50 protein-coding genes (2 of these 50 cut by a window edge) are annotated in these 57,671 nt (G+C 61.4%); 40 read left to right on the top strand and 10 right to left on the bottom strand.

Translation table 11 applies throughout. The features are described from left to right. From truA to BN2664_RS03910, 5 genes are all read left to right on the top strand, one after another. On the top strand, nt 1–656 hold the 3' portion of the coding sequence (gene truA, locus BN2664_RS03930; RefSeq protein WP_007001508.1) for a tRNA pseudouridine(38-40) synthase TruA. It extends 406 nt beyond the left edge of the window; only the last 656 of its 1,062 coding nucleotides appear in the window; its start codon lies beyond the left edge, outside the window; it ends in the stop codon at nt 654–656. After that, nucleotides 646–2,073, top strand: a complete 1,428-nt coding sequence (locus BN2664_RS03925) for an LssY C-terminal domain-containing protein (protein ID WP_007001509.1) — start codon at nt 646–648, stop codon at nt 2,071–2,073. Before truA ends, BN2664_RS03925 begins: the two co-directional genes overlap by 11 nt. A gap of 263 nt (nt 2,074–2,336) precedes the next feature. Next, nucleotides 2,337–2,780 carry a 50S ribosomal protein L13 gene (gene rplM / locus BN2664_RS03920; protein ID WP_007001510.1) on the top strand — a complete coding sequence of 148 codons (444 nt, stop codon included), beginning with the start codon at nt 2,337–2,339 and terminating at the stop codon, nt 2,778–2,780. Nucleotides 2,781–2,807: 27 nt separating this feature from the next. Continuing rightward, nucleotides 2,808–3,299 carry a 30S ribosomal protein S9 gene (rpsI, locus tag BN2664_RS03915; protein WP_007001511.1) on the top strand — a complete coding sequence of 164 codons (492 nt, stop codon included), beginning with the start codon at nt 2,808–2,810 and terminating at the stop codon, nt 3,297–3,299. A 225-nt stretch (nt 3,300–3,524) separates the two neighbouring features. Further along, nucleotides 3,525–3,839: a hypothetical protein gene (locus BN2664_RS03910; protein WP_155856508.1), complete on the top strand. Its 315-nt coding sequence runs from the start codon at nt 3,525–3,527 to the stop codon at nt 3,837–3,839. Nucleotides 3,840–3,986: 147 nt separating this feature from the next. Here BN2664_RS03910 and BN2664_RS09145 read toward each other — a convergent pair whose 3' ends face one another. Next, nucleotides 3,987–4,175 carry a hypothetical protein gene (locus BN2664_RS09145; RefSeq protein WP_040317016.1) on the bottom strand — a complete coding sequence of 63 codons (189 nt, stop codon included), beginning with the start codon at nt 4,173–4,175 and terminating at the stop codon, nt 3,987–3,989. A 50-nt stretch (nt 4,176–4,225) separates the two neighbouring features. Here BN2664_RS09145 and glmM point away from each other — a divergent pair, with 50 nt between their 5' ends. Beyond that, nucleotides 4,226–5,575: a phosphoglucosamine mutase gene (gene glmM / locus BN2664_RS03905; RefSeq protein ID WP_007001513.1), complete on the top strand. Its 1,350-nt coding sequence runs from the start codon at nt 4,226–4,228 to the stop codon at nt 5,573–5,575. Here the strand turns inward: glmM and coaA are convergent. Then, nucleotides 5,572–6,516, bottom strand: coding sequence for a type I pantothenate kinase (coaA, locus tag BN2664_RS03900; protein ID WP_007001514.1), 945 nt, complete (start codon nt 6,514–6,516; stop codon nt 5,572–5,574). The genes glmM and coaA overlap by 4 nt on opposite strands. A 63-nt stretch (nt 6,517–6,579) precedes the next feature. Between coaA and glmS the strand changes: the two genes are divergently transcribed. From glmS to guaB, 10 genes are all read left to right on the top strand, one after another. Continuing rightward, nucleotides 6,580–8,430: a glutamine--fructose-6-phosphate transaminase (isomerizing) gene (gene glmS / locus BN2664_RS03895; RefSeq protein WP_040317017.1), complete on the top strand. Its 1,851-nt coding sequence runs from the start codon at nt 6,580–6,582 to the stop codon at nt 8,428–8,430. A 70-nt stretch (nt 8,431–8,500) separates the two neighbouring features. Continuing rightward, the gene (locus BN2664_RS03890; protein ID WP_007001516.1) at nt 8,501–10,153 is read left to right on the top strand and encodes an NAD(P)H-hydrate epimerase; all 1,653 of its coding nucleotides are present in this window, start codon (nt 8,501–8,503) and stop codon (nt 10,151–10,153) included. 106 nt (nt 10,154–10,259) lie between these two features. Continuing rightward, a complete protein-coding gene (gene alr / locus BN2664_RS03885) occupies nt 10,260–11,432 on the top strand; it encodes an alanine racemase (RefSeq protein WP_007001517.1) in 1,173 nt (390 codons plus the stop codon). Between the two features lie 90 nt (nt 11,433–11,522). After that, nucleotides 11,523–12,065: a tRNA (adenosine(37)-N6)-threonylcarbamoyltransferase complex ATPase subunit type 1 TsaE gene (gene tsaE / locus BN2664_RS03880; protein WP_007001518.1), complete on the top strand. Its 543-nt coding sequence runs from the start codon at nt 11,523–11,525 to the stop codon at nt 12,063–12,065. Then, nucleotides 12,065–12,769, top strand: coding sequence for a tRNA (adenosine(37)-N6)-threonylcarbamoyltransferase complex dimerization subunit type 1 TsaB (tsaB, locus tag BN2664_RS03875; RefSeq protein WP_007001519.1), 705 nt, complete (start codon nt 12,065–12,067; stop codon nt 12,767–12,769). Before tsaE ends, tsaB begins: the two co-directional genes overlap by 1 nt. Nucleotide 12,770: 1 nt before the next feature. Further along, entirely contained in the window at nt 12,771–13,352 is a 582-nt protein-coding gene (locus BN2664_RS03870) for a GNAT family N-acetyltransferase (RefSeq protein WP_051014130.1), read from the top strand. A 27-nt stretch (nt 13,353–13,379) separates the two neighbouring features. Next, the gene (tsaD, locus tag BN2664_RS03865; protein ID WP_007001521.1) at nt 13,380–14,420 is read left to right on the top strand and encodes a tRNA (adenosine(37)-N6)-threonylcarbamoyltransferase complex transferase subunit TsaD; all 1,041 of its coding nucleotides are present in this window, start codon (nt 13,380–13,382) and stop codon (nt 14,418–14,420) included. 65 nt (nt 14,421–14,485) lie between these two features. Then, complete coding sequence (locus tag BN2664_RS03860; protein ID WP_197408641.1) at nt 14,486–15,319, top strand: aldo/keto reductase; 834 nt, start codon at nt 14,486–14,488, stop codon at nt 15,317–15,319. 213 nt (nt 15,320–15,532) lie between these two features. Next, nucleotides 15,533–15,829 (top strand): co-chaperone GroES, encoded by a 297-nt coding sequence (gene groES / locus BN2664_RS03855; protein WP_007001523.1) that lies wholly within the window; start codon nt 15,533–15,535, stop codon nt 15,827–15,829. Nucleotides 15,830–15,999: 170 nt separating this feature from the next. Further along, the gene (gene guaB / locus BN2664_RS03850) at nt 16,000–17,508 is read left to right on the top strand and encodes an IMP dehydrogenase (RefSeq protein ID WP_058120623.1); all 1,509 of its coding nucleotides are present in this window, start codon (nt 16,000–16,002) and stop codon (nt 17,506–17,508) included. Nucleotides 17,509–17,623: 115 nt separating this feature from the next. On the opposite strand, the gene BN2664_RS03845 is transcribed toward guaB, so the two are convergent. Next, nucleotides 17,624–18,313 carry an exonuclease domain-containing protein gene (locus BN2664_RS03845; RefSeq protein ID WP_007001525.1) on the bottom strand — a complete coding sequence of 230 codons (690 nt, stop codon included), beginning with the start codon at nt 18,311–18,313 and terminating at the stop codon, nt 17,624–17,626. 124 nt (nt 18,314–18,437) lie between these two features. Here BN2664_RS03845 and BN2664_RS03840 point away from each other — a divergent pair, with 124 nt between their 5' ends. Further along, the gene (locus tag BN2664_RS03840; RefSeq protein WP_007001526.1) at nt 18,438–19,553 is read left to right on the top strand and encodes a GuaB3 family IMP dehydrogenase-related protein; all 1,116 of its coding nucleotides are present in this window, start codon (nt 18,438–18,440) and stop codon (nt 19,551–19,553) included. Nucleotides 19,554–19,556: 3 nt separating this feature from the next. Here BN2664_RS03840 and BN2664_RS03835 read toward each other — a convergent pair whose 3' ends face one another. From BN2664_RS03835 to BN2664_RS03820, 4 genes are all read right to left on the bottom strand, one after another. Then, on the bottom strand, nt 19,557–19,985 hold the full coding sequence (locus tag BN2664_RS03835) for a GNAT family N-acetyltransferase (protein WP_007001527.1): 429 nt from the start codon (nt 19,983–19,985) through the stop codon (nt 19,557–19,559). 52 nt (nt 19,986–20,037) lie between these two features. Next, entirely contained in the window at nt 20,038–22,275 is a 2,238-nt protein-coding gene (locus tag BN2664_RS03830) for an NAD(+) synthase (protein ID WP_058120622.1), read from the bottom strand. A gap of 95 nt (nt 22,276–22,370) precedes the next feature. After that, the gene (gene ald, locus BN2664_RS03825; protein WP_007001529.1) at nt 22,371–23,495 is read right to left on the bottom strand and encodes an alanine dehydrogenase; all 1,125 of its coding nucleotides are present in this window, start codon (nt 23,493–23,495) and stop codon (nt 22,371–22,373) included. 23 nt (nt 23,496–23,518) lie between these two features. After that, nucleotides 23,519–23,896 carry a GntR family transcriptional regulator gene (locus BN2664_RS03820; RefSeq protein ID WP_007001530.1) on the bottom strand — a complete coding sequence of 126 codons (378 nt, stop codon included), beginning with the start codon at nt 23,894–23,896 and terminating at the stop codon, nt 23,519–23,521. Between the two features lie 331 nt (nt 23,897–24,227). Between BN2664_RS03820 and BN2664_RS03815 the strand changes: the two genes are divergently transcribed. From BN2664_RS03815 to BN2664_RS03765, 11 genes are all read left to right on the top strand, one after another. Beyond that, nucleotides 24,228–25,280, top strand: coding sequence for a Gfo/Idh/MocA family protein (locus BN2664_RS03815; protein ID WP_007001531.1), 1,053 nt, complete (start codon nt 24,228–24,230; stop codon nt 25,278–25,280). A 15-nt stretch (nt 25,281–25,295) separates the two neighbouring features. Further along, nucleotides 25,296–26,999 (top strand): sodium:solute symporter family protein, encoded by a 1,704-nt coding sequence (locus BN2664_RS03810; protein ID WP_007001532.1) that lies wholly within the window; start codon nt 25,296–25,298, stop codon nt 26,997–26,999. A gap of 10 nt (nt 27,000–27,009) precedes the next feature. Further along, a complete protein-coding gene (locus BN2664_RS03805; RefSeq protein ID WP_007001533.1) occupies nt 27,010–27,318 on the top strand; it encodes a hypothetical protein in 309 nt (102 codons plus the stop codon). Between the two features lie 65 nt (nt 27,319–27,383). Next, a complete protein-coding gene (locus BN2664_RS03800) occupies nt 27,384–28,157 on the top strand; it encodes an electron transfer flavoprotein subunit beta/FixA family protein (RefSeq protein ID WP_007001534.1) in 774 nt (257 codons plus the stop codon). Continuing rightward, nucleotides 28,154–29,056, top strand: coding sequence for an electron transfer flavoprotein subunit alpha/FixB family protein (locus tag BN2664_RS03795; RefSeq protein ID WP_007001535.1), 903 nt, complete (start codon nt 28,154–28,156; stop codon nt 29,054–29,056). Before BN2664_RS03800 ends, BN2664_RS03795 begins: the two co-directional genes overlap by 4 nt. A gap of 287 nt (nt 29,057–29,343) precedes the next feature. After that, entirely contained in the window at nt 29,344–30,636 is a 1,293-nt protein-coding gene (locus tag BN2664_RS03790) for an NRAMP family divalent metal transporter (RefSeq protein WP_007001536.1), read from the top strand. 16 nt (nt 30,637–30,652) lie between these two features. Beyond that, nucleotides 30,653–31,414 carry a LamB/YcsF family protein gene (locus BN2664_RS03785; protein ID WP_007001537.1) on the top strand — a complete coding sequence of 254 codons (762 nt, stop codon included), beginning with the start codon at nt 30,653–30,655 and terminating at the stop codon, nt 31,412–31,414. 11 nt (nt 31,415–31,425) lie between these two features. Next, the gene (locus BN2664_RS03780) at nt 31,426–32,076 is read left to right on the top strand and encodes a putative hydro-lyase (RefSeq protein WP_007001538.1); all 651 of its coding nucleotides are present in this window, start codon (nt 31,426–31,428) and stop codon (nt 32,074–32,076) included. Next, complete coding sequence (locus BN2664_RS03775) at nt 32,073–33,653, top strand: 5-oxoprolinase subunit B/C family protein (RefSeq protein WP_007001539.1); 1,581 nt, start codon at nt 32,073–32,075, stop codon at nt 33,651–33,653. The genes BN2664_RS03780 and BN2664_RS03775 overlap by 4 nt, the downstream gene beginning before the upstream one ends. A 19-nt stretch (nt 33,654–33,672) precedes the next feature. Beyond that, nucleotides 33,673–35,379, top strand: a complete 1,707-nt coding sequence (locus BN2664_RS03770) for an acetyl/propionyl/methylcrotonyl-CoA carboxylase subunit alpha (protein ID WP_007001540.1) — start codon at nt 33,673–33,675, stop codon at nt 35,377–35,379. 93 nt (nt 35,380–35,472) lie between these two features. Next, nucleotides 35,473–36,606 (top strand): glycerol dehydrogenase, encoded by a 1,134-nt coding sequence (locus tag BN2664_RS03765; protein WP_007001541.1) that lies wholly within the window; start codon nt 35,473–35,475, stop codon nt 36,604–36,606. Between the two features lie 845 nt (nt 36,607–37,451). On the opposite strand, the gene BN2664_RS03760 is transcribed toward BN2664_RS03765, so the two are convergent. Together BN2664_RS03760 and pta are read right to left on the bottom strand one after the other, a co-directional pair. Further along, nucleotides 37,452–38,639 (bottom strand): acetate/propionate family kinase, encoded by a 1,188-nt coding sequence (locus BN2664_RS03760; RefSeq protein ID WP_007001543.1) that lies wholly within the window; start codon nt 38,637–38,639, stop codon nt 37,452–37,454. Nucleotides 38,640–38,710: 71 nt separating this feature from the next. Beyond that, entirely contained in the window at nt 38,711–40,336 is a 1,626-nt protein-coding gene (gene pta, locus BN2664_RS03755; RefSeq protein ID WP_007001544.1) for a phosphate acetyltransferase, read from the bottom strand. A gap of 355 nt (nt 40,337–40,691) precedes the next feature. Here pta and guaA point away from each other — a divergent pair, with 355 nt between their 5' ends. The 4 genes from guaA to pflA all read left to right on the top strand — a co-directional run bounded on the left by guaA (nt 40,692) and on the right by pflA (nt 46,069). Further along, nucleotides 40,692–42,254, top strand: coding sequence for a glutamine-hydrolyzing GMP synthase (gene guaA / locus BN2664_RS03750; RefSeq protein ID WP_007001545.1), 1,563 nt, complete (start codon nt 40,692–40,694; stop codon nt 42,252–42,254). A 459-nt stretch (nt 42,255–42,713) separates the two neighbouring features. Continuing rightward, entirely contained in the window at nt 42,714–44,819 is a 2,106-nt protein-coding gene (gene pflB / locus BN2664_RS03745; RefSeq protein WP_007001546.1) for a formate C-acetyltransferase, read from the top strand. Nucleotides 44,820–44,920: 101 nt separating this feature from the next. After that, the gene (gene grcA2, locus BN2664_RS03740; protein WP_007001547.1) at nt 44,921–45,169 is read left to right on the top strand and encodes an autonomous glycyl radical cofactor GrcA2; all 249 of its coding nucleotides are present in this window, start codon (nt 44,921–44,923) and stop codon (nt 45,167–45,169) included. Nucleotides 45,170–45,172: 3 nt separating this feature from the next. Beyond that, nucleotides 45,173–46,069, top strand: coding sequence for a pyruvate formate-lyase-activating protein (gene pflA, locus BN2664_RS03735; RefSeq protein WP_007001548.1), 897 nt, complete (start codon nt 45,173–45,175; stop codon nt 46,067–46,069). A gap of 115 nt (nt 46,070–46,184) precedes the next feature. On the opposite strand, the gene BN2664_RS03730 is transcribed toward pflA, so the two are convergent. Further along, the gene (locus BN2664_RS03730) at nt 46,185–47,624 is read right to left on the bottom strand and encodes a leucyl aminopeptidase (RefSeq protein WP_007001549.1); all 1,440 of its coding nucleotides are present in this window, start codon (nt 47,622–47,624) and stop codon (nt 46,185–46,187) included. 99 nt (nt 47,625–47,723) lie between these two features. Here BN2664_RS03730 and BN2664_RS03725 point away from each other — a divergent pair, with 99 nt between their 5' ends. The 8 genes from BN2664_RS03725 to BN2664_RS03690 all read left to right on the top strand — a co-directional run. After that, nucleotides 47,724–49,100, top strand: a complete 1,377-nt coding sequence (locus BN2664_RS03725; RefSeq protein ID WP_058120621.1) for an aldehyde dehydrogenase family protein — start codon at nt 47,724–47,726, stop codon at nt 49,098–49,100. Between the two features lie 50 nt (nt 49,101–49,150). Beyond that, nucleotides 49,151–52,036, top strand: coding sequence for a UvrD-helicase domain-containing protein (locus BN2664_RS03720; protein ID WP_007001551.1), 2,886 nt, complete (start codon nt 49,151–49,153; stop codon nt 52,034–52,036). Then, complete coding sequence (locus BN2664_RS03715; RefSeq protein ID WP_007001552.1) at nt 52,036–53,031, top strand: pseudouridine synthase; 996 nt, start codon at nt 52,036–52,038, stop codon at nt 53,029–53,031. Before BN2664_RS03720 ends, BN2664_RS03715 begins: the two co-directional genes overlap by 1 nt. Nucleotides 53,032–53,595: 564 nt before the next feature. After that, entirely contained in the window at nt 53,596–54,609 is a 1,014-nt protein-coding gene (gene trpD / locus BN2664_RS03710) for an anthranilate phosphoribosyltransferase (protein WP_007001553.1), read from the top strand. After that, the gene (gene trpC / locus BN2664_RS03705; protein WP_007001554.1) at nt 54,606–55,421 is read left to right on the top strand and encodes an indole-3-glycerol phosphate synthase TrpC; all 816 of its coding nucleotides are present in this window, start codon (nt 54,606–54,608) and stop codon (nt 55,419–55,421) included. Before trpD ends, trpC begins: the two co-directional genes overlap by 4 nt. A 33-nt stretch (nt 55,422–55,454) precedes the next feature. Further along, nucleotides 55,455–56,639 carry a tryptophan synthase subunit beta gene (gene trpB / locus BN2664_RS03700; protein WP_007001555.1) on the top strand — a complete coding sequence of 395 codons (1,185 nt, stop codon included), beginning with the start codon at nt 55,455–55,457 and terminating at the stop codon, nt 56,637–56,639. Then, nucleotides 56,632–57,492: a tryptophan synthase subunit alpha gene (trpA, locus tag BN2664_RS03695; RefSeq protein ID WP_007001556.1), complete on the top strand. Its 861-nt coding sequence runs from the start codon at nt 56,632–56,634 to the stop codon at nt 57,490–57,492. The genes trpB and trpA overlap by 8 nt, the downstream gene beginning before the upstream one ends. 96 nt (nt 57,493–57,588) lie before the next feature. Next, on the top strand, nt 57,589–57,671 hold the 5' end (the start) of the coding sequence (locus BN2664_RS03690) for a cell division protein PerM (protein WP_058120620.1). The gene runs 1,318 nt beyond the window's last position; 83 of the gene's 1,401 nt are visible here — the first part of the coding sequence; it begins with the start codon at nt 57,589–57,591; the stop codon falls past the right edge of the window.

Here is a 57,671-nt window from a genome sequence, read left to right as displayed (position 1 = left end):
TGGCGCGCGAATACACCTACCGCATCGCCACCCATGATTTTGACCCGCTGCGGCGCCACGACGTGCTGTGGCTCCCGGGTCAGCGGCTCGACGTCGAGGCGATGAACGCCGCCGCTCAGCAACTGCTTGGGGAGCATAATTTCCTTTCCTATTGCCGCCCGCGCGAGGGGGCTACCACCATTCGCGAGCTGCAGCGTCTGGAGGTCGTGCCCGAGGGCGGTGCGGGGGAGGAGTCAGGGATTCTGGCGGTCCACGCGCGGGCTGATGCTTTTGGGCATTCGATGGTGCGCACGCTGGTGGGCACGCTCCTTAGGGTGGGAAATGGTACGCGCGGCGTTGATTGGCCGCGCCAGCGCCTCGAGGAATGTAATCGCACCGGGGAAGTGGTGATTGCCCCGCCGCATCCCCTCACCTTGGAGAGAATTATTTATCCGCGGCCGGAAAGCTTTGGCGAGCGGGCGCGCCTCACGCGGCGAGTGCGCACGCTCAACGGCGTCGGCGAGGCGAGCGAGCGACCGGATTGGGGCGAGGGGAACCAAGCGCGCGAAACCCAGGGTGTGGGGGAGGCGAGCCAAGCGCGCGAAACGCGTGGTGCAGGAGAGGCGAGCCCCGCCCGCGGTGAACGGCCGGCCGGAGAGGGCAACAATGCGGATTAAGGCGGAGAAAACTGAGCATCGCTGGCCGGTGCCGACCAGCGAACCCGAATACGAGCGGTCCTCCAGCGGGCCGGCGCCGCGGCGTCGCTACGCGCTTTATGACATCGTCGCGGCAATCTTCTCTTTTATTGGGCTTATCTTCGCCATCTGGTTCGGGCTTCTTCTTTTGCCGCTCGGGATCCCGGGCGAGCCTCTGTGGGCGCTCAACCTCATTTTCTTCTGGGCGCTGTTTGCGTATTTGGCAATTCCGCGGTTACACCAGGTGGTTTCCACTATTTACGTGCCCGATTATTTTATTGGGAGAACCCGTACCGCCGATGGAATCCTGGGCGATCCGGTGAACCTTTCCTTCGACGGGGAGGAAAATGATATTCACGCCGTTATGCGCGCTGCCGGCTGGGTAAAAGCCGACCCACTTTCGCTTCGCTCCAGCTGGAAAATTATCCTCTCGTATATCTTCCGGCGCTCATACCCGGCCGCGCCGGTCTCGCATTTATTCCTTTTCGATCGCGAGGAGGATTTCGCCTACCAGAAAGAAGTGGACGGAAACATTTCCCAGCGCCACCACGTGCGGTTTTGGAGAACTCCGCCGGGCTGGACCCTGCCCGGCGGAATCGCGGTGGATTGGGTGGCTGCGGCAACCTATGACCGCTCGGTTGGCCTCTCCGTTTTCACCGGGCAAGTTACGCACAAAATCGATCCCGACGTCGACGCCGAGCGTGACTATCTGATTGCAACCTTGCGCTACGCCGATGCGGAGGTTGGGGTCGGCGTGGTCGAGCAGTATTTCAATGCCTATCACTCGCGCAACGGTGGTGGGGACGAGATCCACACCGACGGCGACCTTCCCGTCCTCGATATTAATGGCGCCGCCGAACGGGCTGGCCGCGCGGCGGGAATTAATGAAGCGGCGGCTGGTGACGATGGCGGCGCAGGTAGCGATGACCCCTGGGACGGCGCCGGGGCGACAACTCAATCACGCGAGGGCGGCACAAAACGTCGTAGATCTCGCGGCGGAGTCCCGGTTCCCGCGGCGGTCAGTGAAGCGACGCGGCGCGAGCTACCACCGCCGCCCGTTGGCCTGGCTGCGGTACTTATATTCCTAGATGTTGTTTTGGACCTGGCCTGGAGTTTGCCCCAGGTGCCGCAGGCATCCTTGGCGGCCTTCGCTGTTTCCGCCATACTCCTCATCCTGGTGGCGGCGAGAAGACGCTGGGCGTGGGTGGCTTTTATGCTCTTGCATTGCGCGATCTCCTTCCTCTACCTATCTCAGGCGGGCCAATTGGAAATCGGGGAGATCGTGCGGGCATCCTTCCCGGTTTTGGCCGTTTTTGCGGTTTCGGCCAGCTCCGTCCGGCACTGGGTGGGCAAGCGCGGTGGCGAGCCCTACGTCACGGTTCCTCCGCCGGTGGTGTAGGGGATCCGCAGGGATTTAATGGCTGGTGGAACCGCTCACAGAAGCACTTTATCTTTGACTGACCTAAAGGCTCACTGTATTCTGGATTGTTGTTGTGCAAGCTGTCTGTGCGGTGCTTTTCCCACTCGCCGCGCCAGCTCCCAGCAAAAGATTTTGAAATGACCATTGTGGTTTTGCCTTGCGATGTGTTTTTGGCTGGCGCGCGGTTATGACCCGCCTTGCCATGCGAGGTAAAACCCTAACGAGAAACGAAGGCTACGCAAGTGCGCACGTACACTCCTAAGCCCGGCGACATCGATCGTAAGTGGTACATCGTTGATGCCACTGATGTTGTTCTCGGGCGCTTGGCAGCCCAGGTTGCCAACCTGCTCCGTGGGAAGCATAAGCCCATTTTTGCTCCGAACGCCGATACCGGCGATTTCGTGATTGTGGTCAACGCGTCGAAAGTTGCGCTGACCGGAAGCAAGCTACGCGACAAGATGTCCTACCACCACTCGGGTTACCCGGGCGGTTTGAAGGCCACCTCTTATGCGGAACTTCTTGCCTCTCAGCCGGAGAAGGCTATTGAGCAAGCAGTCAAGGGCATGATTCCCCGCAACAAGCTCGGACGTCAGCAGATTAAGCGGCTGAAGGTATACGCCGGCGGAGAGCATCCGCACGTCGCTCAGCAGCCCGAGCCTTACGAGCTCAAGAAGATCGCCCAGTAGGCGCAAGCTTTTCGGAACAGGATTAAAATGTCAGAAATCAACGTTGACGCCCAGGTGGAAGAAGAGGAGTTCACCGGTTCCTACACCACGGAAACCGAAACCCCTCGCGCCGGTCAGGGCGTATCCGCTACAGCTCCGGGGCAGGGCCTCGGGCGCCGCAAGGAGGCGGTGGCGCGCGTGCGCCTCGTCCCCGGAACCGGCGAATGGAAGATTAACGGTCGCGAGCTGAAGGATTACTTCCCGAACCCGCTTCATCAGCAGCTGGTGAACGCTCCGTTCGTGCTCCTCGACCTCGAAGGACGTTTCGATGTGATCGCTCGCATTGATGGCGGCGGGACCTCCGGCCAGGCCGGCGCGCTCCGTTTGGGTGTTTCCCGCGCTCTCAATGAGATCGATCGCGAGGCGAACCGCCCGAGCCTGAAGAAGGCCGGCTTCCTCACGCGCGATGCGCGCGCGGTGGAGCGTAAGAAGGCTGGACTCAAGAAGGCTCGCAAGGCTTCGCAGTTCTCCAAGCGTTAAGGCGATCGACGCCGCCGGCGCGGCATCTCGTCTCAAAGAACCCCGCTCAGTGGAGCGGGGTTCTTTCTGTCTATAGGTGGGCTTCTGCTGGTTTTGACAAAGATCACAGCCGCGCACTCGCGGATATTTGCCAAATTTTATGAACGGTACGAAATATCCGTCTGCTCCTTATTACAAAGTCTCCCTATCGGGAAATCCCCGACAATTCAATGAAAAAACAATTTGGTGAAGCCTATGGATCCGACCACTCCGGCCGTTGATCCCACCAAGCCGGCTGATCCGACCGAGGAGCCCAGCGAGGATCCGACGGTTGATCCGACCGACGAGCCTGGTGACGATGACACCACCAAGGCGGCCGACGACAAGTCGAAGGCCCCGGCCAAGGAAACTAAGCCCGCCAAGAAGGCTGGCGATAAGGTTGCCAAGGCCGAGAAGAAGGCAAAGGTTGCCCACGCCGGTGCGGACATTGCCGGAATGTCTGGTGTGGCTCTGGTGCTCATAGCTGGCGGTGCCGCGATCGCACGTCGCAAGAACGGCTAATAGCCAACTGAGTCTCTTCCGCTCCGTGTAGCCACGTAGCGGAAGAGAGACTCAAATCACGGCGTGGGGCCTCAGTAACCGAGGTCCCACGTTTTGTTTTATGCGCTAGCGCTGTGTCTGTGCGGCGCCATGCCGGCGTTGCGCTGTTTAAGCGCAACCAAGTGCTAGCACAACCATTACCAGCGCGACCAGTGCCAGCGCAACCATTACCAGCGCGACCGGTGCCAGCGCAGCCAGCGGCCTCCGCTTGGGATGGTGTGCCTTGCCGGCGAGGGCCGGCGGCGGTGCAATAATTGACCCCAGTTGGAGCGAAGCATGAAAACTTCGCGTATGCATAGATAGCCCGATTGTAAATTTCGGCGCTTGACCAATGAGGGAGAAAAGATATGCCCAGGCTTTTTGGAACAGACGGTGTACGTGGTTTGGCGAATCGTGAGTTGACTGCGGAACTGGCGCTTCGACTCGGTGAGGCCGCCGCGAGGGTATTGACTCGCGGCTTCAACGGTGAAGGACGGCCGCGCGCAGTCATTGGCCAGGATTCGCGCGTCTCCGGAGGGATGCTCGGGCAAGCAGTGGCGGCCGGCCTGTCCGGAGCGGGTGTGGACGTGGAACACGTTGACGTTATCCCCACTCCCGGCATTGCGTACCTCACTGCCGAAGGCGACTATGACCTCGGCGTTATGATCTCGGCTTCGCACAACCCCATGCAGGATAACGGCATTAAATTCTTCGCCCGTGGCGGCTTCAAACTCGAGGATTCCAAAGAGGACGAAATTGAAAAGCTCCTTGGTGAAGACTGGGGCCGCCCGATCGGTGCCGGCATCGGCCGCATCACCGACACCAGCGAGTTTGCGGATAAGAAGTACATCGACCACCTGGTCTCCACAATCCAAACACCGCTGACGGGTCTGAAAATCGTGGTCGATTGCGCAAATGGAGCTACCAGCCGCGTAGCACCCGAAGCTTTGCGGCGGGCGGGCGCGGAAGTGATCGTGATCAACGCGTCGCCCGACGGCTACAACATCAACCTGGAATGTGGCTCCACCCATCCCGAGGCAATGCAGGCCGCCGTCGTCGCCAATGGGGCAGATTTTGGTGTTGCGTTCGACGGCGACGCCGATCGGTGCCTGGCCGCGGATGAAAACGGGAATCTCGTGGATGGCGATCAAATTATGGCGATCCTGGCGGTGGCAGGCAACGCGCTCGGATGGCTCAACAAGAGCACGCTCGTCGTTACAGTGATGTCGAACCTGGGCCTGCTTCTGGCAATGAAGGAACACGGAATTACCACCGTCCAGACCGGGGTAGGAGATCGCTACGTGCTCGAAGAAATGCGGAAGAACGGATACTCGCTGGGCGGCGAACAGTCCGGGCACGTGATTTCCCTTCAGCACGCGACCACCGGCGACGGAACCCTCACCGCCCTTATGCTCAGCCAGCAGGTGGCGGCCTCCGGCAAGCCGCTCTCCGAATTGGCGTCGATTGTCACTCGTTTGCCGCAGGTCCTCATCAATGTTCCAGACGTGGATAAAGCCGCCGTCAACAGCAATGAGCAGGTGCAGAAGGCAGTGCGCGACGCCGAAGTAGCGCTCGGCGAAACCGGCCGCGTTCTGCTCCGCCCCTCGGGAACCGAACCGCTGGTGCGCGTGATGGTGGAAGCCGAGACGGAGGAACACGCACAAGCCGTTGCCGATGAATTGGCCGGGGTTGTGCGTGATAACCTCGCTCTCCGCTAGAGCTTACGTACGAGCACTTCTTCCACCCGGTGCGTTGGGCCTTTCCGAAGCGTGATATCGGCCCGCGCCCGGGTGGGCTCTATATTCTCTAGCAGATTCGGTAAATTGATTGTGCGCCAGATTTCGCGCGAACGGTCGCGGAGTTCGTCGTCGGGCATGTCAGCGAACTGGTGGAAGTAAGCACCCGGTTCGGAGAAGGCAATATCGCGGAGCTTGAACTGCCGATCGAGGTACCAGCGTTCGAGGTCCTCGGGCTCCGCGTCCACGTAAATCGACATATCGAAGAAATCTGAGACCACGGTGCGGATTTTGTTCGGCGGGTCCTCGGGGCGCAAAATCGCGGGTTGCAGAACGTTCAGGCCCTCCAGAATCAAGATGTCTGGGTGGTGGACGGTCAGCATTTGATCGGGGACGATGTCGTAGGTGACGTGGTCGTACATGGGCGCGGTGACGTGCGATTTACCGGATTTCACCTGCCGCACAAAGTTCGTGAGCGCGTCTTGATCATATGACTCGGGGAAACCTTTGCGTTCCATAAGCCCGTTCGCTTCCAAAACGGCGTTCGGGTAGAGGAAGCCATCCGTGGTGACGAGCTCCACTTTCGGCGTGAGCGGCCAGCGGCGCAACAGCGCCTGCAGTAAGCGCGCCGTGGTGGATTTCCCGACGGCGACTGAACCGGCAATGCCAATAATGAACGGAGTTCGCTCCTCGTGAATCCCGAGGAATTCCGATGTGGCCCGGTGCAGATCGCCCATCTCCCGGGTATACATCTGCAGTAGCGCAGAAAGCGGGCGGTAGATCGCGTCCGCCTCTGAAAGACCAATCGGATCGCCGAGTGCCTTCAGGTGGCGAACATCGGCGTGGGTGAGGGGGAGCGGGGAGTTTTTCGCCAGAGCGCTCCATTCGTCATGCGTAAAAGAGAGCATGTGCGTAGACGTCATAGTCTCCAGGCTACAGTCGTGTTCCACTTTTCGCCGAGCCCGTAGACCGCTATATTTTTTCGCGTGTGTGGAATTGTTGGATACGTCGGGCCGCGCCCGGCCTCGCAAAGAGCCCAGAATGTAGTAATGGCGGGTCTAGCCCGCCTCGAGTACCGCGGATACGACTCAGCCGGAATCGGCGTGGCGGACGCGGAAGGAAACCTTCGGGTTGTCAAGAAGGCAGGGCGTCTAGAGAACCTGCGCGGAGAGCTTTCGGCGCAACCGCCCGAGGCGATCTCCGCCATTGGCCACACTCGCTGGGCCACCCACGGCGCGCCCAGCGATACGAATGCGCATCCGCACCTGTCTTTTGACGGCAAAGTAGCGGTGGTGCACAACGGCATTATTGAAAATTACCGCGAATTGGCGCAGCGGCTCACCCCGCGCGGCATTACGCCCGTCTCCGAGACGGATACCGAAATCGCGGCGCACTGCCTGGCGCTGTACCTGGAAGAAACCGGCAATCTGAAAGACGCCATGCTTCGCCTCGCCCCGGAGCTCGAAGGGTCCTTCTCCCTCGTGGCCCTCGATGCTAGCGGCGATGTGGTGGCCGCGCGTCGTAACTCGCCCCTCGTCGTCGGGCTGGGCAAGGGGGAGAACTTCCTCGGCTCCGATGTTGCCGCCTTTATTTCCGAAACCCGTGAGGCCCTGGAGATTGAGCAAAACACCGTGGTGGTGCTCAAGCCCAACGGCGTCGAACTTTATGATTTTTCCGGTGCGCCCTCCGAGGGACGCCGTTTCACCGTGGATTGGGACGCGTCCGCCGCGGTCAAGGGCGGCTACGCCACCTTCATGGACAAAGAAATCCACGAAGGGCCTACCGCCGTCGCCGAAACGCTGCGCGGACGGATGGACGCCGGAAACCTCGAACTCGATGAAATGCGCATTGACCCGCAACTCCTGCGGGAGGTGGACAAAATCGTCATTATCGCGGCAGGGACGGCGAGCTACGCCGGCCAGGTGGCGCGCTACGCGATCGAGCACTGGTGCCGAATTCCGGTGGAAGTAGAGCTCGCCTCCGAGTTCCGCTACCGCGATCCGGTGGTTTCCCAGAAAACCCTCACCGTGGCGATTTCCCAGTCGGGGGAAACGATGGACACCATTATGGCGATCCGGCACGCGCGCGAGCAGGGATCCAAGGTGCTCGCGATCGTCAACACCTTCGGATCCACGATTGCGCGTGAATCGGATGCGGTGCTCTACACCCATGCCGGCCCCGAAATTGCGGTGGCCTCCACCAAGGCCTTCCTCGCGCAAATTACCGCCTCCTACCTGCTGGGTCTGTATCTGGCTCAGCTGCGCGAAAACAAATCCGCCAGCGAGGTGGCGCACTACCTCGATGAGCTCGGCAGAATGCCGGCGCGCATTGAGAAGGTACTTGAGCAGGAAGATGACGTGCGTGAGCTGGCGCGCCAGCTGAAGACTTCCTCCCGCTTCATTTTCCTTGGCCGCCACGTGGGCTATCCGGTGGCGCTGGAAGGTGCGCTGAAGCTGAAGGAAATCGCTTATTTGCACGCGGAGGGATTCGCGGCCGGAGAACTCAAGCACGGGCCCATCGCACTCATTGATGAAGGTGTGCCGGTGTTCGTGATTGTCCCGACTCGCCGGCGCGCCGAACTGCACGCCAAGGTCCTCGCCAACCTGCAGGAGGTTCGTTCCCGCGGCGCGCGCACCATCGTCATTGCGGAGGAGGGCGACGACGGCGTAACAGAATTCGCTGAGCGCGTCTTCTGGATGCCGCAGGGTACCCCGACCCTTATGATGCCGCTGGTGACCGTGGTTCCCCTGCAAATTTTCGCTTCCGAGATGGCCGCGGCGCTCGGGTACGACGTCGATAAGCCCCGCAACTTGGCTAAATCGGTGACCGTCGAATAGCGCCCGCGCGCTGCTTGGCGCGCGCGGAGATCTCGTCTAATGCGTCGGAGCGGGAGCCTAAGCTAGAGACATGTTGAGAACATACGATGTTGCAACGGTTCGTGCGGCGGAGGCTCCGCTTCTGGCCGCCGGGGAGCCCCTTATGCTTCGTGCGGCGCGGGCGCTGGCCAATCGCGTGGTTTGGGAACTGCGCGCACGCTCGCTGCGGGTCTACGGAACTTCCATTGCCGTCTTTGTGGGCGGTGGAAACAATGGCGGAGACGCGCTCTACGCGGGCGCTCATCTCGCCGCGCGCGGGGCCGCGGTAACGATCGTGCTCTGCGCTGAGCAGGCGCATGAGGCCGGGCTGGCGCGAGCCCTGGAATGCGGAGCCCGGGTGGTGCGTGCCGTGGAGCCGGGCGAGCGAGGTGCAACAGGCGAGCACGGCGTGGCGGACGAGCAGAGCGTGGCTGGCGAGCCGGCGCGGATTGCACGGGAGCAGGCAGCACGCGCCGCGGTATGGATCGATGGCCTGTTAGGAATCGGCGCTCGCGGACCGGCACGCGAACCGGTGGCCTCGATTATCGATGCTCTGAACGACGAACTTGATTCCTCGCCGGCTGAGCCGCTAGTGGTGGCGGTTGATACGCCGTCGGGAATTGACGCGCAAACCGGGGCACTACCTGGCCCGGCCCTGCGCGCCCACCTCACCGTCACCATGGGCGCGGCCAAACCGGGCCTCGTGCTCGATCCCGCGCGGCGGCGCGCCGGGAAAGTGGATCTGGTCGACCTCGCCTTCGAACGCACTCTTGGCGATTGGTCGGTGAGCGTGCTGGGCGATGCGGATGTGGCGGATATCTGGCCGTTGCCGGGAGCTACATCGCATAAATACACCCGCGGCGTGGTCGGCGTTCTGGCCGGTAGCGAGCGCTACCCGGGGGCGGGGATTCTTGCGGTTTCCGGCGCCCGCGCGATGGGGCCGGGCTATGTGCGCTATCTAGGCGATGAAAGGCTCGGCAAGCACCTGGTTGGGATGTTCCCGGACGTGGTGTGCGCCGAGGGGCGAGTGCAGGCCTACTGCGTGGGTTCGGGCAATCCGGCGGGAGGCGAAAAGACCATCCGCACCGCGATTGATGCGGCTATTCCTATCGTGATCGACGCCGGCTCACTCTGCGGCGTCGCCGGCAACATCGCCACCTTGGGCGAAAAGCTCCCGGAAACGGCGGTGCTGACGCCTCATGCGGGGGAGGCGAGCGGCCTCCTGGCCCGTTTGGGGCAGAGCGCTTCGCGCGAGGAAATCGAGAGCGCGCCGTTTGTGTACGCGCGTAGGATTGCTGAGCTTACCGGCGCAACCGTCGTGCTCAAGGGTGCGGTGGATGTGGTCGCCGGCCCCGATGGGCACGCTTATGCGCAAGGTGGAGCACCTGGATGGCGCGGAGTCGCCGGTAGCGGGGACGTTACCGCCGGGGCCGTTGCCTCTATGCTCGCTATAGCGGAACCCGAGACCCATCAGCCTGGCGGTCCAGCGCTCTTAGCCGCGGCCGCTCTGCATGTGCACGCCCGCGCCGCGGCCATAGCGGCCGGGTGTGAGTTCGATGAGCAACTCCTGGGGGAGGCCAGCGCGGCAGATCCGCGGCTGACCGCCCCGGCCCTAACCGACGCCCGGCAGCGAGCGGGCCACCCAATATGTGCCACGGATATTGCCCGGTCGATTCCGGTTGCGCTGGCCGAGATTCTCGGCTGAAGCGCTGCCGTGCGGCGTAGCGCAGCATGACGCGGGTACGCTTGGCGGCGCGCGGCTCCCACGAACAAGACTTAGCCCCAGCCCGATGAAGAAAGAGATGTTGAGAATGGAAAGTATTTTCCCCGCCCGTGCTGAGATTTCGCGCTCGGCACTCACCCATAATTTCCAAAACATCAAAGAACGCCTCGAGGGCCAGCAGGTAATGGCGATTGTCAAAGCCGATGCCTACGGGCACGGGCTGGCGGAAGCGGCGCGGGTCTTTATCGCGGCCGGGGCGGACTACCTCGGGGTGGCACAACTCGAAGAGGCCCTGCATCTGGCACGCGAGCTGGAGGCAGATCCCGGCGCCGCAACACCGATTTTTAGCTGGATTTACGCACCGGGTGATGATCTGCGCGAAGCAATCAGCCGCGGCATTGAGCTATCGGTCGGCACCGCTTGGGCGCTGGAAGCGGTCAGCGATGCCGCGCAGGAACTGCGCGCGCGGGGAGTGGGGCCCGCTCGCGTGCATATCGCGATCGACTCCGGTATGACGCGCGAAGGTTTTGGGCTCAAGGAGTTATCTGAGCATCGCGAGCGAATTGCCGAGTTGGTGGCCCGGGGCCTCATCGAGGTGGTTGGCCTCTGGTCCCACCTGGCCTGCGCCGATGCGGTCGATAGTGAGGGCAAGGTAGATAGCGACCCAACCGCCGCGCAGCTTTCGCGTTTCAATCAGGCGCGGGAGATGTTGGCGAGTGTGGGATGCCAGCCGGCCGCGGTTCATCTAGCCGCTTCCGGTGGAACGCTCTGGCAGCCGGCCGCCCGATTCTCGATGGTCCGGCCCGGAATTGTGCTCTACGGAATTTCTCCCAATCCGCAAATTGCTACCGCCAGCGAGCTCGGCTTGCGCGCGGCAATGACGTTGAAAGCGCGAATCGTCGCGGATCGAATCACGGAAGAAGAAGCGGGGGTCTCCTACGGCCACACGCGGCGGGTGGCAAAAGGAACGCATTTGGGGATCGTCCCGCTCGGTTACGCCGATGGAATTCCGCGCGCGGCGTCCAATAAAGTCTCGGTGCTGGTCAACGGCAAGCCATGCCCCATGGTCGGGCGCGTGTGCATGGACCAGTTCATGGTGGAGCTCCCCGCCGGAGTGGGTGCCGGAAGCGAAGCCGTACTTTTCGGCGACGCGAGTACGGGGGCCCTCACAGCAGACGATTGGGGTGCGGCCAGCGGGTCGATCGGTTATGAGATTCCCACGCGCCTCGGCCCGCGCGTGCCGCGCGTTTACTGCGACTAGCGAGAGCCGGCGCGACTAGCGGTGAATACCACCTCGCGGCCAAGCCTCGTCCACGCTGATTAGCAAGCGGAAAGGTCTATCATAGAGCGCGTGATCGATGAACTCGTTATTGCAGATGCTGAGGCCATGCGGGAGTTTGGCGAAATCCTCGGGCGTGAGTTGCGCCGCGGAGACCTGGTGATGCTTTCGGGGCCTTTGGGGGCCGGCAAAACCACCATGGTGCGCGGGGTAGCCGAAGGGATGGACGTGAGCGGACGCGTCACCTCGCCCACCTTTGTTATCGCGAATGTACACAAGAACCGCGGTAATGGCCCAGACCTCATCCACGTTGACGCCTACCGGCTCAACGGCCTGGAGGAAATCGACGCCCTGGATCTGGACACCACCCTGGACGATTCGGCCACCCTAGTGGAATGGGGTGAAGGCAAGGTGGAGGTTCTTTCCGCCGACCGCCTCGAAATCTTTATTGACCGTCCAACCGGCTCCAGCGAGGGAGAGGATGTACTCGACCTGTACGAGGATGCCCCTCGCACCCTGCGTTTTGCGGCAACCGGCCAGCGCGCTCGCGAACTCGCTAGCCAGCTCACCGCGCAGTGGACTGATCACACCGAGAAGAACGGAAAGCTTGACTAATGAACATTTTGACCATTGACAGCTCTGACCAGACCGTGGTGGGAGTGGTACGCACCAACTTCGGTTCCGTTCCCGAAACTCAGGCAAGTTTTGAGACGCTTTCGCGAGAGGTTTCCGAAGATTCGCGTAGCCACGCCGAAACCCTCACGTCCATGGTTCTGCGGGCCCTCGACGCTGCCGACGTTGACGTTCCCGACGCAATTGTGGGCGGCACCGGACCGGGCGCCTTCACCGGTTTGCGCGCGGGTCTGGTCACCGCCCGCACGCTCGCCTTTTCCTGGGAGATTCCGCTTTACGGCGTGCCGTCCTTGGACGCCATGGCATACGGGGCACTCCAAACCTCGCCGGTGGTGTGGTCGGTTATTGACGCTCGCCGCAAGGAGCTCTACATCGAGGGCGTGCGCGAAATCGAGGGTTACAACGACGTCCTGGTCTTTTCCGCACCCGAGATTATTCGTCCGGCTGACCTTCCCGCGAAGGTAGGCGACGACGCCGTCGTCGTCTCCCGCGAAGGGCTTTACCCCGAACTTGAGGGAGCGAGCCTCGCGCTGGCGGAACCCGAGTACTTGGCCCGTATCGCTCTTTCCCGTCTCGATAGCGCCGAGGATCCCGAGCTCGCGCTGGGAACCGAGCCGCTCTATTTGCGCCGCCCCGATGTGGCCCAGGGCGTGGCCCAACCGGCTGGCGACGGCTACAACAAGTAGCGTGAAAGCCCATGGCGTCGGCGCGCCAGACGGTAACCAAGCAAACTCCCAGGGGTCCGCGGCTCGCGACCGGCTCGGGGGAGGCGTGCATCTGCGCCGCGACCTGGCGGTTCCCGGCGATTCCGATGCCCTAACCCGGTTCGACTTTTCGGTTTTCGACCGCGACGCCTGGCCCGAAGCGGCCTGGACCGACGCCCTGCAATTCCCGCGTTACCTCGTGCTCATCGACCGACTTGTGAGGAGCGGGCCGGAGCAGGCAGGCGGACCGGAGCGCGCCAACGCTCCGACGCCGGAGGTGGACGACGTCGTCGCGGTGGGCGCGGTTTCAATTGGGCTCGAGGCGGAAATCCTCACCCTCGGGGTGGATCGCGCATTTCGCGGGTGCGGCCTGGGCGCGGCGATGCTCGATTCGCTGATCGCTATCGCGACGGAGTGCGGGGCGGCGGACCTCTTTTTGGAAGTGCGTGCGGAAGATCCAGTTGCGCGCGGACTCTACGAATCGCGCGGCTTTAGCGCCGTCGGCACCCGGCGGGGCTACTATCGCGGCAAAGATGCTGTGATCATGCGCCGTTCCGTCCGCTAACGGCCTGGCCGGGGTTAGAATCGCCCAGTGAGTATTACGGTTCTCGGTATTGAAACTTCCTGCGATGAGACCGGAGTCGCCGTCGTGCGCGACGGCGAACTTCTGGCCGACGTCACCGCTACGTCCATGGATGAATATGCTCGCTACGGCGGCATTATTCCCGAAATTGCTTCGCGCGCCCATCTGCAACAGATGGTTCCGACCATCAACGGCGCGTTGGAAAAAGCCGGCGTCACCCTCGACGATATTGACGCGGTTGCCGTCACCGCCGGGCCGGGCCTTATCGGTTCGCTGACCGTGGGCGTCTCGGCCGCCAAGGCCCTCGCGCTTTCCCTCGGGGTGCCGCTTTACGGCGTCAACCACATTATCGGCCATCTCGCGGTGGACGAACTGGTGGATGGCCCCTTCCCGGAGAAGTTCATTGGTCTGGTGGTTTCCGGCGGGCACTCCTCAATTCTGCGCGTCAACAATATCGCGAATGACGTTTCTGAGTTGGGCGGTACGCTCGACGACGCCGCTGGGGAAGCATTCGATAAAGTGGGACGCCTGCTGGGCTTGCCCTACCCGGGCGGGCCGCATATTGATCGCCTCTCCCAGGTGGGAGACCGTGCCGCGATTCGCTTCCCGCGCGGGCTGGAAAGCGGCAAGAACAAGGAAAAGCATCCTTACGACTTCTCCTTCTCTGGTCTGAAGACCGCGGTCGCGCGCTATATCGAAGGTTGCGAGGCGCGCGGAGAAGAAATCAGCAAGGAAAACATTGCGGCCGGATTTACCGAGGCCATTGTGGATACGTTGACGAGCAAATCCCTCAAGGCTTGCCAGGCCTTTGACTGTGACACCCTGGTGATTGGCGGCGGGTTCTCCGCTAATTCGCGGTTGCGGGCGCTGGCTGCCGAACGAGGAGAGGCAATGGGAATCAACGTCCGCATTCCTCCGCTTCGCTACTGCACCGATAACGGCGCGATGATCGCCGCCCTCGGCTACGCCCTGGTGAAGAACGGTGCCCAGGAATCTGAGCTGGATTTGAGCGTCGATACGAATATGGACCTGGATCGCATCACGATGTAGGGCGCGCATACGCGAGCGACGAACAGCGATGCGAAAACAGCTACATAAAGTGAATAATGATTGGCATGGCTAATATCCCTACCCTTTCTTTGAACGATGGCAAGGAAATTCCGCAGCTTGGTTTCGGAGTTTTCTTAGTGGAGCCCGAGGAAACCGCTCGCATTGTGAGCGACGCCTTGGAAACCGGATACCGGCATATCGATACCGCCACCGCTTACGGCAACGAAAAGCAGGTGGGGGAGGCAATTGCCAGCTCTGGCTTGGCTCGTGACGACCTCTTCGTGACCACCAAGTTGTGGAACGATATGCAAGAGCGCCCGCGCGAGGCGCTTGAGAAATCGCTGGATTTGCTGGGTTTGGATCACGTGGATCTGTACCTCATTCACTGGCCGGCACCGGAGCGGGACGTCTATTTGCCAGCCTGGGAGGCGCTGATTGGCCTGCGGGAAGAAGGGTTGGCAACCTCTATTGGGGTATGCAACTTCCTGCCCGGGCATCTGGAGCGAATTATAGAGGAGACGAAGGTGGTTCCTGCCGTCAACCAGATTGAGCTCCATCCCCAATTCCAGCAGGCCGAATCGGTGGCTTTTGCCAACGCTCACGATATTCGGATCGAGGCCTGGGGCCCCTTGGGGCAGGGGAAGTACCCGCTCTTTGAGGCGGAGCCGGTCGCCGCGGCCGCCGCGGCGCACGGCAAGAGCCCGGCGCAGGCGGTCTTGCGGTGGCATCTGCAGCACGGCAATATCATTTTCCCGAAGACGAACCATCGCCAGCGTATGGAAGAAAACCTCGACGTCTTTGACTTCGAGCTCACGGACGCGGAAATGGCGGCAATTGACGCCATGGATCGCGGGGAAGATGGGCGCGTTGGCACCCATCCGCTCGATGGGAATTGGTAAACGCAAAAGTTTTACGCTCTGCTTTGCTGGCGCATGGCTAAGATCCCTTAGCACTCGACTTGACCGAGTGCTAAACCCGGCATAACGTTAAGCGCGGACGTAGTTTTACTACGGCTTGTGCTTGGGTTTGGGCCCGGCCCCCGCGACGGCGGGTCCCGGCCCCGAGCGCTTTACATAATGCACGAGTTATAGAAGTAAAGGAGGAGACATCAAGTGACCGTCTCCATCAAGCCGCTGGAGGATCGCATTGTTATCCAGCAGCAAGCAGCTGAAACCACCACCGCCTCCGGCCTCGTTCTGCCGGACACCGCAACCGAAAAGCCCCAGGAGGGCAAGGTTGTAGCGGTTGGCCCGGGCCGAGTCGATGACAACGGCAATCGCGTCCCGATGGACGTGAAGATTGGCGACGTCGTTATTTACTCGAAGTACGGCGGGACCGAGGTCAAGTACGGCGAAGATGAGTACATCATCCTCTCCGCGCGCGACGTCTTGGCGGTTGTCGAGCGCTAAGAGCTCGGAGCGCTTCGGAAAGAACCGTAAGCGCTGAAATACTGGCGGGGCCGGGATGCGAAAGGCATTCCGGCCCCGTTTTGTATCTGCGTTGGGAGCTGATTTGTGAGCGTGATGAACTACTCGTCGAACCAGGAGGCGAGGTGAACGCAAAGAAGTAAGATGGAAAAATGGAGTTCGAGAATGACTTTGCACCTCTTGCCCTAACCTATGACGACGTATTGCTCGTTCCGCAACCCACAGACGTAATCCCTTCCGAGGTTGATACTTCCTCTCGTCTCACGCGCAACATCGTTTTGAAGACCCCGATGCTTTCGGCGGCGATGGACACGGTGACCGAGCGGAATATGGCCGTCGCGATGGCACGTCAGGGTGGCATTGGAATTATTCACCGTAATCTTTCTATTGAAGATCAAGCCCAGCAGGTGCGCGAGGTAAAGCGCTCCGAATCGGGGATGGTTTCCGATCCGGTAACCGTGAGCCCCGAAGCAACGCTGAAGGAGCTTGACGCGCTGTGTGGGCGCTACCGGATCTCCGGCCTCCCCGTGGTGGATGAGGCCGGCGTTTTGCTCGGTATTATTACGAATCGCGATTTGCGTTTCGTCAAGGAGTCGGAGTACTCCAATATTCGTGTTGCTGAGGTCATGACGAAGATGCCGCTTGTGACGGCACCTCGTGGGGTCGCCCGCGAAACCGCGCGGCAACTGCTCTCCGATAACAAGATCGAAAAGCTCCCGTTGGTGGATGCAGACGGCAAACTGGCCGGCCTGATTACCGTCAAGGATTTCGTCAAGACCGAGCAGTACCCGAATGCCTCGAAGGATTCCCAGGGCCGCCTCCTCGTGGGCGCGGGCGTGGGCTATCTTTCTGATGCGTGGGATCGCGCGGTGGCGCTGGCGGAAGCCGGCGTTGACGTGCTCGTCATTGATTCCGCGAACGGCGAGGCGAAACTCGCGCTCGATATGATCTCGCGTTTGCGTAGTGAATCCGGGTTCGACGGCGTTGAGATTATCGGCGGAAATATTGGCACCCGTAGCGGTGCACAGGCGCTTATCGACGCCGGTGCGGACGCCGTGAAGGTGGGCATTGGCCCGGGTTCGATCTGCACCACCCGCGTGGTGGCCGGCGTGGGCGTGCCTCAGCTGACCGCAATTCACGAGGCGGCCAAGGCCGCCGGCCCGGCGAATGTGCCGGTGATTGCGGACGGCGGCCTGCACTACTCGGGCGATCTGGCCAAGGCCTTTGTGGCTGGCGCGGACACGGTGATGCTCGGATCGCTCCTGGCTGGTTGCGAGGAGACCCCGGGCGAGCTGGTATTCGTCAACGGTAAGCAGTACAAGCACTTCCGCGGCATGGGTTCGCTTGGAGCCATGAGCTCGCGCGGGAAGAAGTCCTACTCGAAGGACCGCTATTTCCAGGCGGATGTGACCAGCGATGACAAGATCATCCCGGAGGGCATTGAAGGCCAGGTGCCTTACCGCGGCGCTTTGGCTTCGGTCCTTTACGAACTGACCGGCGGGTTGAGCCAGTCGATGTTCTACTCGGGTGCTCGCACTATTCCGGAGCTGAAGGAAAAGGGACGCTTCGTTCGCATGACGGCGGCGGGCCTGCAGGAGTCGCATCCGCACGACGTGCAGATGACGGTCGAGGCCCCGAACTACTCCGGGCGTAGCAAGTAAGGCGTTTGGCGTGTAGCGCCATCTAAAAAAGCGGGGTTAGAGCAGAATCTAGCCCCGCATTTTTGTGTGCCGCGGAGCCTCGCGCGCGGCGGAGCTTAGCGCTTGGCGGCGGATCCTAGCGCTCAGCCAGGACCGGCCAGCCCTCGCGCGGGTGATCGATCTTGCCCACAGACTGAAGGAATTTATCGAATTCCCGCTGGGCGGCGATCTGCATATCCACGATCTCGCGCAGACCCTTTTCGGTCAGGTCCGGGAATTTCTCGACCATAGCGCGTAGCACGCGCAGGGTAGCGATCACATCTGCTTCGGCATTGTGGAACGAATCGTTATCTCCCACGCCGTAATGCTCCACCAGATTGGTCAAGCGACGCTTGCCCTTGCGATACCGATCCAGGGCACGGTCCAGGAGGTAGGGGTCAATAACCGGGAAGATCTCTCCGCTCAGGCGTTCGGTGAGGGTAGGCAGGCCGTGCCGGCTCAGTTCTGCTTCCAGTAGCGTGAAATCGTAGGAAGCATTGAAAGCCACCGCGACGAACCCGTTCGCGAGGTGGGAATACAGCTCATCTGAGATTTCTTGCAGGGCCTCCTCAATGGGCTGACCCTCGCGCTGAGCTTGCTCGGTAGTAATACCGTGCACCTCGGTGGATTCGGGTGGAATTTCCACGCCCGGATCCGCTAGCCAGTACCGCCGCTCCGCGCCCTCGCGGGTGAGCCGTACCAGCGAGCAGGTAATAAGGCGCGAGTTCTTTGCATCCACGCCCGTGGTTTCGGTATCAAATCCAATAATGGGATTTTCGGTCCACATGAGTCCTCAATTCTGGGAGCTTGATTCCTGAGTCGTTTTTCCGGAGTTCTTGATTCGTGAGTCATTCTAGAAGAAGCCTCCGACACGACCGCTCGCGCCGCGGGTAACCGGTAGGCTAACGCACGTGAGCGAAATTGAAATTGGACGTGGCAAGCGAGCCATAACATCATTCACGCTAGACGACGTGGCGGTCGTTCCCCGCCGCCGCACCCGGGATGTGCAAGAGGTTTCCACCAGCTGGCAACTCGATGCCTATCACTTGGATATTCCGGTTCTTTCCGCCCCGATGGATTCGGTCAGCTCGCCGGAAATGGTGATCGGTTTGGGCCGCGCGGGCGGAGTCGGAATTCTCGACTTTGAAGGCCTGTGGACGCGCTACGAGGATCCGCGTAGCGTGTACGCGGAAATCGCGGAAACTTCGGGGGAAGAGTCCAATGCCCTCCTTCAGCGCCTCTACGCGGCCGAGCCCGTGAAGCCGGAGCTGATTGGCCGGCGCATTGAAGAAATCCGCGCGGCCGGAGTGGTAGTGGCCGGTGCTTGCTCACCCGGCAGAGCAAAGAAAATCGTTGAGCCCGCCCGGGAAGCGGGAGTGGATCTATTCGTTATTCGCGGCACCACGGTGTCTGCCGAGCACGTTTCCACCACGCGTGAGCCGCTCAATCTGCGCACTTTTATTTATGATCTCGATATTCCGGTGATTGTGGGCGGGGCCGTGACCTACCAGAGCGCCTTGCATCTGATGCGCACCGGAGCGGCGGGAGTGCTGGCCGGTTACGGCGGAGGTGCGGCTTCCCAGACCCTGCGCACGGTGGGAATTGCGGCGCCAATGGCCACCGCCATCGCGGATATTGCCGCCGCGCGCCGGGACTACATGGATGAATCTGCCGGCCGCTACGTGCACGTGATTGCCGATGGTTCACTTGGAACGTCAGGCGACGTCGTGAAGGCCATCGCCTGCGGTGCCGACGGCGTTATGCTCGGAACAATTCTGGCTCGCGCCAAGGAGGCGCCCGGAGCCGGATGGCACTGGGGGCCCGAGGCACACCACGAACGCTTACCGCGCGGTAAGCGAGTGAGAGTCGGAACCGTGGGCTCGCTCGAAGAAATTCTCTATGGCCCCACCACCGGCGCCGATGGCTACACGAATATTGTGGGGGCCTTGCGCCACGCAATGTCTGCCACCGGATACTCCGATATTAAGGAGCTCCAGCGGGCAGACCTCTGCGTGGTGCATTCCTAGGCGCTAGCCCTGGTAGCGGTAAACGTTGGTTTCCCTCGCCTCAAATCCCGCGCGCCGGTAGAGGCGATTCGCCGCCTCGCGGGAAGGCCGCGAGGTGAGATCTACGGTACGTGACCCGATTTTCTGCGCCTGGGCTACGGCTGCCTGCACGAGTTCGAACCCAGCGCCCTGGCCGCGGGCTTCAGAATCGACAACCACGTCTTCAATCCACGCTCGTTTTCCAGTAGGAATATCGAAGGTCACGAGGGTCAGCATCCCGAGGATGGGCCCGCCTTCCTCCGCTCGGTAAACCAGCTGGTAAACACCCGGCTGGCGCATCAGGGCTTCGGCTTGCTGGCGCGGTACCTCCGTCATCTTGCTCGAAAGTTGCGGAGTCAGGCGCTGGAGTGCGTTAAATAGCTCGTCCGAAAGCTCGGTCAGGATTTCAATCATCGTTCTTCCAATCTTTGTTTTCCGGTGAACATGGCGGCGTTTTCACCGCGGCCTACTCGTTCGGAATCTTGTCCAAGTCCGCCAGCCAGGTAGCCGCGCTAATATCGGACGGCATACGCCAGGCGGCCAACGGCGAAAGCGATCCACCCGGCAGAACCTGCGGGCCGTTAGGGGAAGTGGACCGCTTGAACTGCTGGCTAAAGAAGCGCCGGATGAAGATTTCCAGCCAGTGCTTGATCTCCTCTAGCGTGTATTCGCGCCGGGCCACGCCCTCCGGCCAGATCCCCGACTCGGCGTCCTTCCAGGCGCTGTAGCTCATGAAGGCGATACGGGAAGGTTTGAACCCGCGCAAAAGCCAGTACAAATGCAGATCCTGCAATTCGTAAGGACCAATCTTCTGCTGGGTTGACTGCATGCCCTGCGCATCAGCAGGAACCAGCTCGGGAGAAATCTCTGTGTCAAGAATCGCCTGCAGAGCTTCGCCCGCTCCTTCGAACTGGTTGGTGCGAATTGCCCAGCGAATGAGGTACTGCATGGAGGTCTTAGGCAAGCCAGCATTGACGTTGTAATGGTTCATTTGGTCGCCCACCCCGAACGTCGCCCAACCGAGAGCGGCCTCCGACAGATCACCGGTTCCCAGCACAATTGCGCCCTCGTAGCCGGAAATGCGGAAGAGGTAATCAGCGCGCAGGCCGGCCTGCACGTTTTCGAAGGTGACGTCATAGACCGGCTCACCATCGGCGTACGGGTGGCCCAGATCCTTGAGCATTTGCATGCCCGCGGGCTTAATATCAATTTCTCGTAGCGGCACTCCGAGCGCTTCGCAGAGCCGGTAGGCGTTCGATTTTGTGGTGTCCGACGTCGCAAATCCCGGTAAAGTGTAAGCCAGGATATCGGTGCGCGGCCGGCCGGCGCGATCGCAGACCATAGCGGAGACCAATAGCGCCTGGGTGGAATCCAAACCGCCGGAAACACCCAGCACAATCTTCGGATTTCCAATCGCGCGCAGGCGTGTTTGCAAGGCGGAGGCCTGAAGGGCAAACACTTCGCCCGGGTCAATTGGTTCACCGGCGTCGTACTGGAAGGGGAAGCGCGAGAGCGGCCGGCGCAGGGCGCGGGCGGGTGCGGGAACGGCGCTCATATCCGGAACCGTGAACGTCATGGATTGCGGGAACATGGCGGGGGAGGCCGGGTGTGTGGCATTCTGCCTCGGTTGCGGGACGCCGAGCCGCTGGTTGCGTAGCGTGATCCCCTCCAGGTCAATGTCGGCGCTCGCGATCACCGCGCGAGAGCTCTCTGCCGGGAACTCAGCTTCGCTCGCGCTGGCGAGTTCGTCACCGCACTCGCAGATGGCGCCCGATGCGACCCAGGCGCCGTCGGTGGAGGATTCCCAGGCTCCCGCGTTCGCACTCACAATTGCAATCCCGCGGCGTTCCGATTCGGTGCGCAGGATTTGCCGGGTGGCGCGGGTGCTTCCGGCGACGGCGGGGTGGGCATCGAGCCGGGCGATGATGGAAACCTGCGTGCCTTCGTATGGGCTATCGGCAAAGTCCACCGCGAAGCTGAAGTTCTCGATGTTGGTGGCGCGGAAAGTGAGAGCCGGGCTGATGGACACTTCGTTTTCCTGCAGTCCGTAAAGGAGGGTATTGCGTTCGGACTCATCGAGATCGGAAATCCAATCGTTGGCGGCGCCCCAGCTACTGCCGGCACTCAGATTAGTCTCCGCGCTCTCCGATAGATCACCGTCGGCAGAGGCGATGGCGACCGCGCTCTCCGGTAGATCTCCAACAAACGAGGCCATCGCTACCGTTTCCGGCTCCGTCTGAACGCCGGGAAGCCGGACGTAATCCGGAAGCGAGCTACCGGCGCGGTCTGGGATTGAAGCAAAGTAGCGCGAACCATCAGAATGCGGGGAGAAATGGCGTTGCGGGACGATCCCGAGCACCCGCCCGCGGTGGATGACCACGCCGCAAGAATAGAGCTTGCCGCCCACGGCCAGCGGCGCGCCAATCACCAGCGCGGTTTCGAAATCCTGGCTGGCGGCGCGGATCGTTTCAATGGCCTCCAAGGTGGTCTGCTGAAGCGCGGATTGGAAGAAAAGATCACCAATGGACGAGCCGGTAACGCACAGCGCCGGGAAAACCGCCAAGAGTGTGCCCTCGGCGGCAACCTGGCGCGCGCTGTCAATAATCGCGCGCGCATTGGCGGCGGGCTGAGCGGGCATAATAACGGGCGAACACGCGGCAGCGCGCGCAAATCCCTGCGAGTAGATCGAGTAGAAATCGAACATGGCTATAGTCTTGCATTACCTTCCGACAAACTTTTAACGCGGCGCGCGAACGCGGCGCATTTTGCGCGCGTAGCGCGAGAGCGTAGCGCTCTAAGCTATCCGAGCTCCGCGAAATCTGCTTCGCTCAGCGCGAGTTGCCCCGCTACCGAATCGAACACCGCCCGATTGGTGATCTTCCCACCGGCCGTATTCACGCCGTCTCGCCAGCCGGCGTCGTCGGCGCAATCGACCAGCGCCTCGCGCCACCCACGGTCGGCGATACGCAGGGCGAAAGGTAGCGTCGCGTTCGTGAGGGCTTCGGTCGAGGTCTGCGGAACCGCGCCGGGCATATTCGCCACGCAGTAGAAGATCTTTCCGTCAACGTCAAAAGTGGGATGCTGATGGGTGGTGGGGTGCGAGCCCTCAAAGCATCCGCCCTGGTCAATGGCGACGTCCACCAGTACAGAGCCCTCGCGCATTTGCCGCACATTCGCCAACGTCACGAGTTTGGGAGCCGCCGCGCCCGGAATAAGCGCCGTGCCAATCACCAGATCCGCTTCGCGCACCGTTTCCTCAATGTTTTGCGCATTCGAAGCGAGGGTTTTGAACGTGCTTCCGTACGTCGAGCGCAACTGCGCCAGCCGCTCCACCGAAACATCAAGCACGGTTACATCCGCGCCCATTCCGGCCGCCATCACCGCGGCACTTTCACCGGAAACGCCACCGCCGATCACGGCCACCCGCGCCGGGCGAGTGCCCGCCACTCCGCCAATGAGCATCCCCGATCCGCCCTGGGATTCCATCAGGTGATAGGCGCCAATAATCGGGGAGAGATTTCCCGCCACTCGGCTCATGGGTGCTAGTAGCGGAAGTTTTCCGCCTTGGCTCAACGTTTCGTAGGCAATACCCACGGTGCCGGCCGCTCGTAGGGCCTCCACTAGGCGGGTATTCGAAGCCAGGTGCAGGTAAGTGAAAAGCACTAGGTCAGGGCGGAGGAAAGCGTATTCGTCCGGCTCTGGCTCCTTGACTTTCATTACCAGCTCGGCGCCCCACGCTTCGGCTGCGGTGCCAATATGGGCGCCGGCGGCCTCGTAAGCGGCGTCGCTAAATCCAGAGACGCGGCCGGCGTCGGACTGAACGGTCACGCTGTGGCCGGCCTGCGTCAGCTCCCGGGCTCCGGCCGGAGTGAGGGCAACGCGGTACTCATTGTTCTTTAGCTCTGTGGGCACACCAATTTTCATGGTGTAAGTGTAGCCGCGCTACGCTAGCGCAACGCTTCGCGCGCGAAATAATCGCGAACGAAGGTCATGAGCTGGGTGACGGTAAATCCCAAATTTGCGCCTTGCGCCAGCGCGGGCCCCAGCACTCGCTCGGCGTAGTCTTCCCGCCCCGCGGTGCGAAGCGCCTCGCGCGCTCCGGGCCGCACGAACATCCCGATACCGCGCCGCTTTTCCAAGAGCCCTTCGTCTACCAGCACCGAAAACGCCCGGTTAGCCGTTGCCGGGTTGATCCTCAATTCCCGCGCGAGCTGGTTGGTTGAGGGGACCCTCGCGCCCGCGGCGAGTTCTCCCGCGACGATCTTTTCGCGCACTTTCTGCGCGATCACGAGGTAAATCGGGGGATCGTTGGACGCGTTGCTCATGTCGGTTTTCCTTCCGTGGTTGAAAGCGGGCAATACGCGCGGCTCGCGCGGGTAGCGCGCCGACGCCGGCGCAAGCTAGTTTGTCCACTAATTAACCATATAACCATAACGGTAAGACGTGCGGGTGCGGAAGGGGCCGCTCGAGATTGGCCAAGTTTCGCTAGAGTGCGAAAAATCCGCGCTAAAAGGCCGTTTTAAGCCCGCCCAAAGCGCGCGATACGGCCGCCTCGAAGCGTGGTTCGGCGCGGCCACTAAAAATAAAGCGCACTCAATAATGAAGTAGTGCCCATTCGAATGACAACCTCGCCTCGCTGACCTAGAGTTACGTCGAATGACAAATGCCTATCAGGAGGGCGCCGTGAGAATTGGCCAGCTAGGTGTAGGGCGCGCGGGCAAAATGCACGCGAAGATTCTGTGCACTCGCGTATCGCAACTCTTTATCGCTGATCCCTATCCGGGCCGCGCGCAGGAGGTGAAGGCGGAGCTAGAAAGCATCGCCGGTTGCGCTGAGGTGACGATTGCCCAGGTAGAGGAGCTAGAGCAGGGCGTTGGTGCCGGGGCAAATCTCGATGCGCTGGTGATCACCAGCCCCACGGATGTGCACGCCGATCAAATCATTGCCGGAGCCGAGCAGGGGATCCCGGTGTTTTGCGAAAAGCCGGTGTCGACGTCGCTGGCTGAAACCCAGCGCGTGCGGCGCGAAGTGGCCGGCCGCGTTCCGGTGGCGATTGGCTTTCAGCGCCGTTTCGATGATGCGTATCGCCTCGCTCGCCAGCACGTGCGCGACGGCGAAGTGGGCGAGCTTCGCCGCGTCATTATGCACACCATGGATCAGGCTCCCGCTCCGCGCTCTTTCCTTGCCGCGTCCGGCGGTATTTACGTGGATTGCCTGGTGCACGATTTCGACGTGTTGCGCTGGGTAACCGGCCAGGAGGTGGAGGAGCTTTTCTGCTACGGCACCGATCTTGGCTTGGCGGATTTCGCCGATTTCAACGACCCGGCCGAGACGGTGATGGTCCTCAAGATGGCCGGGAATGTGCTGGTAACGGCGTCGTCGTCGCGCTTCAACGGGCACGGGTACGACGTGCGCATGGAGCTGCACGGAACCGAAAAAACTGACGTGGTGGGAATGGATGCGAAGCTGCCGCTCCGCTCGCTGGAGGGCGTGAGCTACCCCGAGGGTGAGCCGTGGACGGACTTTATTGCCCGCTTCGCGGTGTGCTACCAGCGCGAAATCGAGGCTTTCCTCATTTTGGTAGAAGAGGGTGGGTCGCCGGCTTCCGGGCTCGACGACGCCGTTGCCGCGCTCGAAATTGCCGAGGCCGCGAAGCTTTCCTATCGCGAGCATCGCCCGGTAGCGCTGGCCGAGCTACGCAACGCGTAGCGGGCAGGTAAAGGCATGGACCTCAGACTTGACGCCACGCTGTTTGATTACAGCTTCATTCTTATTTACATCGTGCTGGTGGTACTGATTGGCTGGGCCACCCGCCACAAGGTTTCGACCTCGGAGGATTTCTTCCTGTCCGGACGCTCGCTTCCCGCCTGGATCTGCGCGCTGGCCTTTCTCTCCGCGAATATTGGAGCGGTAGAGCTGATTGGTATGGCCGCCTCGGGCTCGCAGCACGGTGTGCCCACCGTCCACTATTACTGGGTGGGGGCGGTGCCAGCCATGGTGTTCCTCGGCTTGGTGATGATGCCGTTCTACTACGGTTCGCGGGTGCGAAGCGTGCCCGAATATCTGCGGCTACGCTTTGATCGCCCCACGCACCTGTACCAGTCGGTTATTTTTTCCATTTCCACCATCCTGGTGGCGGGCATTAATCTCTTCGCCCTGGCCCTGCTGATAAATGTCCTCATTGGTTGGCCGCTATGGGTCTCGATCGTCTTTTCCGCCGGCATCGTGCTGGTTTACACCGCGGCGGGCGGGCTCACCGCCACCATGTACAACGAGGTGCTGCAGTTCCTCCTCATTATCGCCTTCATTACGCCGCTGACCATTGGCGGCTTGGCGCGCGTGGGCGGGCCGGCGGGGCTTATTGAGGCTCTGAACGAATCCCAGGTGCTCGGGCCCAACGGGCTTTCGGTTTGGGGTGGCACCGGCCTCGACAATCCCACCAATCCCTACGGGAACTGGATCGGGATCGCGCTGGGCATGGGCTTCGTGAACTCTTTCGGATACTGGACCACGAACTTCACCGAGGTCCAGCGCGCGCTTTCCGCGAAGGATATGCGCTCGGCTCGCCTCACACCGATTCTGGCGGCCATCCCCAAAATGTTCCTCCCGGTGGTCATTATTGTGCCGGGGCTTATTGCCGCGGTGCTGGTCCCGGAGCTTCACGCCGGCGAGCTGGCCTACAACGAGGCCCTTCCGGCCCTTATTGGCCGGGTGATGCCGCACGGCTTGATGGGCCTCGCGCTGGCGGGCCTGATCGCGGCGTTCATGGCCGGAATGGCCGCGAACGTTTCCGCTTTCAATACGGTGGTCACCTACGACCTTTGGGAAACCTATATCAAGCCGCGTAAGCCGGATACGTACTACGTGAAGGTCGGCCGCCGCTTCACTTTCTGGGGCGTGATCATCGCGATTGGCACCGCCTTTATCGCGGCGGAGTTTTCCAATTTGCAGGACTACACGCAAATGTTGCAGTCCATTTTCAATGCGCCGCTCTTTGCCACCTTCGTGCTGGGAATGTTCTGGAAGCGAATGTCTGGCCAAGCGGGGTTGTGGGGCCTGATCGCCGGGGCCGCCGGCGCCGGCTTTGTGCAGGTGGGTTACGCCAGTGGATGGCTCGCGTTCAACTCTTCCCAAGCGGCATCCTTCATGGCCTCGGGTATTGCTTTCGTCGCGGATATTACCGTCTCGGTGCTCGTTACCTTTATGACCAAGCCGCGACCCATCGAACAGCTTGACGGCCTGGTGTGGGGCCGCGTCAATATGCCGATTCAAGGTGCGTGCCCGGCCCCTAACCTGGCCGCCGCGCGCTCCGCAGAGGTCCGCGAGCGCGCCGTGACCGGCGAGGAGCTGCACTGGTGGGAGCGTCCGGTTCCCCTCGGCATCGCGGTACTGCTCGTGTGCCTGATAATGAACGTAGTGATCGGTTAGCGAGGTTGCGATGAGTGACGATATTGAGAATTCGGTTGAGCCTAGCGCGGTTGCTCCGCGCGCGGATGTGCGCCTGGCGCGCACCGGCTTCCTCTCCCGCTTTTCCCTCCTGGACCTGCGCTTTTGGATCGCCGTGATGTTCGTGATCTTCGGCGCCATGCTGGCGGTGTACGGCGCCTGGTTCGTAACCGAGGAAGATTTAGCGAAGGCGGCGGGCTTGAACTTGAACCTCTGGACCGGCCTTGCAATGGTGGTAATGGGTCTGCTGTTTGGCGCCCGTGCAGCGTTCAAGGATCACGGCGAAGACGACGTTATGTAGCCATCACGCGATATCCTCTCCAGCTGGGTAAAGTAGGACTTTGGACATTCATCGGAGGGAGAGACATGACCGTCGCAGTTGCGTACAAGGTGGCCCGCAATCCCGAGGCCGCCAAGGTCCAAGATGACGGCGAAATCGACTGGTCGAATTCACGGCCCACCATTTCCGACGACGACGCCGTCGCTATGCGCGTCGCGTCTGATCTGGCGGCGGAGCTCGGAACGCAGGCCGTTGCGCTCACCGTTGGCGGCGCTATCGCGGGAACGGGAGCTATCCGCAAGAACGCTTTGGCAAAGGGCCCGGACCGCGCTCTGATCGTGGCAGAAGATGCCACCGCCGAGTGGAGCTCCACTACCGTGGGGCAAGCTCTGGCGCTTTTGGCGCAGCGGGCGGGCGACGTCAACCTGCTTATCACCGGCCCGGGAAGTATTGATGAGGGTGCCCGCGTGGTGCCGGCACTCATTGCGGCACACTTGGGATGGCCGTGTTTCCAAGATATTAGTAGCGTGCGCAAAGAGGGTGAAGCGCTCATTATTACCCAGGAGCTACCGGGCGAGCGCCGCACCCTCAAGCTCACCGGACCGGCGGTACTCGCCGTGACCTCGGACGCTGCTGAAGTTTCAATGCCGGGGATGAGGGATATTCTCTCCGCGGGCAAGAAGCCGTTTGAGGTGGTGGCGAGCGAGGAACTGGATCTGTCATTTACCGGCGCCACTCCGGTAGCGCGGCGCCGGCCGGAAGAAAAGGATCGCAAGCATATTGTGTTCTCGGGTGCGCAGGCCGATGCGCAGCTCGCTGACGCTCTCGTGGCCGACGGCGTGATTGGAGGATCCAAATGAGAACGTGGGTAGTTTCAGCGGGAGCTGATGCCAGCGGGCACGTGGCGGCGGGCAAGAGCCGCGGGGACGTGACGTTTATCGGTATTGGCGGGGAAGAAGTGATGGAGTTTGCCCGCGGCGCGGATCGAGCGATTCGCGTGGCGCTTCCCGACGCCGTACCTCCTGAGCTGGCCGTGCCGATTCTGCGGGAGCTGGTGACCCTAGAAAGCGGCGATTTGGTTTTGGTTCCGAATTCCGCCCCAGCGCGCGCCCTAGCCGGCGGTCTTGCGGCGGCATTCCACGTGCCGCTCCTCGCCGGAGTGCGCGAGGTGGGGGAGGACTCGGCAACCGTAGCGCGCTATGGCGGAGTCACCCTGGAAACCTATTCGCTCCAGACCCCGGCGGTCGGCATTTTCGATAGCGAGCCCGAAGCGGCGGGCGAGTTGCTGGAGCTACCGGAAATTGAGGTCATTGAGCCCGATAATCTCTTGCCCGGAGCCGAAATTATTGGCCGCGAAGAGATCGCCACATCGACCGTTGACCTGGCGCACGCGGAGCGAATTGTGGCGGCCGGGCGTGGCTTTAACGCTAAGGAAGACCTTGCGCTCGCGGCCGAGCTGGCCTCCGCGCTTGACGCTTCGCTCGCCTGCTCGCGGCCCATCGCCGATGTTGAGGGCTGGATGACGCGCGATCAGTACCTGGGGCTCGATGGCGTGCGCGTGCGCGGCGAGCTACTGGTGACGGTCGGAATCTCGGGCGCTATCCACTTCACCGCCGGCGTGACGGGCGCGGAAACCATCGTTGCTATTAATGACGATCCCGACGCCGGTATTTGGGAAGTAGCCGATTACGGCATTGAAGGCGACCTGTACGAGGTGCTACCCGAGCTCACGGAAGAGATTAAAAAGCGCTTGGCGTAGCACTGCCGCGCTGGCCCACTTTTGAGGTGTCGAAGAGAACACCCCAAAAGTGGGCTTTTTTATGTTCGCATGGCGAGACCTCTTGAGCGGGCGCCTCCCCGGCTTTACTATTGCTTTACCAAAACCATCCGGAAACCTGGTAGTTACTGTGATGTTCAACCATCTCTAGCTAGCGCGAGCGGATCCGGGGCTGCGGCAACGTAGCTTCCCGCTCGGGCTCGGGAGTGCGTACCACACGCGCAAACGACCTTTTCCATCGTTTCGGGGGTTGAAAAGAGGTGAGCTCAATGAGCGGCAATATTGATACGAAAACCGCGAAAATGGACCTTCAGGCCGGTAAAGCCGTGCTCTCTCAGCGCCGCGGATCAATTATTGGGTCCATTTTCCTCATGGCTACATCTGCGATTGGACCGGGGTTCATTACGCAGACGGCCACATTCACCTTTCAGTTCGGGGCCGCATTCGGCTTCGCTATCCTGGTTTCGATTCTTATCGACGTCGCCGTCCAAATGAATATTTGGCGCATGATCGTGGTGTCCGGCAAACGCGCCGGCGAACTCGCAAATGAAGCAATTCGCGGATCGGGTTTCCTGCTGGCACTCCTCATTATCGGCGGTGGCCTCGTTTTCAATATCGGTAATATCGCCGGTGGTGGCATGGGAATGAACGCCATGCTCGGCATAGATTCAAAGCTGGGTGGCTTGATTACCGCCGTCTGCGCAATTTGCATCTTCCTGTGGAAACGCGCGGGCAAGATTATGGACGCGATCATTGTCTGCCTCGGTATCGTCATGATCTGCCTCACGCTCTACGTTTCCGTTGTTTCCGCTCCACCCATTGGCGAGGCGCTCAAGCAAACCGTTCTCCCCGAATCAATTCACTGGGCAACCGTCACCACGATCGTGGGAGGCACCGTGGGTGGCTATATCACCTACTCCGGCGCGCACCGGGTTCTTGACTCGGGCTTTTCCGGCCCAGGCGCGGTAAAAACCGTTTCGCGCGGATCCGTCAACGGCGTCGTCGTCACGGGCGTCATGCGCTACCTGCTGTTCCTAGCTTGCCTCGGGGTTGGCGCCGCGGTGGTTGCGCGCGATACCTCGGCGGTGATTATGGAACTCATCCCGCCGGAGATGAATCCCTCCGGCTGGGCGTTCTTGCAGGTCATGGGTGATGCCGGCCTACGAATCTTTGGCGTCATCCTCTGGGCCGCCGCCATTTCCTCCGTGATTGGCGCCGCCTTCACCTCAGTCTCCTTCTTCTCCGTGTTTAATAAAAAGCTCGCGGGCGGCTGGGCGCGCAATATCGCCACGGTGGTATTTATTGCGGTCTCGCTGATTTGCTTCCTCGTCTGGGGCAAGGCCCCCGGCACCCTGCTGGTCTTCGCGGGCGGCCTGAACGGCCTGATCCTGCCCATTGGCTTGACGATCTTCATGTATATCGGCTGGTTCCGCGCGGACCTGCTTAACGGATACAAGTACCCGAAGTGGCTACTGGGATTCGGAACCGCGGCCACCCTGCTCTCGTGGTACATGGCGGCAGTTTCGATTCAGCCAATCTTCAATATGCTCTCGGCGGCGTAAGCGCATAGGTAAAGAAATGGTATCGATTGATCTAAATTCGGATTTGGGGGAGAACACCCCGGACCGGGTGGTCTCCGATGACGAAGCAATGCTGGGGATCGTCTCCTCCGCGAATATCGCCTGCGGCTTTCACGCCGGCGATCCGGCTGGGATTTTTTCCACTTTGCAACGCGCCGCTGAGCACAAAGTAACCGTGGGTGCCCATCCGGGCTACCGGGACTTCGAAGGCTTTGGCAGGGTAAAGCTCGATATCCCCGCTACGCAACTCCAGGCGGATGTGGAATACCAACTCGGTGCGCTGGCCGCGCTGGCCAAGCACGCGGGCGCCAAACTGTCTTATGTCAAGCCGCACGGCGCGCTGTATAACGCGCTCGCCCGCGACGAAGGTATCGCCCAGACCGTTGTGGCTGCGATTCGCGCGGTCGATCCCTCGCTTATCTTCCTCGGCCTGGCCGGCACCGAAGGCCTAAAACTGGCCGAGCGGGCGGGCTTGAGCGTAGCCGCCGAGGCCTTCGCGGATCGCGCTTACCTGCCATCGGGCGATTTGGTGCCGCGCAGCCAGGAGGGCGCGGTGCTCCACGACCCGGCCGAAGTTTCCCAGCGCATGCTGGATTTCGTCAGCACCGGGACGATCCGCGCTATTGACGGCACGCTGATTCGGGTGCACGCGGATTCGCTGTGCGTGCACGGAGATTCGCCTGGGGCCGTGGCTATGGCACGCATAATTCGTAGCGCGTTCCAGGACGCCGGAATCGCGATCCAGCCCTTCGCCGCATAAAGGAGAGAAAGATGTTGCTCTACGCCCAGCGCAACCCGCAACCCGTTCCGCTACTGGACGTGATTGAAGCGGGCAGCTTCGAATCAAAGCTCGCCGCGGGCTCGGACCTGCGCACGGATATTCCGCGCTACCGCATGTGGCGCGATGGCGAGCTGGAGGAAGAAACCACCGACGCCACCGAAGCATGGGCGGAGCATCCCGATCTGGTCGCTTTCCTCATTGGCTGCTCATTTACTTTCGAGGTCGGCCTGCACGCCGCGGGAATCGAAATCCGCCACCAGACCCTGGGGAGGAACGTTCCCATGTATGAAACCTCGATTCCCTGCGCGCCGACAGGGCGCCTGCGCGGGAATATGGTGGTTTCCATGCGCCCCATCCCCGGTGGGCGAGTGGCCGATGCGGTAGCAATTTCCGGGCGCTACCCGGCCGTGCACGGCGCACCGGTGCATGTCGGAGATCCCGCCGCAATCGGCGTGCGCCTGGAGGAACCGCAGTACGGGGACGCTCCGGCGCCCTTGCGCCCGGGCGAGGTGCCGGTGTTTTGGGCGTGCGGGGTCACGCCTCAGGCCGCCATCGTCGCATCTCGGGTTCCATTCGCGATCACCCACGCGCCCGGTTGCATGTTCATTAGCGACGTCATAAATGAAAGCTATGCGGTATGAGTTTTGAACTGTCCGAGCTACGAGTCATTCCCGCGGCCGAGGATGCGGTATTGGTGGAATACCCGAGCCTGGAGGCGGTCCTCGCGCATTACGCGGGCCTGCGCACCTCAGCGATCTACGGCGTGCGCGAGCTTGTCCCGGCCGCGCGCACCATTGCTATCTATTTCCACCCCGCGCTGATCACCCCCTCCGAGCTCGCGGCCGCCGTGCGTTCGGTGGACCCCATGGAGGTGGGGCAACGCGATTCCGCTCCCGTGGAAATCGAGGTTCTGTACGACGGCGAAGACCTCGCCGAAGTCTCAGATCTCCTGGGAGTTTCCACCGAAGAGCTCGTTGCTCGCCACCAGGCGGCAGCATGGCGCGTCGCTTTCGTGGGATTCGCGCCCGGATTTGCCTACTGCGTGGGCGATGACGAGCTGTTTTCCGCCACCCCGCGGCGCACCACCCCGCGCACCCGCATCCCGGCCGGATCGGTAGGCCTTGCCGCGAATTTTTCGGCGGTCTACCCGGGGGAAAGCCCGGGCGGCTGGCAACTGATCGGCCGCACCGCCGCGCCAATGTGGGACGTAACCCGCGAAAAGCCCGCCCTCCTCGGCCCGGGCGATACGGTGAAATACCGAGCGGTCCGCGAAGCCATCCGCATTCCGGCGCCGGCCCCGGAAACCCCGAGCGAGCCGGAGCGCTACCTCGAGGTCATCAATCCCGGCGTCCAATTAGTGATTGAAGACTTCGGCCGTGAGGGACTCCTCGACGTCGGGGTGGCCGCTTCGGGCGCTGCCGATCGCGGCTCGCTGGCCGCGGCCAACCACGCCGTCGGCAATGAAATGAACGCTCCCGCGATCGAGATATCCGGCGGCGGCGTGGAATTGCTTTCGCACGCGCGATGCGAAATTGCGGTGGCAGGCGCGCGGGGCGAGATGAAGGTAACCGAAGCAGAAACCGGATATTCCTTCCCGCTTCGGCCCGGAATGCCGGCGGCGATCGAGCCGGGCGATTCGATCTCCATTGGCTGGTTCAGTTGCGGCCTGCGGACCTACCTCGCGGTGCGCGGCGGGCTCGACGTCGCACCGGTACTTGGCTCATGCTCGCGTGATACCTTGGCCGGTCTCGGGCCCGAACCCCTGCTGGCTGGCACCAAAATTGCGTTGGCGGACGGCGCGCGCGGCGTCGTCGTCGACCAACCAATTCCCGGAACCGACCTTCCCGACGCCGACATCGTCACCCTCGAACTTGACCTCGGTCCGCGCACGGATTGGTTCAGCGCCGAGGCGCTGAAGACGCTCACCGCGCAGACCTGGGAGGTGACCCCGCAGTCAGATCGGGTCGGCATTCGCCTTGAGGCCGAGACGCCGCTCGAGCGCTCGCGGACCGAAGAGCTCAAAAGCGAGGGCGTGGTGACCGGCGCGGTGCAGGTGCCGAATTCCGGGCAGCCGGTGATCTTCTTGGCGGACCACCCGCTGACTGGTGGATATCCGGTTATTGGCTCGCTGGCGCGCGAGGATTTGGATGTCGCTTCGCAACTTAAGCCTGGTTCAGGGATACGGTTCCGCGTGCGCACGCCATTCAGGGAATATTAGAGCGGGGAAGGGGCAAGTTATGAAGAGAATCCTTATTGCAAACCGAGGGGAAATCGCGGTGCGTATCGCCCGCGCGTGCCTTGATCACGGCTACACCTCGCTGGCGGTTTACGCCGATCAGGATGTGAACGCCATGCACGTGCGCCTGGCGGATGAAGCCTATGCTCTGCGCGGGTCCAGCGCGCGGGAAACCTATCTTGACCTGGAAAAAATCATGGCGGTAGCGCGGCGGGCGAAGGCGGATGCGATCCATCCCGGCTACGGATTCCTCTCCGAAAACGCGGACTTTGCGCGAGCGGTGGAAGAAGCGGGGATGACTTTCATTGGCCCATCGCCGCAGACCATTGAGAAGCTTGGTGATAAAGTCACCGCCCGTGCCATCGCGCGTTCGGTCGGCGCCCCGCTGGTTCCCGGTAGCGACGGTCCGGTTTCCGGGCCCGATGAAGCCGTGCGCTGGGCCGAAGAGCACGGGCTGCCGGTGGCTTTGAAAGCGTCCTTTGGCGGCGGCGGGCGCGGCATGAAAATCGTGCAGAAGCTCGAGGACGTCGCCGGCGCTTATGAGGCCGGCTCGCACGAGGCGCTGATGGCCTTCGGCCGCGGCGAAATGTATATCGAGAAGTTCCTGGACAAGCCGCGCCACGTGGAATGCCAAATTTTGGGCGACGGCGAGGGCGGCGTCATGGTGGTGGGAGACCGCGACTGCTCGCTACAGCGGCGCAACCAAAAGCTGGTTGAAGAAGCACCGGCGCCGAATTTATCGCCGGAGATTCGCCAAACCATTCACCGCGCGGCCCACGATATCTGCGCAGCCGTGAACTATCGCAGCGCCGGCACGGTGGAATTCCTCTTGGCGCGCGATGGCAGGATCTCGTTCCTCGAAGTAAATACCCGCTTGCAGGTGGAGCACCCGATTACCGAAAAGGTATCGGGCATGGACCTGGTGCGCGCGCAGTTCGATATCGCGGAAGGTAAGGGGCTTCCGGAAGCCGCTCCGCTTCAGCGCGGACACGCCATCGAGTTCCGCATAAACGCGGAGGATCCGGGGCGCGGTTTCCTTCCCTCGCCGGGCCATATTTCGCGAATCCGTCAGCCCGGCGGGCCTGGCGTGCGCTGGGATAACGGCGTGCAGGCGGGCGACGATGTACCCGCCGAGTTCGATTCGATTATTGCCAAGCTAGTGGTTTACGCCGATTCACGTGCCGAGGCAATGGCGCGGGCGCGCCGCGCCATCAAAGAATGCTCGATTGACGGCGTAGCCACCACTCTGCCCTTCATGCGCGAGGTGGTAAAAAACCCGGCCTTCTCCGGCGAGATTCCAGACGTGGATACCGGCTGGATCGAGCGCGAACTTATCCCAGTTCTGGAAGCGCAGCCCCGCGCAAAACTGCGCCGCCGCGTGGATTTCCTCCGTTTCCCCATCGAGATCGACGGCCGCATCGCCATGATGGGTCTGCCCGACGGCGTAGCGCTACTAGGTACGCCGGGCGCTGCCGCCGCGCAGGAGCCAGACGAAGATCCCACCGAGCTGAAGAGCCCGATCACCGGAAGCCTCTACCGGCGCCTGGTGACGGAAGGCGAGCGCGTGGAGGCGGGCGACACCGTGGGCATTGGCGAGACCATGAAGATGGAAACAAACCTCATCGCTCACCGCACCGGTAGCGTCCACTGGCTCGTCGAGGAAGGCGGCGGGATCGAAGCAGGCCGGCCGGTAGTGAAAATAGCGTAGCGCGCCGGATGTTCGTCCCAGATGTGAGCTGCGGTACTCCGTAGAATTAACGGCTGGAAGCTCCGAAATGACAAGACTCCGGAAAGGACTCAAATGTCTCTGAAAATTCTTGGCAGCCCGTCTCGCTATGTGCAGGGCAAGGATGCGCTCAAGGAACTCGGCGGCCATCTGAAGAAGATTGGGCAGTCGCCGCTTCTGGTGGCTGACGATACGGTCTGGCCGATCGTTGAGGGCGCGATTAAGGAAGGCTTCGACGCCGAAGGTCTGGAAGTCGCCCGGATGTCGTTCTCGGGCCACGCAACGCGCGAGAACGTGAAGGCCATCGAAGAGAAGATCAAGGCTGATGGCCACGATATCGTCGTCGCGGTAGGCGGCGGTTCGGTGACCGACTCGGTCAAGGCGGCGGGATATGACGCCGGGGTGCGCTTCTGCATCGTCCCCACTGCAGCGTCTTCTGACGCGCCGTGCTCTGCGCTGTCGGTGATCTACACCGAAGAAGGCGAATTCCTGGAATATCGCTTCTTCCCCAACAACCCGGACCTGGTTCTCATTGATACGCGCGTGGTAGCTAACGCCCCGGTTCGCTTCCTGCAGGCCGGAATTGGCGACGCTCTCGCCACCTGGCCCGAAGCCCGCGCCACCAATCGCGGTACCGCGAACAATATGCACGGTGGACGACCATCGCGTACCGGCGTTGCCCTAGCCGAGCTGTGCTGGGACATTCTCTGGGAATACGGTCTGGCCGCGGTCGACGCCGTGCGAGCCAACACCGTCACGCCCGCGCTCGAAGCGGTCGTTGAAGCGAACACACTACTTTCCGGCTTGGGATTCGAGTCCGGCGGCTTGGCCGCCGCGCACGCGATCCACAACGGCCTGACGGCCGCGCCGTCTACGCATAGCCTCACGCACGGCCAGAAGGTGAACATCGGAACGCTTACCCAGCTGATCCTGGAGGGCGCCGAGCCGGAGGAGATCGAGAATTTCATTATCTTCACCACGAAGCTCGAGCTTCCCAACACCCTGACCGAGATCGGCCTAACGGAGGACGACGAAGAAATCCTCCGCGCGGTAGCGGAAGCGGCCTGCTTGCCCAGCGACACCATGGGCTCGATGTGGTTCGAGGTCACTCCCGACGACGTCTACGAGGCATTGCGCTCGATCGAGCAGCTCTCGCGTCGCGTTCGCGCTGAGAACGGCCTACCCGAGCCGACGTCTTTCGTCGACTAAAGCTGGGTCAGCTCAGCATCGACAAAAGCATGAGGGCGTGAGGATCTCTGGAGTGGAGGTCTTCGCGCCCTAGCTTTTCGCTTCGCGCACGGCTTTCGCTCCGCGGACAGGCACGCTACCGCTCTCCTAGCTAGCTTGCGCTCCGCCGCCGGCTCGCTACCATCCACACCCGCAGGCGTAGCGCTGCTGAAGAGCGCATTTTGCCCCGCTCCTTCGCTGAGCCCTGAGGTCTCGAGGTTATTGGGTAAAGCTGACATCGCTATGCCTCCTTTCATGTGCTCCATACGCGTCCCAGATCAGCACCTGCCGTCTGGCGGCTTACCGGTATGTTCGCAAGCCCCTCCGACAAGAATTTTGTTCCTTCCCGGAATTTTCGGACATGGATGACTCCAAATCGGCAGGTTTCGTGCGCGAATTTCGCGTCCGTTGCTTTTTGCAACGCTATGACCTGTCTTTTACCGAAAGCACTAAGGGTTGCGCGCATCTGGGGATCGAGACCGACCCGACTAAAAGTGATTACAATCATATTTTGGGGCGTCTCAAGAGTGCGCGTCTAAAGAGAGCGCCTCCCGCGAGTTTGTGGAAGGAGGGACGGCGCCGAAGCGCTCGCCTCACGCGGGAGGAGCCTCGTGCGCGCAGTGCCTGGCGTGTTGCCTTGGAAACCTCCTACAGTGCCACCGCTGCTGCGCTCCGCTCGCGCACTCCGCAAAAACGGCGCAAAAAAGCCGGGCCGGGGTATAAGCACCCCGGCTCGGCTCTATAGTTACGGCGTCGTTGGCTTCTGTTAGCCGCCTACCGCCGCCCGCGCCCGCTTCCGCGAGCTAGCGAATCCGCGCGCTACCGCGCTACTTCTCCGAATTCACCAGGTCAGTGGCCTGGCGGGCGATCTCCAGCTCCTCGTTCGTGGGAACGATGAAGACGCGCACCGAGGAATCCTCGGTCGAAATCTCGCGCGGCTCCTTGGAACGGGTGTCGTTCTTTTCGGCGTCGTAACGCACGCCGAAGGGCGCCAGGCGGTCCAGCACTCGAGCGCGAACAATATTGTCGTTTTCACCCACGCCGGCGGTGAAGGTAATCGCGTCCAGGCCGCCCAGCACAGCGGTGTAAGAGCCGATGTACTTGACGATGCGGTGCACGTAAATGTCCACCGCTTCCTGCGCGTTCTTATCGCCGTTTTCGGCCATTTCGTGCACGTGACGAAGGTCGGAGGAGCCGCACAGACCCTGCATACCGGACTGCCGGTTGAACAGATTGTCGAGTTCCTCAACGTCCATGCCAGCCTGGCGAATGAGGTGGAAGACCGCCGCAGGGTCGATATCGCCGGTGCGTCCGCCCATCACGAGCCCTTCAAGCGGGGTGAGGCCCATCGAGGTCTCAACCGCCTTGCCAGAGTCGACGGCGGAAGCTGAGGCGCCGTTGCCGATGTGCAGAACGATCTGCTTGGCATCGTCGCGGCCCAGCATCTTGGCCACCTCGCTGGAGACGAACTTGTGCGAGGTTCCGTGCGCACCGTAGCGGCGGATCTCGTACTTATCGGCCACGTCACGCTTGAGGGCGTAGCGCGCTGCCTCCTCGGGGAGCGACTGGAAGAAAGCGGTGTCGAAGACGACGACGTGCGGAACTTCCGGAAGGAGTTCCTTCGCCACGCGCAGGCCCTCCAGAGCCGGCGGGTTGTGCAGCGGGCCGAGCGGCTGCAACTGCTCAATGCGCTTGATAACTTCGTCGGTGGCCAGAGCCGGGCCGTCGAAGTACTTTCCGCCCTGCACCACGCGGTGCCCGACGGCGACGATCGAGCCGTCCGTCAGCGACGGGCCGGTTTCCTTGAAGAACTCCAGCACCTTCTGCAGACCGAAAGCGTGACTGGGGACTTCGCCATTGAATTCCCGAGTCTCGCCGTTGCCGGTGTGCTCAATGTGCCCGGAGGGCAGGCCGATCTGCTCGACCAAGCCCTTGGCCTGGCTCTCACCGGTTTCCGGATCGACGACCTGGTACTTGATCGAGGACGAGCCTGAATTAATAACAAGAACGGACAAAATTTGCTCCTTTTACTTGATGGAGTAGTTATTTCTGATCATACGGGTAGCAACGCCCAGCGCCCAAAGCTTTAGCCCTGCGCTTGGATCGCGGTGATCGCCACCGTATTGACGATGTCTTCCACCAGCGCGCCGCGAGAAAGATCGTTCACCGGCTTGTTCAGGCCCTGCAGAACCGGGCCCACCGCCACCGCGCCGGAGGAGCGCTGAACGGCCTTATAACCAATGTTTCCAGCGTTGAGAGTCGGGAAGACGAAGACGGTCGCCTTTCCGGCCACCGGCGAGCCGGGGAGCTTCTTGGCTGCAACGGCTTCGTCCACCGCGGCATCGTACTGGATCGGGCCTTCAATAAGCACATCCGGAGCAAGCTCCTTGGCCAGCTTGGTCGCTTCCGCAACGGCGTCGACGTCGGGACCCTTACCGGAAGTGCCGGTGGAGTAGGAAAGCATGGCGACGCGCGGCTCCACCCCGAACTGCACCGCGGTACGCGCCGAATCAACCGCGATTCCGGCCAGCTCCTCGGGGGAGGGGTTGGTGTTGACGGCGCAGTCGGCGTACACGTAAACGCGGTCGTCCATAAGCATGAGGAACGCGCCCGAAACTGCCTTCGTGCCCGGCTTGGTCTTAATCGTCTGGAATGATGGGACGATGGTGTTCGCGGTGGTGTGGTTGGCGCCGGAAACCATGCCGTCCGCCTCGTCCATGTAAACCATCATGGTGCCGAAGTAGGAAGGATCCTGCATCTTCTCCACGGCCTGCTCGTAGGTGACGCCCTTCTTGGCGCGCAGTTCGGCAAACTTCTCCGCGTAACGCTTCACGCGCTCGGGATCGTTAATCGAAACGATTTCGGCACCGTCGATATTCAGCCCGAGCTCGCCGGCCCGCGCCTTTACCGTCTCTTCTTCGCCCACCAGCACAATGTTCGCGACCTCGCGTGCCAGGAGCTGGTCGGTGGCGTAGAGAATCCGGTCATCTTCGGCCTCGGGCATCACGATCGTCTTCTTATCGGCCCGCGCGCGGGAGATAAGGCTCGCCTGGAAAGCGAGAGGAGTGATCGCCGCGTTGCCGTGCTCTACGGCGGCCAGAAGGGTTTGTGCGTCCTCACCCGCAAAGGCCGGAGCGGCGCCGTCGGCAATGAAAACGGTGGGCGTCTGCGTTGCGCGGTATTCGCCGCGTAGCGTTTCGGCGGCATCGGTGACGACGACGGCGGAGACCGGAGCGTATGCCTCTTCCATTTCCTGTACCGCGAGCTGAGCGATAACTTCGATTTGGGCGGCCGAGCGCAGGGCACCGGAAACGACGCTCACCACGGAGGTAGCGAGGTTAGCTGCCGCGCGACCGCTCCGGGAAAGCATGCCCGGGTTCACCGGATCGCCGTCGAGCAAACCAAGAATAAGGACGGCGTCGAAATTCTCCGCGTAATCGGTGTAGCGATTGACCAGCCGGTTCATCGCGTTCTCTTCGCTGTCCACGTAAGCCTGACGAGTGGTTCCCCACGCCTTTTCGACGTCGGCTCCAGTGCCGGCGCGTTCCAGGAGCGAGGCAAAGACGGAATCATTGGCGATTGGGCCGTTGGCGAAGGCACGGAAAATTCCGACCTTGCCGTAGTTCTCCTTGAGGAGATCGATATAAGCATTTGCAACGGCCAAAGTGCCGGCATTGCCTTCCGCAGCTGTGAGATAAACGCTGTTAGCCACTATGATTTTCCTTTCGGCCCGCGGGCCATTGTCTTGTCAGACGGCTGTCTTGCCAGACGGCGTTCGTAGAGATCGATGAAGATCAATAGAGATCAATAGGCTACCCGCGCGGTTATCCCGCGCTCGCCGCGGCGGTGCCGAGGCAGGGCAATCTCCTATCTCTCCTACGATAGTCCCACATTTAGCGTGCGGGCACGCCCCCGCAGAATAGTTTGCGCCTCGGAGTTCGCGTTTGTCGAAATTAGAAGCGGGGCGAGCAAGCGCGAGGCGCAAGCCGCGCGGCGCGGAAAAGCACCAGGCGTGGTATCGCCCGCCATTTGCGCCCGCGCGGCGAACTTCGCTTAGACTTAGGCCCGTGACTAACGCTGAAAATTCACCTGTTCTTGTAGTTGATTTTGGAGCTCAGTACGCCCAGCTCATCGCTCGGCGCGTGCGCGAGGCTCACGTATTTTCGGAGATCGTCCCGGCGTCTATGAGCGCCGACGCGATGCTCGCAAAGAACCCGGCGGCAGTTATTCTCTCCGGCGGCCCGGCATCGGTTTACGCGGAGGGCGCTCCGGCGATTGACCCCAAGATCTTTGAATCGGGCGTACCGGTGCTCGGCATCTGCTACGGATTCCAGACCATTGCACAGGCCCTGGGCGGAACCGTGGGGCAAACCGGAACCAGCGAATACGGCCACACCGAGGCTAAGGTTGCCCCCAACGCCTGTATGTTTGAGGGAGCGCCCGCCGATCAGGTGGTGTGGATGAGCCACGGCGATAAGGTCACGCAGGCGCCGGAGGGCTTCGACGTCGTCGCCTCCACCGGTGACACCCCGGTGGCGGCCTTCGAGAACCGGGAAAAGAACATTTACGGCGTGCAATGGCACCCCGAGGTGCGCCACTCGAAATATGGCCAGAAAGTCATCGAGAACTTCCTTTATGGCGCCGCCGGGCTCAAGCCGGACTGGACGGCAAAGTCGATTATCGACGAGCAGGTGGAGGCAATCCGCCAGCGCGTGGGCGACGCGCAGGTGATTTGCGCGCTGTCGGGCGGGGTGGATTCCTCGGTGGCCGCCGCGATTGTGCATCGCGCGATTGGTGACCAGCTCACCTGCTTCTTTATTGATCACGGTCTGCTTCGCCAGGGCGAGCGCGAGCAGGTGGAAAAGGACTACGCCGAAGCCATGGGCATCCGCGTGGTGACGATTGATGATTCGGACGTTTTCCTTGATGCCCTCGCCGGCGTGAAGGATCCGGAAACCAAGCGCAAGATTATCGGCCGCGAGTTCATCCGTTCCTTCGAGCGCGCCGCTCGCAAGGTAGTAAGCGAGGTCGACGGCGAAGTTAAGTTCCTCGTGCAGGGGACGGTTTACCCGGACGTTGTGGAATCAGGTCAGGGCGATGGCAACTCGAATATTAAGAGCCATCACAATGTGGGCGGCCTGCCCGATGATATGCAGTTTGAACTCATTGAGCCCTTGCGCACGCTGTTTAAGGACGAGGTGCGCGCGATCGGCCGCGAACTGGGCGTGGCTGAGAAGATTGTGGCTCGCCAGCCTTTCCCGGGGCCGGGCCTGGGCATCCGCGTGGTCGGGGAGGCGAGCCGGGAGAACCTGGCAATCCTGCGCGCCGCGGACGCGATAGCTCGCGAGGAAATGACGGCTGCTGGCCTGGACAATGACATTTGGCAGTGCCCGGTGGTTTTGCTCGCTGACGTTCGCTCGGTGGGGGTGCAGGGCGATCACCGCACCTACGGCCACCCGATTGTGCTTCGCCCGATTGCTTCAGAAGACGCGATGACGGCGGATTGGTTCCGCGTTCCCTACGACGTACTGGCGCGTATCTCCACCCGTATTACCAATGCGGTGCCCGAGGTGAATCGCGTGGTTTTGGACGTGACCTCCAAGCCGCCGGCCACCATTGAGTGGGAGTAAATCCGCACCCAAGGCTTAACGCCAACCCCGAGCGAATTTCCGGAACAAGTCCAGATTAGTTCCTATGGTCCCCGGCGTTGATGCACTTAACTCCGATATAATGACGAGTGTCACAGCGAGACGGGTGCGCGCCGCCTAACAGTCGGGTCGGGGAATAACTCGCTTATTCCCGGCGTTACATGGCTAGAGGGGGACGAAAGTAACCCGATAGACACCCTTGTGTGGGCGTGAGAAAGATCATTGCGCTGTCGAGGGTAAAAATGAATAAAGATGCCAGCCTGTCCTTGACGGCGTCGAGAGCGCAGAAAGACGGGCTTATGACGAGTTTGGTCGTAGTTGAATATGAGCGTAAATCGCGCATAGGACCTTGGTCCGCGGCCGAAACACCCTGACAAAATCCGCGAGATTTTGAGAAAATCAGGTTGTCCTAATAAGGAACATAAGGAGAGAGCCAAACAAATGGAGCGCACTGCTACCGAGGCCCCGGCTGTCGAAGAAACAGCATGGGCTGGATTTACGCCGGGCGATTGGACTAATTCCATTGACGTCCGTGATTTCATCCAGAAGAACTACACGCCTTACGAGGGCGATGCCTCGTTCCTGGCTGGTCCCACTGACAAGACCAAGCGGCTCTGGGATCACCTGGAAGAGAACTACCTCTCGGAGGAGCGCAAGCGGCGCGTGTACGACGTCGACGTCGACACTCCTGCCGATATTGACGCGTTCCCCGCAGGCTACATTTCGGAGGATGACGACGTTATCGTCGGTCTGCAGACCGACGTTCCGCTTAAGCGCGCCATGATGCCCAACGGCGGCTGGCGCATGGTTGAGACCGCCATCAAGGAAGCGGGCAAGGAGATCAACCCGCGCGTGAAGGAAATCTTCACCAAGTACCGTAAGACGCACAATGACGCGGTGTTCGATATTTACACCCCGCGCATTCGCGCCGCGCGTCACTCGCACATTATTACCGGTTTGCCGGATGCCTACGGCCGTGGCCGCATTATTGGCGACTACCGCCGCGTGGCTCTGTACGGCATTGACAAGCTCATTGCTGACAAGTCCGCCACCAAGGATTCCGTCGCCGATAAGCCCTTCAGCGAGCACTGGGCTCGTTTCCGCGAGGAACACTCGGAGCAGATCAAGGCTCTGAAGAAGCTGAAGCACCTCGGCGAGATTTACGGCTTCGATATCTCGAAGCCGGCGCAGACCGCTAAGGAAGCCGTGCAGTGGCTGTACTTCGGCTACCTCGCCGCGGTCAAGAGCCAGGACGGCGCCGCGATGTCGATCGGACGCCTCTCGGCCTTCCTCGATATCTACTTCGAGCGCGACCTCGCCGCTGGGATTATCACCGAGTCTGACGCTCAGGAGATGATTGACAACCTCGTCATGAAGCTCCGTATCGTCCGCTTCTTGCGCACGATTGATTACGATCAGATCTTCTCTGGCGATCCGTACTGGGCCACCTGGTCGGACGGCGGATTCGGTAACGACGGTCGTACGCTCGTTACCAAGACCTCCTTCCGTCTGCTCCAGACCCTGCGCAACCTGGGCCCGGCGCCCGAGCCGAACATCACCATTTTCTGGGATCCGGCTCTGCCCGATGGCTACAAGGAATTCTGCGCCGCGATTTCGATTGAGACCTCGTCGATTCAGTACGAGTCCGACGCTCAGATTCGTGACCAGTGGGGCGACGACGCGGCCATCGCGTGCTGTGTTTCCCCGATGCGCATTGGCAAGCAGATGCAGTTCTTCGGCGCTCGCGTGAACGCCGCTAAGGGTCTGCTCTACGCCATCAACGGCGGTCGTGACGAGATGAGTGGCCACCAGGTCACCCCCGAGGGCGAATTCAAGCCGGTCGAGGGCGACGGTCCGCTCGATTTCGACGATGTGTGGGAGAAGTACGAGGATATGCTCGACTGGGTCGTTCAGACCTATGTTGAGGCCCTCAACATCATCCACTACTGCCACGATCGCTACGCTTACGAAGCGGTTGAGATGGCTCTGCACGATTCGGAGATCGTTCGCACCATGGGTTGCGGTATCGCGGGTCTGTCCATCGTGGCTGATTCCCTGTCCGCCATCAAGTACGCGAAGGTTTACCCGGTTCGGGACGAAACCGGTCTGGTTGTTGATTACCGCACCGAGGGCGAGTTCCCGATTTACGGTAACGACGACGACCGCGCCGACGAGATTGCGGCCACCGTGGTTCACACGATCATGTCGAAGATCAAGGCGCAGCCGATGTACCGCGACGCGGTTCCGACGCAGTCGGTGCTGACGATTACGTCGAACGTCGTTTACGGCAAGGCTACGGGCTCGTTCCCGTCGGGCCACCAGAAGGGCACCCCGTTCTCGCCGGGCGCTAACCCGGAGAACGGCATGGACACTCATGGCATGGTTGCCTCGATGCTGTCCGTGGGCAAGCTCGACTACAAGGACGCGCTCGACGGCATTTCGCTGACGAACACGATTACCCCGCAGGGCCTGGGTCGCTCCAAGGAAGAGCAGGTTTCCAACCTGGTCGGAATTATGGACGCTGGTTTCATCGGCGGCGACGAGTAAAATTTTCAATAAAACCAGCGGGGCTGGCAACCCCGGCCCCGCTGGCCGCAAAAGAAAAAGATTTCCAAAAGGAAAATTTCCACAAGGAAAGAGGAAGAAAAATGGCTAAGACTTACGAAGAGCGCGTTGAGTCCATGAAGGCGCAGAAGGCCGAGAACGATAGCGCGGATGGCCTGTACCACGCCAACATCAACGTTCTTGATCGTCACACCCTTGAGGACGCGATTGATCACCCCGAGAAGTACCCGAACCTGACCGTTCGCGTTTCGGGCTACGCGGTTAACTTCGTCAAGCTGACCCGCGAGCAGCAGCTCGACGTTCTCAACCGTACGTTCCACCAGGGCGCCTAATCATTGGCAGCTGAATTACGTATCGATCCGGTCGGGGACCGCGAAGTCGAGGATTACCAAGACTTCCAGGCCCCGACCGGGCGTTTACAGGGAGCGGGTCTTTCAGGAATCGACACGCTCACCGAAGTTGAGCGTTCCGAGCGCATTAAGAAGATGCGCGAAGGAAAGCTCGGGTCAATCCACTCGTGGGAGCTCGTGACCGCGGTGGACGGCCCCGGTACCCGCATGACGGTTTTCCTCAATGGATGCCCGCTCCGTTGCAAGTACTGCCATAACCCTGACACGTTCTTAATGAAGGACGGTCAGCCGGTCGAGCTTGACGAGTTGCTCCGGCGTATTAAGCGCTACCGCAGAATGTTCAAGGCGACCGGAGGAGGGATTACTCTCTCCGGTGGCGAAGTGCTTATGCAGCAAAAATTTGCGGCGAACGTTTTGCGCGGTGCAAAGGAAATGGGCATTCACACCTGCATCGACACGTCGGGCTTCCTCGGGAAGGTCGTAGACGATGAGATGATGGCGGATATTGACCTGGTGCTCTTGGACGTCAAATCGGGAAATGAGGAGACGTACAAGCGGACAACGGGCCGAGCGCTCCAGCCCACCATTGATTTTGGTGATCGCCTCGATGCGGCCGGAGTCGAGATTTGGGTGCGCTTCGTTCTGGTTCCCGGCTTGACGGATGATCCGGAAAACGTGGAGCAGGTGGCGGATATTTGCGCGCGGTGGACGCATTCGCTCACTCGCGTGGAGGTTCTTCCCTTCCACCAGATGGGGCGCGATAAGTGGCATAACCTCGGGCTCGAGTACGAACTTGAGAACACCGAGCCGCCTTCGCGCGAAGCGGTAGAGCGGGCGCGGGACGTATTCCGTAAGCACGGCCTTTTCGTTCCGTCGTTCTAAACGAATCCGTCATACTAAAACGAAATAAAACCGAGCCCCACCGGAAGTATCTGTCCGGCGGGGCTCGTTTTGTTGGTATTTAGCTATATGTGCGGCGCTTCAGCCGATTGCGCGGCTACGCGGCCAAGCCCTCCACGTACTTCACCAGCGTGCGCAAGCCGAAACCTGTTCCGCCCTTCGGGGTGTAGCCGTGCGGCTCACCCGAGTTGAACGCGGGCCCGGCCACGTCCAGGTGGCACCAGGCAGCCTCACCTACGAACTCCTTCAAGAACAGGCCCGCCACCAGCATTCCGCCGGCACGCGATCCAGAGTTCTTCATATCGGCAATATCGGAGTCCAGTGACTTGCGCAGATGCTCGGGAAGGGGCATGGGCCAGGTTGGTTCGCCCGCGGCCTCAGCAGCGGCGTGCACCTGCGCGACGGTCTGTTCGGTTCCCATCAGGCCCGCGGTGCGATCACCGAGCGCGGTGATTTGCGCGCCGGTCAAGGTAGCAACGTCGAGCACCGCGTCAGGGTTTTCAGCCAGCGCCTGTACCAGACCGTCGGCCAAAACCAGGCGGCCTTCGGCGTCGGTATTGTTGACCTCCACCGTGGTCCCGTTCGAGATTCGCAGCACGTCGTCTACCCGCTGCGCGTTGGCGGAAAGCATATTTTCCGCAATGCACAGCCAGGCGGTGACGCGCACCGGAAGATTGAGACGCGCGGCAGCGACGGCGGTGGCGAGCACGGTAGCCGCTCCACCCATATCGGATTTCATGGAGATAAGACCGTCGTGGCTCTTCAGGCTCATTCCGCCCGAGTCGAAAGTGATGCCCTTACCAACGAGGGCCACGTGAGCTCGAGGAGATTCGCCGCCGTTCCACTCCACTCGCACGAGGTAGGGAGGGGTAGCCGAACCGCGCCCGACGCCGAGGATCCCGCCGCAACCATGCTCGGTCAGCTCATCGACATCCCAAGCGCTAAAGTCGAGGCCGGCTTCGGCGGCCAATTCCTGTGCCCGATCGCGCAGGCCCTGCGGCGATAAATCTGAGCCGGGAGTATTCACGAGCGTACGGATCTCATTTTGAGCCTCGGCCAGAATCGTGGCGCGTTCCAGCGCGAGAGAAGCGGCGGCGTCGGCGTCGGGATAAAAAATGCCGATTTCGGACGGGCCCTTTGCCGCCTTATAAGCGGTGAAGCGGTAGGCACCGAGTAGCGCGCCCTCGGCGAGCGCCGTGAGCTGAGCTAGGCCGGAAAGCGGCGCTTCTACCACGACGCTACCGCCCAGGTGCTTTTCACGCAGGGCGGCGCCAATTCCTTCGCGCAGGTCAGCACTGGAGGGGTCGGCGGGCACGGCGACGGCGAGGACCACGCGAACATCGCCGTCGGGAATCACCACGCGAGAAATTGTTCCCACCTTGCAGGTGCGAGGCGTTTTCTCGAGTACCCGGGCCACGTAGCCAGCGGCTTCGGGGCCAAGGACGCGAGACGAGACCGCGGGGGCATGCGCGGCCGCGTGCGTGAGGATAAGCGTTTGCGCATTCTGAGCAGATGAAACCAAAGAAATATTGACCATTGCTCCAGCGTACGTGAAACGCGCAAGCGCCGCCGCCCGCGCTGTTCGCGCCGACCGAATTTTGTGGCGTGAGCGGCGTGCTTCACGTTGAATGCCAGCATGAGTACTTACGCGGTGAAGAATCCAAATACGGGTGAAACAGAAGAAATTTTTGAGACGCTCGCGCGCCAGGAAATTCCGAACGTGATTGGCAAAGCGTGGGACGCCTACGAATCGTGGCGCCAGACGCCACTGGAAGAACGGGCCAAGGTGCTGGAGGCATTCGGCGATTTGCTCGAAGAAAACGCTGATGAGCTCGCTCATATCAGCGGCCGGGAAATGGGTAAGCCGCTCAAGGACGGCCGGGCGGAGATCGCTACCGTGGTGGCGCACGCGCGTTGGTTTGCGCGCCATTCCGCGCAGCATTTGGCGCCCACCGAGCTGGATGTCTCAGACGGTGTGAAAACCTATGTTCGCCATGATCCGATCGGGGTGTTGCTGGGGATTATGCCGTGGAATTTCCCCTATTCGCAGATTGCGCGGTTCGCCTTGCCTCAGCTCATGGTGGGCAATGCGATCCTCATGAAGCAAGCCGGGATTTGCCCGGTTAGCTCGGCAAAGTTCGCCGAGCTACTGCAGCGGGCCGGGTTGCCAGAAGGGGTTTACCAGAACATCTATCTGGACACGGAAGACACCGAAGAGGTTCTTCAGGATTTCCGCGTCAAGGGATTCTCGCTCACCGGCTCGGAGGCGGCCGGGGCATCGGTGGCCGCCATTGCCGGCAAGCACCTCAAGCGCTCGTTACTGGAGCTGGGCGGCAACGATCCAATGATGGTGCTCGATTCCAGCGATGTGGCGAAGGTTGCGCGCGAGGCGGTGCGGGTGCGCACCTTCAATGCGGGGCAGGTATGCACCTCCAATAAGCGCATTATCGTGATGGATGATATCTATGACGAGTTCGTGGCGGCCGCCAAAGAAGCGATTGCTCAGGTGCGCGTGGGCGCGTTTGACGAAGATATCGACATGGGCCCGCTGAGCTCAATTGAGGCGCGTGATGAAGTCCTGGCGCGGGTGGAGCGCGCGGTCGACGACGGCGCAACGCTGCATTTTGGCGGCAAGAAACTCGACCGCCCCGGTGCATATATGAGCCCGGCGCTTCTCACCGATGTTCCCGAGGACCAAGACATCGCCGTCAACGAGCTGTTCGGCCCGGTGGTAGTGATTTATCGGGCGAAGGATGAGGATGATGCCCTCCGCTTGGCCAATAGCACCGAGTATGGATTGCAATCGTCGGTGTGGAGCGAGGACCTTGAAAAAGCCGAGGCTTTTGCCGCGCGCGTGGTGGCAGGGATGACCATCGTCAATTTGCATCGTGAGTCTGGTCCGGAGTGGCCCTTTGGCGGCGTCAATAGGTCCGGGTATGGGCGCGAGGAGGAGCGTTGGGGCCTGCTTGCCTTCACGAATGAGCACGCAATCCGCGTACACGACCCTCGCTAGGGTGTTAAGGCTCTCGGAACCTTGTCGGCTAGGCAGGTACCCTAGAGACGATGTCTGAGAACGATTCCTTCAAATCCACTCTGGATCGGTTGCGCGCGCGGATCGATCAGCAAAAAGGTAAAGATCGCGAGCTAGCCGGTGCGGATACGCAGGCGGATCGCTTTATCTTCAATCCGGGTGCAAATGAGCGCGCGGCCGCGGCCGCGCGCCTTGCCGACGCCGCTGACTCTTCACCCCGCGGCGCGGGCGAGGGAGTTGCCGATAGCTATGCCCAGCGCGTAGCCCGCGGTAGGTCCGGTGCGCCGCTCGAGCCTCCGGTGGAAGAACCCGAGGAATACTACGAGGCCGAGGATCCATTTGTTGCGTCGTCGGCGAGCTCACATACGCTAGCCGGAACGCTTCCAGCCCCGCGTGGCTACGAAAACGCCACCGGGGCACCACGCGCGCAAGCTGGCTCGGCGGAGCGGATTCTCACCGGGCTCAACCCGCAACAGAAGGAAGCGGTGACCCACACCGGAGGTCCGCTTCTCGTGGTGGCGGGTGCCGGTTCGGGAAAAACGCGTGTGCTCACCTCTCGAATTGCTTACCTGATTGCTACCGGGCAGGCTCGCCCGGCCGAGGTCCTGGCGATTACTTTCACCAATAAGGCGGCGCGCGAAATGCGCGAACGCCTGGGGGAGATGCTGGGCGGTCTGGCGCGCTCAATGTGGATTTCAACGTTCCACTCCGCCTGCGTGCGGATTTTACGGGCGGAGCATAACGCGATTGGGATGCGCTCCACCTTTACGATTTACGACCAGACCGATGCGCAAAAGCTGATGCAAATGGTGTGCCGCGAAGAAAATATTGATATTCGCGCCTACCCGCCCAAGTCTCTTTCGCGCCAGGTATCAAATCTGAAAGACGAGCTAGTAACACCCAAGCAAGCGGAAGAAATCGCGGAGGACGCTACCGGGCGGGTGCTCGCGCAGGCCTACAAGAGCTACCAAGAGCGCTTGCAGGCGGCTAACGCGCTCGATTTCGACGATTTGATTATGCGAACGGTCGAGCTCTTGCGCGCCAATCCGGATATTGCGCGCCGATATCGAACCCGCTTCCGCCATGTTTTGGTGGACGAGTACCAGGATACGAACCACGCCCAATACGTCTTGGTGCGCACCCTGGCGGGTGAGGAAGACCGCCTGCAAGAGTCCAATCTGACCGTGGTGGGCGATGCAGATCAATCAATCTATGCCTTCCGCGGCGCCACGATTCGAAATATCGAAGACTTTGAGAAGGATTTCCCCGGCGCCACCACGGTGCAACTTGAGCAAAACTACCGCTCCACCCAGAACATCCTTTCCGCGGCAAATGCCGTGATTGCCAATAATGCTCATCGGCGCGTAAAAAAGCTGTGGACCGACCAGGGCAGTGGCGCGAAAATCGTGGGTTACGTAGCCGATAGCGAGGCGGATGAGGCGAGCTTCGTCGTCGACGAAATAGACGCGCTACGCGAAAACGAGGATTTCAAGTACGGCGATTTTGCGGTCTTCTACCGCACCAACGGGCAATCGCGAGCGCTGGAGGAAATGTTCGTGCGCACCGGGATTCCTTATCGCGTGATTGGCGGTACCCGGTTTTACGAGCGCAAGGAAATCAAGGACGCGATTGCCTATTTGCAGGCGGTGGTTAACCCCGACGATACGGTGTCGATTCGCAGAATTCTCAATGAGCCGCGCCGCGGGTTGGGGGCGAAAGCAGAAGAGCATGTGGCTAATCACGCCGCCAAGTGGGGAATTTCCTTCGGGGCGGCGCTCGCGGATGTGGCTCATCCGGGTGAGCGCGGCGAGGTGCGGGGGCTGACGCCGCGGGCCCGCAACTCAATGGTCGCCTTTGCACAGGCACTTGAGGAATCGCGCAAGCTAGCCGAGGAAGGCCAGGAGCCGGCGACGATTCTGCTCAAGATCATGGACGATTCCGGCTATTTGCCGGCGCTCAAGCAGAGCGAGGATCCCCAGGACGTTGCACGCCTGGAAAACCTCGCCGAGCTCCACGCGGTAGCCCACGATTTTTCCGCCCAGAACGAGGGCGCTACCTTAGCCGACTGGCTCGACCAGGTTTCACTGGTTTCAGACACCGATAAATTGCCCGACGGTGAAGTTGGCGAAGGCGAAGCGACGCTCATGACGGTTCACACCGCGAAGGGCCTGGAGTTCCCGGTGGTTTTCGTGACCGGCATGGAGGACGGCACCTTCCCGCATATCCGCTCGCTGAGCGACGAGACCGAGCTTGCCGAGGAGCGGCGGTTGGCCTATGTGGCCTTTACCCGTGCGCGCCAGCGTTTGTACGTTTCGCGGGCCGCGGTTCGATCGTCATGGGGTGCGCCGCAGGAGTTTCCGCCCTCGCGCTTCCTGGAAGAAATTCCTCCCGAGCTCCTCGATTGGCGCCGCGCCGAATCCTCGCAAGACGTTCTGCGCGGCTCGACGTTCGCGGGTTACGGTTCGGGGCGCTACTACGGAGGCGGTGTAACGTATCGCAACCGTTTCGATGATGCTCCGCATTTCGACGACGACGCTGACTTTGCCCCGCCCATTGGATCCGGCAAAGGCACGTTTACGCCTGGTAAGCTCGGCGTTCCTAAGCGTGGCGCAGGCGAAGCAGGCAGCGCGCCGGGGCCGGATCGCGCGGAGGCTCCGGCGCCGGCCGAGGGCGCGAGCCAGCTGGCAACCGAGACCGTGAGCGGCGCGGGGTCGCTGGACGGCACGACGGTGGAGCGCGAAGTGGCCCGCGAAACCGGCGGGCTACGCGTGGGGGATACCGTGCGGCATAAGGCCTTTGGCACCGGCAAAATTGTTGGGTTTGAGGGAAGCGGCAAGTCCACCACCGCCAAGGTGAAGTTTGGCTCGGTGACCAAGCGGCTCATGCTACGCTTCGCTCCGCTCGAAACAGTGAAGTGATGGCTGCGCCGCCGATCCGCGCCGGGATCAACGCTGTGCCTTTCCGGGTTGCGGATTGGCGCCAAGAACTTGGATTTGGCGCACGTGAACAAGACTCGCGCGGGCGCTCAATTGTTCCCGATACCGTGAGCGTGCGAGAAGCGCTACGGGCAAGATTTCCGCTCGACGCCGTCGACCAGGTGCTTGCGGCGGGGGATATTCTTGTGCCCACTCCGAACGATCCGGCGCGGTTTCGCCGCGCCGCGGCGCGTGATCGGCTAGCCCCGGGAGCGCTGTTATATATTTTCCGGCCGGTTCCGGACGAGCCAGCCGAGCCCATTGAGCTGGCGGTGCTTGGCCGGGGTGAGCACTGGATCGCCGTCGATAAACCCGCTGGTTTAGCCTCCACCCCGCAAGGTAGCCACGTGGCACAAACGGTGACGGTGGCGGCGCGCCGGCAGTTTGCCAATGACGCTATTCAAGTGGCCCACCGACTCGACCGGCTCACCGCCGGGGTGATGCTTCTTGTGACAAGCAAGGAATGGCGCGGCGCGTACCAGAGCCTGTTTGAAAGCGGCGCTGTCCGCAAAACTTATCAGGCCGTGGCGCCTTTGAGTGCGCGATTTTCCCGCGGGCGGTGGCAACGAGTACAGGTGCGGATCACCAAGCCTAGCGGGTCCTTGCGCGCCCAGGTGACGAGCGGAGCTGCTAATGCCATCACCGATGTGCGCTTGGCTCGGCAGGTGCGCGCAGATGGGGGCGAGCGCCGCGGGATTTACGAGTTGCGGCCCCTGACCGGGCGGACTCACCAGCTACGTTGCACCATGGAATATTTGGATGCGCCGATCTGCGGGGATCCTCTATACGGGCAGGCTGGCAAGGTTACGCACTCGCAAGAGGGGAGTCTTGCGCTGGAGGGGAATCTGCAGCTTCTGGCGCAGAGCCTGGAATTTACAGATCCGGTAAGCGGCGAACAGGTGCGCCTGCGTAGTGCGCTGCGCTTGCCCTTCGCGTAAGGCAACTTTGGCGGGGTGAAACTCGCGCGCGATACGGCGATGCGAGGGCGAGCGCTCGCGGGAGCGGGGCGTGAGTCCGAAATATGGGATCTTGACACAAATGGTTGCGAATGGTTTATGGTGTAACCATGCAGATCGTTGAACTGGAGATGCGGGCGGTAACGCGCCGATGGTGGCGCGCTTAAAAAGCGACCCTCAAACTCTCCGTTCAACGAAGGAAAAATTTTGCGAACTATATCTGCACTTTCTTTACCTGTATCTTCTGGGTTGTCGGAAATTCGCCGCATTTGCGGAAGCGTCAGCGGCCCGAAAAGCCAAATAACCCGCAAGAACGCGCGGCCCGCAACGCCACCAAGCCTTATCATCCCCGCCTTTTCATTGCGGCGGGTGAGCAGCCGCGTTGCCCAAGCTATTGTGGCTCCTGCGGCGATTGCCCGCAGTGCCTCTGAACGAGTCATTTTCTTGCGTCCTCCCGGCGAGCGATAAGTATGTGCCGGGCCATATTCCCGGCGCATACACCGCTAGCAAGAAAATTCAGACTAAGAACAGAAATGAGAGCACACCGTGATTAAGGAAGCTATCCAGAAAGTTGTTGCAAAAGGTGATTTGACCTTCGACGAGGCCTACAGCGTGATGAAGGAAATCATGAGTGGCCAGTCCACGCCCACCCAAAATGCGGCGTATTTGGCCGCGCTGTCAACAAAGAGCGCGCGAGCGGAGACGACCGAGGAAATTGCCGGCTCTGCCGCCGCCATGCGAGAGATGGCTGATCGCTTCAGCGTCCCCTTCGACACGCTCGAGATTGTGGGCACGGGCGGAGATAAATCGAATTCCTTCAATATTTCCACTACCTCGATGTTCGTGATCGCCGCAAGTGGAGTAAAAGTGGCTAAACATGGCAATCGGGCGGCGTCGTCGAAATCGGGTACCGCGGATTGCCTGGAAGCACTGGGGGTCAATATCAACCAGGACCCCGAAACCTGCACCAGGCTCTTGCAAGACATCAACATGTGCTTTATGTCCGCCCAGAAATACCACAAGTCGATGAGCATGGTGGCGCCAATTCGCGCCGAGCTCGGGTTCCGTACCGTGTTCAGTATTTTGGGTCCGCTCACCAACCCCATTGGCCCGAAATTTATGGTGCTCGGCGTCTATGACAGCGCCCTCGTAGAGCCACTTGCGCAAGTGATCTCCGACCTCGGGGTGCGGCATGGAATGGTGGTTTTCGGAGAGGATAAGCTCGATGAAATCTCCGTATCCGCGCCTACCCAGGTGTGCGAGGTGAAAGACGGCGAATATCGCAACTACGAGATTTACCCGGAAGTTTTCGGCTTGCCGCGGGCGGAAAAGGGCGAGCTCGAAGGCGGGAGCGCGGAGGAGAATGCACAAATCACCCGCGATATTCTGGCCGGGAAATTGGAAGGTGCCAAGCTCAATACCGTCCTTTTGAACTCCGCCGCGGGGCTCTATGTGGGAGGCAAAGCGCGGTCACTGGCCGCCGGCGTGGATCTGGCCCGTGAAATCATTGCCTCGGGCGCTGCTTACGAGAAGATCGACGAATTCGTGGCGGCGTCATGAGCATTCTTTCGACCATTGCGCAGGCAACCTCCGAGCGGGTTGCAGAGGCAAAACGCCTCCGACCGGCGAGGGAGGTGCGGGCCGCGGCGGAAGCGGCTCCAGCGCTTTACCACCTGGGCGAGCACGCATTCTTGCGGGCATTGCAGGGCCCGGAAATGTCTTTCATTTGTGAGGTGAAAAAAGCTAGCCCCTCCAGGGGCGTTATTGCTCAAGATTTCCCGTACCTGGAGATCGCTCGTGAATACGAGGAGGCGGGAGCCGAGGCTATTTCGGTGCTCACCGAGCCGCGGTGGTTCCTTGGTGATCCGGAATATTTGGCGCAGATTTCGGCGGAGGTATCCATCCCCACCATGCGCAAGGATTTTGTGGTGGACGAGTACATGATTTACGAGGCCAAGCTGTTGGGCGCGGCCGCGGTGCTCCTCATTTGCGAAATCCTCAGCCCGGCGCAGGTGCGCGAGTACCGACTCCTCGCGGCCGAGCTGGGAATGGACGCGCTGGTGGAAGCCCACGACGAAGAGATGCTGGAGGTGGCGGTGCAATCGGGCGCCGAGATCATCGGCGTCAATAACCGGAATCTCAAAGACTTCAACGTGGATGTTTCCCGCGCGGGAAAACTGCGAGAGCGAGTTCCCGACGGCGTCGTCTTCGTTTCCGAATCGGGCGTGCGAAACGGCGACGACGTCGCCGGCGCGCACCGCTCCGGCGCGAATGCCATTCTGGTGGGAGAGGCACTAATGCTCGCCAGCGATAAAGAAGCCAAGTTGGCCGAGTTGCGTAGCGGAGCTGTGCCTCCTGCGCCGCGGGCCTAAAATACTAGGAACCCAAGAAAGGAGCGCGCCCGAATGCCACAGGGACGCTTTGGTATCCACGGGGGCCAGTACATCCCCGAAACGTTAATGAATGCCGTGATTGACCTCGCGGATGCTTACGAAAAATACAAGGACGATCCGCAGTTCAATCGGGAGCTGACGGATCTGTTCAAGGACTACGCCGGACGTCCGTCATTGCTCTACTTCGCGCAGCGCATGACCGAGGATCTGGGCGGGGCGAAGATTTACCTCAAGCGCGAAGACCTCAACCATACCGGCGCGCACAAAATCAATAATGTGCTGGGCCAGGCGCTTTTAGCGAAGAAAATGGGGAAGACCCGTTTGATTGCGGAGACCGGCGCGGGCCAGCACGGGGTGGCGACGGCGACGGCGGCGGCCCTTTTTGGTATGGACTGCGTGGTCTATATGGGAGAGGAAGATACCCGCCGGCAGGCGCTCAATGTCTACCGAATGAGGCTTCTGGGAGCGGAGGTAGTGCCGGTTTCTGCCGGCACTGGCACGCTCAAGGACGCCACCTCGGAGGCATTCCGGGAGTGGACGAGCCGCGGGGATGATACCCACTACTGCATTGGCTCGGTTATGGGTCCGCATCCGTTCCCCACGATTGTGCGCGATTTCCAAGCCGTGATCTCTAAGGAAATCAAAGAGCAGATGCTGGCCGCCGAAAACCGCCTTCCTGATGTGGTCATCGCCTGCGTGGGCGGTGGATCGAATGCGGCTGGCTCTTTCTACCATTTCATTGAGGATGAGGAAGTTCAGCTCATTGGCGCCGAGGCAGCGGGCAGGGGGATTGACTGCAGTGATACCGCCGCCACGCTCGCCACCGGGCGGGAGGGGATCTTCCACGGCATGAAAAGCTATTTCTGCCAGGACGGCGACGGCCAAATCGCCCCGGTCTATTCAATCTCGGCCGGACTCGACTATCCGGGTATTGGCCCCGAGCACGCCTACTGGCATGATTCAGGGCGGGCTAGTTACGTGCCGGTGACCGACGAAGAAGCGGTGGATGCTTTCGAGTATCTTTCACGCACCGAGGGAATCATTCCCGCCATCGAGTCGGCGCACGCGCTTGCCCACGCAATGAAAACTGCCCCGCAGCTCGATAAGAACAAGATCGTCGTCGTCACGGTCTCGGGGCGCGGTGACAAAGATGTGGCGGCCATTGCCCGCTACCGAGGAGAGGATTTGCATGACTAACGGTTCGTTCCGCACCGGTCCGGGCACCGCGGCGTCGGGCGCTTCAGCGTTGTCCCCGCTGGAGGCCTCCACCCGGCGCATTGCTTCCGCCTTCACCCGGCGCAAAGCCTTCATTCCCTTCTTCACCTGCGGTGACCCGGATATCGCCACGACGTTTGAGTGCGTGCGAGCCGCGGTTCGCAACGGGGCAGACCTCATCGAGTTCGGCATTCCGTTCTCTGATCCCATGGCCGAAGGCCCGGTTATCCAGGCCGCCTCGGCGCGGGCCCTGCAGGCCGGAACCACCATGGACCTGATTTTTTCGGAGATCGGCGAACTGCGCCACGAATTCCCGACCACGCCCTTTATCACCATGGGTTATGCCAACTCGCTGTTCTCCTACGGTCTGGAGCGCTGGGTCAAGCACGCTAGTATCGCCGGGGTCGACGGCGTTATCCTGGCGGACGTTCCTTTCGAAGAAAGTGCCGAATTCTCCGGGGTGCTCAATCCCGCCGGAATTAGCGTGATTTCCCTCGTTTCTCCCACCTCGAAAGAACGAATTTCCACCATCGCGGCCGCGGCGCAGGGATTCATCTATATTGTGTCCTCGCTGGGCGTGACGGGTGAGCGCACCGAGGTCACCACTGATATCGGCCAGATCACCCGCACCATTCGCGCGGTCACCCCGACCCCGTGCGCCGTCGGTTTTGGCATCTCCACCCCGCAGCAGGCAGCGGCTATGGCGGCACAGTCCGACGGCGCGATCGTTGGTTCGGCGATTGTGCGATTGGTTCATGAGGCGGGGCCCGCTGAGGCTCCGGCCGCCGTGGGCCGCTACGTGGCAGAAATGCGCGCCGCGCTGGATGCGGCATAACGCTGGATACGGCGTAGTGCGTTTGGGTGAAAACCGAGAGCGACACGCCGCCGCCGGGGTTCCCAAAGATCCACTCGCCAGGGAACAATGAAAGCGATGTTTACTTATCCCCGCCGGGTCGCTGTTGGGCTGGCAGTTGTTCAAGCGTATGTGCTGACCTGGATCAGCATGGTCCTCGT

The organism is Actinobaculum massiliense (assembly GCF_001457435.1).
Classification (GTDB): Bacteria; Actinomycetota; Actinomycetes; order Actinomycetales; family Actinomycetaceae; genus Actinobaculum; species Actinobaculum massiliense.
Note: the sequence above shows the minus strand (reverse complement) of the source record. Positions and strands in the feature narration are given on the sequence as shown.

Bases quoted from the DNA above. Each gene is read 5' to 3' on its own strand.
- BN2664_RS03925 (WP_007001509.1), top strand. From the start codon at position 646: ATGCGGATTAAGGCGGAGAAAACTGAGCATCGCTGGCCGGTGCCGACC.
- rpsI (WP_007001511.1), top strand. From the start codon at position 2,808: ATGTCAGAAATCAACGTTGACGCCCAGGTGGAAGAAGAGGAGTTCACC.
- BN2664_RS09145 (WP_040317016.1), bottom strand. From the start codon at position 4,175: ATGCATACGCGAAGTTTTCATGCTTCGCTCCAACTGGGGTCAATTATT.
- glmM (WP_007001513.1), top strand. From the start codon at position 4,226: ATGCCCAGGCTTTTTGGAACAGACGGTGTACGTGGTTTGGCGAATCGT.
- coaA (WP_007001514.1), bottom strand. From the start codon at position 6,516: ATGACGTCTACGCACATGCTCTCTTTTACGCATGACGAATGGAGCGCT.
- BN2664_RS03890 (WP_007001516.1), top strand. From the start codon at position 8,501: ATGTTGAGAACATACGATGTTGCAACGGTTCGTGCGGCGGAGGCTCCG.
- alr (WP_007001517.1), top strand. From the start codon at position 10,260: ATGGAAAGTATTTTCCCCGCCCGTGCTGAGATTTCGCGCTCGGCACTC.
- tsaB (WP_007001519.1), top strand. From the start codon at position 12,065: ATGAACATTTTGACCATTGACAGCTCTGACCAGACCGTGGTGGGAGTG.
- BN2664_RS03860 (WP_197408641.1), top strand. From the start codon at position 14,486: ATGGCTAATATCCCTACCCTTTCTTTGAACGATGGCAAGGAAATTCCG.
- guaB (WP_058120623.1), top strand. From the start codon at position 16,000: ATGGAGTTCGAGAATGACTTTGCACCTCTTGCCCTAACCTATGACGAC.
- BN2664_RS03845 (WP_007001525.1), bottom strand. From the start codon at position 18,313: ATGTGGACCGAAAATCCCATTATTGGATTTGATACCGAAACCACGGGC.
- BN2664_RS03835 (WP_007001527.1), bottom strand. From the start codon at position 19,985: ATGATTGAAATCCTGACCGAGCTTTCGGACGAGCTATTTAACGCACTC.
- BN2664_RS03830 (WP_058120622.1), bottom strand. From the start codon at position 22,275: ATGTTCGATTTCTACTCGATCTACTCGCAGGGATTTGCGCGCGCTGCC.
- ald (WP_007001529.1), bottom strand. From the start codon at position 23,495: ATGAAAATTGGTGTGCCCACAGAGCTAAAGAACAATGAGTACCGCGTT.
- BN2664_RS03820 (WP_007001530.1), bottom strand. From the start codon at position 23,896: ATGAGCAACGCGTCCAACGATCCCCCGATTTACCTCGTGATCGCGCAG.
- BN2664_RS03815 (WP_007001531.1), top strand. From the start codon at position 24,228: ATGACAAATGCCTATCAGGAGGGCGCCGTGAGAATTGGCCAGCTAGGT.
- BN2664_RS03810 (WP_007001532.1), top strand. From the start codon at position 25,296: ATGGACCTCAGACTTGACGCCACGCTGTTTGATTACAGCTTCATTCTT.
- BN2664_RS03805 (WP_007001533.1), top strand. From the start codon at position 27,010: ATGAGTGACGATATTGAGAATTCGGTTGAGCCTAGCGCGGTTGCTCCG.
- BN2664_RS03800 (WP_007001534.1), top strand. From the start codon at position 27,384: ATGACCGTCGCAGTTGCGTACAAGGTGGCCCGCAATCCCGAGGCCGCC.
- BN2664_RS03795 (WP_007001535.1), top strand. From the start codon at position 28,154: ATGAGAACGTGGGTAGTTTCAGCGGGAGCTGATGCCAGCGGGCACGTG.
- BN2664_RS03790 (WP_007001536.1), top strand. From the start codon at position 29,344: ATGAGCGGCAATATTGATACGAAAACCGCGAAAATGGACCTTCAGGCC.
- BN2664_RS03785 (WP_007001537.1), top strand. From the start codon at position 30,653: ATGGTATCGATTGATCTAAATTCGGATTTGGGGGAGAACACCCCGGAC.
- BN2664_RS03780 (WP_007001538.1), top strand. From the start codon at position 31,426: ATGTTGCTCTACGCCCAGCGCAACCCGCAACCCGTTCCGCTACTGGAC.
- BN2664_RS03775 (WP_007001539.1), top strand. From the start codon at position 32,073: ATGAGTTTTGAACTGTCCGAGCTACGAGTCATTCCCGCGGCCGAGGAT.
- BN2664_RS03770 (WP_007001540.1), top strand. From the start codon at position 33,673: ATGAAGAGAATCCTTATTGCAAACCGAGGGGAAATCGCGGTGCGTATC.
- BN2664_RS03765 (WP_007001541.1), top strand. From the start codon at position 35,473: ATGTCTCTGAAAATTCTTGGCAGCCCGTCTCGCTATGTGCAGGGCAAG.
- pflB (WP_007001546.1), top strand. From the start codon at position 42,714: ATGGAGCGCACTGCTACCGAGGCCCCGGCTGTCGAAGAAACAGCATGG.
- grcA2 (WP_007001547.1), top strand. From the start codon at position 44,921: ATGGCTAAGACTTACGAAGAGCGCGTTGAGTCCATGAAGGCGCAGAAG.
- BN2664_RS03730 (WP_007001549.1), bottom strand. From the start codon at position 47,624: ATGGTCAATATTTCTTTGGTTTCATCTGCTCAGAATGCGCAAACGCTT.
- BN2664_RS03725 (WP_058120621.1), top strand. From the start codon at position 47,724: ATGAGTACTTACGCGGTGAAGAATCCAAATACGGGTGAAACAGAAGAA.
- BN2664_RS03720 (WP_007001551.1), top strand. From the start codon at position 49,151: ATGTCTGAGAACGATTCCTTCAAATCCACTCTGGATCGGTTGCGCGCG.
- BN2664_RS03715 (WP_007001552.1), top strand. From the start codon at position 52,036: ATGGCTGCGCCGCCGATCCGCGCCGGGATCAACGCTGTGCCTTTCCGG.
- trpC (WP_007001554.1), top strand. From the start codon at position 54,606: ATGAGCATTCTTTCGACCATTGCGCAGGCAACCTCCGAGCGGGTTGCA.
- trpB (WP_007001555.1), top strand. From the start codon at position 55,455: ATGCCACAGGGACGCTTTGGTATCCACGGGGGCCAGTACATCCCCGAA.
- trpA (WP_007001556.1), top strand. From the start codon at position 56,632: ATGACTAACGGTTCGTTCCGCACCGGTCCGGGCACCGCGGCGTCGGGC.